At 46.6% G+C, this 54,973-nt stretch carries 73 protein-coding genes and 1 pseudogene (2 of these 74 cut by a window edge); 11 read left to right on the top strand and 63 right to left on the bottom strand.

What is annotated here, in order from left to right:
* The 53 genes and pseudogenes from CS562_RS17625 to CS562_RS17380 all read right to left on the bottom strand — a co-directional run.
* Positions 1-1,219, bottom strand: the 5' portion of a protein-coding gene (locus CS562_RS17625; protein WP_257219527.1) for a phage tail protein. The gene continues 872 nt to the left of window position 1, outside the view; 1,219 of the gene's 2,091 nt are visible here — the first part of the coding sequence; its start codon is at positions 1,217-1,219; its stop codon lies beyond the left edge, outside the window.
* A gap of 10 nt (positions 1,220-1,229) precedes the next feature.
* Positions 1,230-1,751: a phage distal tail protein gene (locus CS562_RS17620; protein ID WP_099857588.1), complete on the bottom strand. Its 522-nt coding sequence runs from the start codon at positions 1,749-1,751 to the stop codon at positions 1,230-1,232.
* 56 nt (positions 1,752-1,807) lie between these two features.
* Positions 1,808-1,939, bottom strand: coding sequence for a hypothetical protein (locus CS562_RS33490; protein ID WP_257219526.1), 132 nt, complete (start codon positions 1,937-1,939; stop codon positions 1,808-1,810).
* A gap of 47 nt (positions 1,940-1,986) precedes the next feature.
* The gene (locus CS562_RS17615; protein ID WP_180287168.1) at positions 1,987-2,415 is read right to left on the bottom strand and encodes a hypothetical protein; all 429 of its coding nucleotides are present in this window, start codon (positions 2,413-2,415) and stop codon (positions 1,987-1,989) included.
* A gap of 18 nt (positions 2,416-2,433) precedes the next feature.
* The gene (locus CS562_RS33200) at positions 2,434-3,912 is read right to left on the bottom strand and encodes a phage tail protein (RefSeq protein WP_218966742.1); all 1,479 of its coding nucleotides are present in this window, start codon (positions 3,910-3,912) and stop codon (positions 2,434-2,436) included.
* A 13-nt stretch (positions 3,913-3,925) separates the two neighbouring features.
* A complete protein-coding gene (locus CS562_RS17605; protein WP_099857586.1) occupies positions 3,926-4,366 on the bottom strand; it encodes a phage tail fiber protein in 441 nt (146 codons plus the stop codon).
* A 4-nt stretch (positions 4,367-4,370) separates the two neighbouring features.
* Positions 4,371-4,931, bottom strand: a complete 561-nt coding sequence (locus tag CS562_RS17600) for a distal tail protein Dit (protein ID WP_099857584.1) — start codon at positions 4,929-4,931, stop codon at positions 4,371-4,373.
* Between the two features lie 4 nt (positions 4,932-4,935).
* Complete coding sequence (locus tag CS562_RS17595; protein ID WP_099857582.1) at positions 4,936-9,279, bottom strand: phage tail tape measure protein; 4,344 nt, start codon at positions 9,277-9,279, stop codon at positions 4,936-4,938.
* The gene (locus tag CS562_RS17590; RefSeq protein ID WP_125477295.1) at positions 9,272-9,544 is read right to left on the bottom strand and encodes a hypothetical protein; all 273 of its coding nucleotides are present in this window, start codon (positions 9,542-9,544) and stop codon (positions 9,272-9,274) included. The genes CS562_RS17595 and CS562_RS17590 overlap by 8 nt, the downstream gene beginning before the upstream one ends.
* A gap of 32 nt (positions 9,545-9,576) precedes the next feature.
* Positions 9,577-9,978: a hypothetical protein gene (locus tag CS562_RS17585; protein ID WP_099857578.1), complete on the bottom strand. Its 402-nt coding sequence runs from the start codon at positions 9,976-9,978 to the stop codon at positions 9,577-9,579.
* Positions 9,979-10,034: 56 nt separating this feature from the next.
* Entirely contained in the window at positions 10,035-10,568 is a 534-nt protein-coding gene (locus CS562_RS17580) for a hypothetical protein (RefSeq protein ID WP_099857576.1), read from the bottom strand.
* A complete protein-coding gene (locus CS562_RS17575) occupies positions 10,568-10,753 on the bottom strand; it encodes a hypothetical protein (RefSeq protein WP_099857575.1) in 186 nt (61 codons plus the stop codon). Before CS562_RS17575 ends, CS562_RS17580 begins: the two co-directional genes overlap by 1 nt.
* A complete protein-coding gene (locus CS562_RS17570) occupies positions 10,750-11,127 on the bottom strand; it encodes a minor capsid protein (protein WP_099857572.1) in 378 nt (125 codons plus the stop codon). The genes CS562_RS17575 and CS562_RS17570 overlap by 4 nt, the downstream gene beginning before the upstream one ends.
* Positions 11,127-11,531: an HK97 gp10 family phage protein gene (locus CS562_RS17565; protein WP_079694728.1), complete on the bottom strand. Its 405-nt coding sequence runs from the start codon at positions 11,529-11,531 to the stop codon at positions 11,127-11,129. The genes CS562_RS17570 and CS562_RS17565 overlap by 1 nt, the downstream gene beginning before the upstream one ends.
* Entirely contained in the window at positions 11,528-11,854 is a 327-nt protein-coding gene (locus tag CS562_RS17560; protein WP_143813565.1) for a hypothetical protein, read from the bottom strand. Before CS562_RS17560 ends, CS562_RS17565 begins: the two co-directional genes overlap by 4 nt.
* The gene (locus CS562_RS17555; RefSeq protein WP_099857566.1) at positions 11,839-12,372 is read right to left on the bottom strand and encodes a hypothetical protein; all 534 of its coding nucleotides are present in this window, start codon (positions 12,370-12,372) and stop codon (positions 11,839-11,841) included. The genes CS562_RS17560 and CS562_RS17555 overlap by 16 nt, the downstream gene beginning before the upstream one ends.
* Before the next feature lie 32 nt (positions 12,373-12,404).
* A complete protein-coding gene (locus tag CS562_RS17550) occupies positions 12,405-12,677 on the bottom strand; it encodes a hypothetical protein (RefSeq protein WP_099857564.1) in 273 nt (90 codons plus the stop codon).
* Between the two features lie 43 nt (positions 12,678-12,720).
* The gene (locus CS562_RS17545) at positions 12,721-13,929 is read right to left on the bottom strand and encodes a phage major capsid protein (protein WP_306554405.1); all 1,209 of its coding nucleotides are present in this window, start codon (positions 13,927-13,929) and stop codon (positions 12,721-12,723) included.
* A 35-nt stretch (positions 13,930-13,964) separates the two neighbouring features.
* Positions 13,965-14,573, bottom strand: coding sequence for an HK97 family phage prohead protease (locus tag CS562_RS17540; protein WP_257219525.1), 609 nt, complete (start codon positions 14,571-14,573; stop codon positions 13,965-13,967).
* Complete coding sequence (locus tag CS562_RS17535; protein WP_099857558.1) at positions 14,527-15,825, bottom strand: phage portal protein; 1,299 nt, start codon at positions 15,823-15,825, stop codon at positions 14,527-14,529. The genes CS562_RS17540 and CS562_RS17535 overlap by 47 nt, the downstream gene beginning before the upstream one ends.
* Before the next feature lie 3 nt (positions 15,826-15,828).
* The gene (locus tag CS562_RS17530; RefSeq protein WP_099857556.1) at positions 15,829-16,026 is read right to left on the bottom strand and encodes a hypothetical protein; all 198 of its coding nucleotides are present in this window, start codon (positions 16,024-16,026) and stop codon (positions 15,829-15,831) included.
* Complete coding sequence (locus CS562_RS17525; RefSeq protein ID WP_099857554.1) at positions 16,023-17,756, bottom strand: terminase large subunit; 1,734 nt, start codon at positions 17,754-17,756, stop codon at positions 16,023-16,025. The genes CS562_RS17530 and CS562_RS17525 overlap by 4 nt, the downstream gene beginning before the upstream one ends.
* A complete protein-coding gene (locus tag CS562_RS17520; RefSeq protein WP_099857552.1) occupies positions 17,756-18,289 on the bottom strand; it encodes a phage terminase small subunit P27 family in 534 nt (177 codons plus the stop codon). The genes CS562_RS17525 and CS562_RS17520 overlap by 1 nt, the downstream gene beginning before the upstream one ends.
* 260 nt (positions 18,290-18,549) lie before the next feature.
* Positions 18,550-18,840 (bottom strand): hypothetical protein, encoded by a 291-nt coding sequence (locus CS562_RS17515; RefSeq protein ID WP_099857550.1) that lies wholly within the window; start codon positions 18,838-18,840, stop codon positions 18,550-18,552.
* On the bottom strand, positions 18,837-19,232 hold the full coding sequence (locus CS562_RS17510) for an HNH endonuclease (protein WP_099857548.1): 396 nt from the start codon (positions 19,230-19,232) through the stop codon (positions 18,837-18,839). Before CS562_RS17510 ends, CS562_RS17515 begins: the two co-directional genes overlap by 4 nt.
* Before the next feature lie 129 nt (positions 19,233-19,361).
* Complete coding sequence (locus tag CS562_RS17505) at positions 19,362-19,757, bottom strand: SprT family zinc-dependent metalloprotease (RefSeq protein ID WP_099857546.1); 396 nt, start codon at positions 19,755-19,757, stop codon at positions 19,362-19,364.
* Between the two features lie 143 nt (positions 19,758-19,900).
* Positions 19,901-20,444 (bottom strand): annotated as a pseudogene (locus CS562_RS17500) (site-specific integrase).
* 526 nt (positions 20,445-20,970) lie between these two features.
* Complete coding sequence (locus CS562_RS17495; protein WP_099857544.1) at positions 20,971-21,372, bottom strand: hypothetical protein; 402 nt, start codon at positions 21,370-21,372, stop codon at positions 20,971-20,973.
* A 14-nt stretch (positions 21,373-21,386) separates the two neighbouring features.
* Positions 21,387-21,596 carry a hypothetical protein gene (locus CS562_RS17490; protein WP_099857542.1) on the bottom strand — a complete coding sequence of 70 codons (210 nt, stop codon included), beginning with the start codon at positions 21,594-21,596 and terminating at the stop codon, positions 21,387-21,389.
* Positions 21,596-21,826 (bottom strand): hypothetical protein, encoded by a 231-nt coding sequence (locus CS562_RS17485; RefSeq protein ID WP_099857540.1) that lies wholly within the window; start codon positions 21,824-21,826, stop codon positions 21,596-21,598. Before CS562_RS17485 ends, CS562_RS17490 begins: the two co-directional genes overlap by 1 nt.
* Positions 21,823-22,062 (bottom strand): hypothetical protein, encoded by a 240-nt coding sequence (locus tag CS562_RS17480; protein ID WP_099857538.1) that lies wholly within the window; start codon positions 22,060-22,062, stop codon positions 21,823-21,825. Before CS562_RS17480 ends, CS562_RS17485 begins: the two co-directional genes overlap by 4 nt.
* Positions 22,059-22,268: a hypothetical protein gene (locus CS562_RS17475; protein WP_099857536.1), complete on the bottom strand. Its 210-nt coding sequence runs from the start codon at positions 22,266-22,268 to the stop codon at positions 22,059-22,061. Before CS562_RS17475 ends, CS562_RS17480 begins: the two co-directional genes overlap by 4 nt.
* Positions 22,265-22,651, bottom strand: coding sequence for a YopX family protein (locus CS562_RS17470; RefSeq protein WP_180287167.1), 387 nt, complete (start codon positions 22,649-22,651; stop codon positions 22,265-22,267). The genes CS562_RS17475 and CS562_RS17470 overlap by 4 nt, the downstream gene beginning before the upstream one ends.
* Positions 22,638-22,883, bottom strand: a complete 246-nt coding sequence (locus CS562_RS17465; RefSeq protein ID WP_099857532.1) for a hypothetical protein — start codon at positions 22,881-22,883, stop codon at positions 22,638-22,640. Before CS562_RS17465 ends, CS562_RS17470 begins: the two co-directional genes overlap by 14 nt.
* Positions 22,880-23,089: a hypothetical protein gene (locus CS562_RS17460; protein WP_099857530.1), complete on the bottom strand. Its 210-nt coding sequence runs from the start codon at positions 23,087-23,089 to the stop codon at positions 22,880-22,882. The genes CS562_RS17465 and CS562_RS17460 overlap by 4 nt, the downstream gene beginning before the upstream one ends.
* Before the next feature lie 106 nt (positions 23,090-23,195).
* A complete protein-coding gene (locus CS562_RS17455) occupies positions 23,196-23,435 on the bottom strand; it encodes a hypothetical protein (RefSeq protein WP_099857528.1) in 240 nt (79 codons plus the stop codon).
* Positions 23,436-23,448: 13 nt separating this feature from the next.
* Positions 23,449-23,874 carry a BC1872 family protein gene (locus CS562_RS17450; protein WP_099857526.1) on the bottom strand — a complete coding sequence of 142 codons (426 nt, stop codon included), beginning with the start codon at positions 23,872-23,874 and terminating at the stop codon, positions 23,449-23,451.
* An 18-nt stretch (positions 23,875-23,892) separates the two neighbouring features.
* Positions 23,893-24,075, bottom strand: a complete 183-nt coding sequence (locus CS562_RS17445; RefSeq protein ID WP_099857524.1) for a hypothetical protein — start codon at positions 24,073-24,075, stop codon at positions 23,893-23,895.
* 37 nt (positions 24,076-24,112) lie between these two features.
* Positions 24,113-24,322 carry a hypothetical protein gene (locus CS562_RS17440; RefSeq protein ID WP_099857522.1) on the bottom strand — a complete coding sequence of 70 codons (210 nt, stop codon included), beginning with the start codon at positions 24,320-24,322 and terminating at the stop codon, positions 24,113-24,115.
* Positions 24,319-24,930, bottom strand: coding sequence for a hypothetical protein (locus tag CS562_RS17435; RefSeq protein ID WP_099857520.1), 612 nt, complete (start codon positions 24,928-24,930; stop codon positions 24,319-24,321). The genes CS562_RS17440 and CS562_RS17435 overlap by 4 nt, the downstream gene beginning before the upstream one ends.
* Before the next feature lie 23 nt (positions 24,931-24,953).
* Complete coding sequence (locus tag CS562_RS33485) at positions 24,954-25,556, bottom strand: hypothetical protein (RefSeq protein ID WP_257219524.1); 603 nt, start codon at positions 25,554-25,556, stop codon at positions 24,954-24,956.
* A 57-nt stretch (positions 25,557-25,613) separates the two neighbouring features.
* A complete protein-coding gene (locus tag CS562_RS17425; protein WP_099857518.1) occupies positions 25,614-26,081 on the bottom strand; it encodes a hypothetical protein in 468 nt (155 codons plus the stop codon).
* The gene (locus CS562_RS17420) at positions 26,078-26,494 is read right to left on the bottom strand and encodes a zinc-finger domain-containing protein (protein WP_099857516.1); all 417 of its coding nucleotides are present in this window, start codon (positions 26,492-26,494) and stop codon (positions 26,078-26,080) included. The genes CS562_RS17425 and CS562_RS17420 overlap by 4 nt, the downstream gene beginning before the upstream one ends.
* Positions 26,491-26,883 carry a hypothetical protein gene (locus CS562_RS17415; RefSeq protein ID WP_099857514.1) on the bottom strand — a complete coding sequence of 131 codons (393 nt, stop codon included), beginning with the start codon at positions 26,881-26,883 and terminating at the stop codon, positions 26,491-26,493. Before CS562_RS17415 ends, CS562_RS17420 begins: the two co-directional genes overlap by 4 nt.
* The gene (locus tag CS562_RS17410) at positions 26,880-27,410 is read right to left on the bottom strand and encodes a Holliday junction resolvase RecU (protein WP_257219523.1); all 531 of its coding nucleotides are present in this window, start codon (positions 27,408-27,410) and stop codon (positions 26,880-26,882) included. The genes CS562_RS17415 and CS562_RS17410 overlap by 4 nt, the downstream gene beginning before the upstream one ends.
* Positions 27,407-28,372 carry a DnaD domain-containing protein gene (locus CS562_RS17405; protein ID WP_099857512.1) on the bottom strand — a complete coding sequence of 322 codons (966 nt, stop codon included), beginning with the start codon at positions 28,370-28,372 and terminating at the stop codon, positions 27,407-27,409. The genes CS562_RS17410 and CS562_RS17405 overlap by 4 nt, the downstream gene beginning before the upstream one ends.
* Positions 28,365-28,739 (bottom strand): hypothetical protein, encoded by a 375-nt coding sequence (locus CS562_RS17400; protein WP_099857510.1) that lies wholly within the window; start codon positions 28,737-28,739, stop codon positions 28,365-28,367. Before CS562_RS17400 ends, CS562_RS17405 begins: the two co-directional genes overlap by 8 nt.
* 14 nt (positions 28,740-28,753) lie before the next feature.
* Positions 28,754-29,176 (bottom strand): hypothetical protein, encoded by a 423-nt coding sequence (locus CS562_RS17395; protein ID WP_099857508.1) that lies wholly within the window; start codon positions 29,174-29,176, stop codon positions 28,754-28,756.
* Entirely contained in the window at positions 29,173-29,331 is a 159-nt protein-coding gene (locus CS562_RS33000) for a hypothetical protein (protein WP_180287166.1), read from the bottom strand. The genes CS562_RS17395 and CS562_RS33000 overlap by 4 nt, the downstream gene beginning before the upstream one ends.
* On the bottom strand, positions 29,328-29,579 hold the full coding sequence (locus CS562_RS17390; RefSeq protein ID WP_099857506.1) for a hypothetical protein: 252 nt from the start codon (positions 29,577-29,579) through the stop codon (positions 29,328-29,330). The genes CS562_RS33000 and CS562_RS17390 overlap by 4 nt, the downstream gene beginning before the upstream one ends.
* Positions 29,580-29,593: 14 nt before the next feature.
* Positions 29,594-30,361 (bottom strand): ORF6C domain-containing protein, encoded by a 768-nt coding sequence (locus tag CS562_RS17385; protein ID WP_099857504.1) that lies wholly within the window; start codon positions 30,359-30,361, stop codon positions 29,594-29,596.
* A gap of 13 nt (positions 30,362-30,374) precedes the next feature.
* Entirely contained in the window at positions 30,375-30,545 is a 171-nt protein-coding gene (locus CS562_RS32995) for a hypothetical protein (RefSeq protein ID WP_180287165.1), read from the bottom strand.
* Between the two features lie 22 nt (positions 30,546-30,567).
* Positions 30,568-30,816 (bottom strand): helix-turn-helix domain-containing protein, encoded by a 249-nt coding sequence (locus tag CS562_RS17380; RefSeq protein WP_099857502.1) that lies wholly within the window; start codon positions 30,814-30,816, stop codon positions 30,568-30,570.
* A gap of 140 nt (positions 30,817-30,956) precedes the next feature.
* On the opposite strand from CS562_RS17380, the gene CS562_RS17375 reads away from it, so the two are divergent.
* Together CS562_RS17375 and CS562_RS17370 are read left to right on the top strand one after the other, a co-directional pair.
* Positions 30,957-31,622, top strand: coding sequence for a LexA family protein (locus CS562_RS17375; protein ID WP_257219522.1), 666 nt, complete (start codon positions 30,957-30,959; stop codon positions 31,620-31,622).
* A gap of 14 nt (positions 31,623-31,636) precedes the next feature.
* Positions 31,637-33,094 carry a recombinase family protein gene (locus CS562_RS17370; RefSeq protein ID WP_099857500.1) on the top strand — a complete coding sequence of 486 codons (1,458 nt, stop codon included), beginning with the start codon at positions 31,637-31,639 and terminating at the stop codon, positions 33,092-33,094.
* Between the two features lie 245 nt (positions 33,095-33,339).
* Here the strand turns inward: CS562_RS17370 and CS562_RS17365 are convergent, their stop codons facing one another.
* The gene (locus CS562_RS17365; protein ID WP_257219521.1) at positions 33,340-33,810 is read right to left on the bottom strand and encodes a GNAT family N-acetyltransferase; all 471 of its coding nucleotides are present in this window, start codon (positions 33,808-33,810) and stop codon (positions 33,340-33,342) included.
* 357 nt (positions 33,811-34,167) lie between these two features.
* Between CS562_RS17365 and CS562_RS17360 the strand changes: the two genes are divergently transcribed.
* A complete protein-coding gene (locus CS562_RS17360; RefSeq protein ID WP_076287577.1) occupies positions 34,168-34,599 on the top strand; it encodes a hypothetical protein in 432 nt (143 codons plus the stop codon).
* A gap of 303 nt (positions 34,600-34,902) precedes the next feature.
* Here the strand turns inward: CS562_RS17360 and fni are convergent, their stop codons facing one another.
* The 9 genes from fni to CS562_RS17315 form a co-directional block, all read right to left on the bottom strand.
* A complete protein-coding gene (fni, locus tag CS562_RS17355) occupies positions 34,903-35,970 on the bottom strand; it encodes a type 2 isopentenyl-diphosphate Delta-isomerase (protein ID WP_099857498.1) in 1,068 nt (355 codons plus the stop codon).
* Positions 35,971-36,303: 333 nt separating this feature from the next.
* Positions 36,304-37,785 (bottom strand): phytoene desaturase family protein, encoded by a 1,482-nt coding sequence (locus CS562_RS17350; protein ID WP_099857496.1) that lies wholly within the window; start codon positions 37,783-37,785, stop codon positions 36,304-36,306.
* Positions 37,782-38,930, bottom strand: a complete 1,149-nt coding sequence (locus CS562_RS17345) for a glycosyltransferase family 2 protein (protein ID WP_099857493.1) — start codon at positions 38,928-38,930, stop codon at positions 37,782-37,784. The genes CS562_RS17350 and CS562_RS17345 overlap by 4 nt, the downstream gene beginning before the upstream one ends.
* Before the next feature lie 2 nt (positions 38,931-38,932).
* The gene (locus CS562_RS17340) at positions 38,933-39,691 is read right to left on the bottom strand and encodes a lysophospholipid acyltransferase family protein (protein ID WP_099857491.1); all 759 of its coding nucleotides are present in this window, start codon (positions 39,689-39,691) and stop codon (positions 38,933-38,935) included.
* Positions 39,660-40,427: a carotenoid biosynthesis protein gene (locus CS562_RS17335; protein ID WP_099857488.1), complete on the bottom strand. Its 768-nt coding sequence runs from the start codon at positions 40,425-40,427 to the stop codon at positions 39,660-39,662. Before CS562_RS17335 ends, CS562_RS17340 begins: the two co-directional genes overlap by 32 nt.
* Entirely contained in the window at positions 40,427-41,299 is an 873-nt protein-coding gene (locus tag CS562_RS17330) for a phytoene/squalene synthase family protein (protein WP_099857486.1), read from the bottom strand. The genes CS562_RS17335 and CS562_RS17330 overlap by 1 nt, the downstream gene beginning before the upstream one ends.
* A complete protein-coding gene (locus CS562_RS17325) occupies positions 41,296-42,759 on the bottom strand; it encodes a phytoene desaturase family protein (protein WP_099857484.1) in 1,464 nt (487 codons plus the stop codon). The genes CS562_RS17330 and CS562_RS17325 overlap by 4 nt, the downstream gene beginning before the upstream one ends.
* Complete coding sequence (locus CS562_RS17320; RefSeq protein ID WP_099857482.1) at positions 42,756-44,306, bottom strand: phytoene desaturase family protein; 1,551 nt, start codon at positions 44,304-44,306, stop codon at positions 42,756-42,758. Before CS562_RS17320 ends, CS562_RS17325 begins: the two co-directional genes overlap by 4 nt.
* A gap of 289 nt (positions 44,307-44,595) precedes the next feature.
* Positions 44,596-45,528 carry a MerR family transcriptional regulator gene (locus tag CS562_RS17315; RefSeq protein WP_099857696.1) on the bottom strand — a complete coding sequence of 311 codons (933 nt, stop codon included), beginning with the start codon at positions 45,526-45,528 and terminating at the stop codon, positions 44,596-44,598.
* Positions 45,529-45,759: 231 nt separating this feature from the next.
* Here CS562_RS17315 and CS562_RS17310 point away from each other — a divergent pair, with 231 nt between their 5' ends.
* From CS562_RS17310 to CS562_RS17275, 8 genes are all read left to right on the top strand, one after another.
* A complete protein-coding gene (locus tag CS562_RS17310) occupies positions 45,760-47,238 on the top strand; it encodes a phospholipase D family protein (protein WP_076287568.1) in 1,479 nt (492 codons plus the stop codon).
* Between the two features lie 125 nt (positions 47,239-47,363).
* Complete coding sequence (locus CS562_RS17305; protein WP_076287567.1) at positions 47,364-47,987, top strand: TetR/AcrR family transcriptional regulator; 624 nt, start codon at positions 47,364-47,366, stop codon at positions 47,985-47,987.
* Positions 47,984-48,325: a DMT family transporter gene (locus tag CS562_RS17300; RefSeq protein WP_024632750.1), complete on the top strand. Its 342-nt coding sequence runs from the start codon at positions 47,984-47,986 to the stop codon at positions 48,323-48,325. The genes CS562_RS17305 and CS562_RS17300 overlap by 4 nt, the downstream gene beginning before the upstream one ends.
* Positions 48,325-48,639: a DMT family transporter gene (locus tag CS562_RS17295; RefSeq protein ID WP_099857480.1), complete on the top strand. Its 315-nt coding sequence runs from the start codon at positions 48,325-48,327 to the stop codon at positions 48,637-48,639. The genes CS562_RS17300 and CS562_RS17295 overlap by 1 nt, the downstream gene beginning before the upstream one ends.
* A gap of 132 nt (positions 48,640-48,771) precedes the next feature.
* Positions 48,772-48,903 carry a hypothetical protein gene (locus tag CS562_RS33480; RefSeq protein WP_256716718.1) on the top strand — a complete coding sequence of 44 codons (132 nt, stop codon included), beginning with the start codon at positions 48,772-48,774 and terminating at the stop codon, positions 48,901-48,903.
* A gap of 281 nt (positions 48,904-49,184) precedes the next feature.
* Positions 49,185-50,132, top strand: a complete 948-nt coding sequence (locus CS562_RS17285) for a TetR/AcrR family transcriptional regulator (RefSeq protein WP_099857478.1) — start codon at positions 49,185-49,187, stop codon at positions 50,130-50,132.
* Positions 50,133-50,172: 40 nt separating this feature from the next.
* On the top strand, positions 50,173-53,391 hold the full coding sequence (locus tag CS562_RS17280; protein ID WP_099857477.1) for an efflux RND transporter permease subunit: 3,219 nt from the start codon (positions 50,173-50,175) through the stop codon (positions 53,389-53,391).
* Between the two features lie 369 nt (positions 53,392-53,760).
* Positions 53,761-54,973, top strand: the 5' portion of a protein-coding gene (locus CS562_RS17275) for a PucR family transcriptional regulator (protein WP_099857475.1). It continues 476 nt past the right edge of the window; 1,213 of the gene's 1,689 nt are visible here — the first part of the coding sequence; the start codon lies at positions 53,761-53,763; the stop codon falls past the right edge of the window.

Raw genomic sequence — 54,973 nt, 5'->3', positions numbered from 1 at the left:
TCTGCGTTTTGGAGTTATTAATATCAATTACAGCCTGCTTGGCGAATGTTTCAAATACATCTGTACGGATCTTACCGCCAGATAGCAAGTCATTCATGATCCGTTTGGATCGTTCCAGGTCTGCAATAACATCAATATCATTCTGCAATTTGAAGTTGGCCAAAACCACCTGAGTATGCTTGTCCATCGAAAATGGATACTCCGTCATTTCCATAACCCGCATTTCAATATTAGGCATTTCCATTTCCGGGTCATAGGCGTATACAATGTCACCCATATCAGGCGGCGACTCAATCCGGTCTATCTTATGGATGTCCGCAGCGTTAATGGATATCTCGATTTCCGGAATCTCTTTCTTGCGTAATTCTTCCCTGGTAGCCTTCAGCAACTTCTCCGGGTCCTCGATGTCCTGATCGATCATTTCACCATCATAGAAAACGTTAGTCGTGTTGGTCCAGTACTGTGCGTAAGGAGATATCAAATAGTTTACGGCGAGTTTCCCGTTTTGGATTGCTCCTGGAACACCTTGCAGCAGGCTTAATTCCTCCGCTGTCAGATACGTTGTGGACATGCCGATAAACGTCCGGCCATCTTTCATCTGGCTGTACATCCGGGTAACCAGGTTACTGCCTTCATCTTTGAATTGGTCCTGAATGATATCTTTGCCTATCCGGTACTGCTTGCCCTCGTCCTTGCCCACTTTCTTGCGTAAATGGATGGTGAAGTTATCCGCCCACACCTCAGCCCCATAGGACTTTACAATGTGGTTGAAAGCTTCCAGCGCCGTAGTACGGCCCCAATCCTTAATATCTTGAAGCTCGAATATGTCATCGACCTTGAATGTATATTTGTTGTTCATGATCGGAGCCAGCCGGGATATCATTTGGCTGATATGGACCCCGTAAGCCTCTTCAAGATACTGGTCGTATGGAACCTTGAATTCATTCATCTTGAACATGACATGCGTTGCCACGATGCGTGCAGTCAGCTTTTTGCCATCTCGGACCCGTTCCCGCGTCTGGATCACATAATACTGGCCGTTCTCATCCATCACATGGCCCTTGATCTTGATTTTCTCCCGGTAGTCATCCGATGTCATGGGAACAAAAAAAGACAGCTCATAATCTGAATTGACCCGTCTGCGCCGTTCTACTTCATATGCATGGGTTAAGTAACCTTCTGGTTTTAAATTCTTGTCCAGTACCTTCAGGTATTTCATGGACATCCTCCTAATACAAGAACCGGTCCCGATGCGTGATTCTTAGCAGCACCTGGCGGTTTGTTTCTGGATCTGTATATGTGATTCGGTTCTCGCCTACATTGAGATTGAAGAAATCACCTTCCATGAGGCCAGCCGCATTAATTCCGTTTTGAGTAATCCGGTATGTCTTGGCGTCAATTTCGATCTTGTCACCTGGTTTGAATGGCCCCGTGAATTCCAAAAACTCCACATGGTACCGACTCCCCTTGGCAACTGCACCAAAACCAACGTTCATGATTGCCCGTTTGGTAATCTCTCGAATGAAATCCGCCTTTGTGCCAGCAGCTACATCCATAACGGCCGCAAACGAGATTTCACGGACAAACTCCGCTCGCGCTCCCGCATTGACATCCATAACCGCCGAACCCGTCATTTCCATCGTTGCAGCAGCTACAGCAGATCCTGATACGTCTGCAACTGCCCGGCCAAAGACGAATACGGATATTTGGCGGTTAAAGGCCATGCGGTTAAAAGCCCCTCTGTTAAACATGGCCTTCACCCCTTTTTGGACAAAATAAAAACACGCCCTATTTCAGAACGTGCTTGTTACTCGGTAATCAAGAATTCCAAACCGCTGTCAATCAGGATTTCTTTTACTCCTTCCTGCAAAGATGCAGGCACCGCCTTGAATTCAGTTTTGTTCAAAATTACACGCTGTGCGAAGAACATAGCCATCATATCTGTGTCACCTCCCTTCAGGAATAGCCAAGTAATGAAACGCCTGATCATTTGTAAACCTGTTCGGCCATTTCTGCAATGACATCCTCTACAAAATCAGCTCTGGTTGATAAAGCATTACTTTGTGCTTTCAGGAGCGTATTTTCCTGAATTAAAGCATCCACCTGTTTACTGAGTGCCGGACGCGGTTCCTGCGGTGCTTCTGGATCGGTTGGATCCGGAAACGTAAACAGTGGTTCCATTGTCTCCAGATCGATGCGAGTAATGACCCCGCCAACCTCATAATCCAACTTGAATTGATCATATTCAAACTGCATCATACCAACAGTGTCTGGCACACGTTCAGCAAGAGAAGTGTATGAGGCAAAGTCTTGATCTGGAGTTGTCTCGCTGACACCACCAGACCTTTGTCCAATTTCTTGAATCACATTTCCCGTCGCTTTATCGTAATAAATACGAGATCCAATTTTGGTCATTATCATCCCTCTTTATTATTAAAATTTGAACGCTTCCCAGGTATACTGCGTACTCGTAAACGCTACTGGCAGGATAAAGCTGGTGTTGCCCACATAAGCACTGTTTGGCACACTTGTAGTAGTTTCAGTTACTTTAGCGTTAAATGCTGAAGTTCCAGACGCACCAGTCGGCAATGTGACCAACCGGAATGTTGGATCTGTGCCTAAGCTGTTGTCGTACGTTACTACCATATATACATTATTAGCTGCGGTTGGCTTCAAAATAATTCGATCTGGACGAAAGGATAGACCCGTCACCTGTACATAAGCTGCTGCGAATTGTGCATTACCGGGAGTAAAAAACCAATTCGCAGTAGTACTACTAGAATTCACCGTTCCTGTTGCATACTTCGGACCGGTACTGATCTGCCCAATCTTCGTAGCCAGTTGCGGAAAGGTATCGCTGCCTGATGCTGCTACTCCCTTGCCAGTGATAGCGGCTGCGATGGCTGTTTTCCCATCACTGACAGATTGAAAAAGCAATCGATCATTAGAATCTTGATTCCATAGGTCTCCATCCGTACCAGTTGAGAACATAATTCTCCGAACCCTACGATTAACTCCGCTCAGGCCCAACGGAATAGAAAGCTCAACATAGTACGTGCCTATACCTAATGCAAAGGTAATTGCCTTACGGTGCCAGGATGTTCCAGCATCGCAACTAATGGATTCCACTAAAGACCCACCGGAAGCATTTCTAAGACTAACAATTATTTGTCCAGCAATCCCCCCTGGGTTTATAAAATCAGCGCTCAGCGTGTAAGTTACGCCAGATCGAATCGAAATATTGTCAGATTTTAAGACACTACTGGTACTTGTTGTTGCTCCGTTACTTACAAATGCTGTAGAAACTTCATCATTTACATCATTAGAAGATACGAAAGGGACTGAGGATACATTAGTCCACCCCTGTATCTGCATTTCTGCGGAACTGTTTGGCAAAAGATTAGATGGACGGTTCTTCCGAATGTACGTCTTATCAACTTCTAAACCTGCATCTCTTATCGCAGCCTTTCGCGCATCGTTAACCGCTTTTTCTGTAGCAGCTACGTCCTCTGCATCACCATCCGTTTTGTTGGACAATTGGACGATACCCTTATCTGTTAAAGATGCATCCTGTGGTGCAGGGATGTTTTCTAATTGCTCGTTTATGTCCTCAATGTTGCCCCTGAATGTGTTGTGATCGTACGCCGTGAAGTATCTAGCAAGTTTTGTTCCGGCCATCCACGATCTAGCCACACCCTCAAACCCACGAGTTACGCCTGTAATCTCGTTTCCGGTCTTTCCTGTATATTTTATGGTCTCTGCCGATTCATCCGTACCTAGCGTAAGCAGATTAGGCGCAGGAGGTAATGCCGAACCATCCAGCACCGTGAAACTGGTCTGATTATCGTCAATGTCTGTCGCCAGCTCCGTCTGCCTACTGTTGACGGCTGCCGGATACATTGTTTCAATCATCGTTTATGCCTCCTTAGTTCAACCGGATCTCTACTTGGTTCGTCAAAAATTTGAAAATGTCATTATTCAAAATGCTCCGTGGTGTTTCGAGCGTCCCGAAATAATAAAGGTTCCCGCCTGTGACAGCATCCCGCAGTCCAAAGTGTGTAACCGGGCCCCAGTTTGCTGTCGCTACCGCAAAAGCTACATCGGCCGCAGATTTGATGGACATCTTCTGTATGTTATTCATCAATACACCTGTGATCGGGTTAAACTCTTGAACTGTAATTTGAGCCGGTTCGGCAAAGGTTATCACTTGCCTGCCGTAACCTCCACCGGATACCTCTTGCCCCGTATCATTCCAAGTTGGATCGGATGTATAAAGAGCAACATAGAGCTTGTCCGGGAATGTGAATTTCTCGCCTCTTGCTGATACATTGAGTTGTTTGGTCGCTAGAAATTTACTGATATTCATTGGTTCACCCCTCTAATAAATATTCATTCTGAAGCCTGAAACTTTGAATCGTAGTAGATCCTACATTGGTCAGTACCATCTTTGGAGGCGTTGGAATATCACCGGAGGATAGTATGTTAATTGCCTCAGCCCGCTGAGTAACGGTCGTTTCAAAAACAAATTCCGTGCTTGACTCAGGGAATGGATCGTACATTTTAAATGGGAAATTAACCTGATGATTAACCGATGACTGATCGTAATCAACAAAACCCCGGTATTGGGCCATGTATCTCTTTTTGGGAATGTCTGAAAAGATTAACTCCAGATCACCGCGTTTTGCGTGAAAGATGTTCGCCAACCGATTCACAATGTTGTGATACTCCGATCGATCCCCCATAACATAAAAACTCAGTTCAAGCGGCCGCGTGGCATACGTTGTTCCGAAGTCTAATTCTCCGTCCCGACCAGCAAGCTTAACTGTATTTTCCTCGGCTTCAGGTAAGGCGGGCAGTGTTCGCCCCACCAGTACCGCGCCTAATTCTGATATCCATTGCCCATTCACTTTTACATCAATGTCATAACTCACCTCTTCACCCCTTCATTCCAAGGCGCTGCAAACTACGTGCCAATCGTTCTTTACCGTTGTTGTACATATCCATATCCGCCTTGTCTTCCAGCACGACTGTATCCGTAGACAAGTCAATATGATTTGTTACCTGAGTAGCAGGAACCTGAGCCTGTTCGGGTTTGAGAGCGAGTTTTGGAACCTCCAGCAATCGGAACAGGTTATTCAGTTGATGACGGTTGAAAATAGCTTCCTCACCGTGAACCACCGCTTCCATCGGCGCGCCAGGAGGACCCGGAACCACACCGCCAACATCGAAGCTGCTTATCTTGCCTGTATCCTTATCAATCCCGTACTGATCCCGGATGGCTTGATTTCGCTGTGACAAGCGTTGCATCTCATCTTTGTTCCCTGCTGCCTTGGCTGCATTGTAGGCATCCTTGTTAGCGTTGTACTCTTGCAAATCAAGCGCCTGCTGGGATGTTCCGCTGAGACTGGAGGCCGTTTTCATCTTGGATTGGTATTGACTCAAGAACGTGTCCAGATCGCTAAGAATTTGTTTATTAGCTTCCTGATTAGCTCCGACTCGGAAATCCTGTACTGCACTCTCAATAAGTTTGACGTTATCCCCGTAATCCTCGAAAGCTTGAGCAAGCGCATCGTAACGGGCCTCGGTCGCTGTTTTCTCGTCCTCGAATGCCTGTTCCTGTTCTGATTTCTCATCCTGAAGCTTGTCCTTCTGATCTTCCAAATCCCGCTTGCGTAGTTCACGCGAATGTTCAAGCTGCATCCGTTCAATCTCAGCAATCAGGTCGTTGCGTTCTTTGATTCCTTCCGGACTGACCGCTGTACTAAGCAGATCCACCCGTGCCCGTTTTTTCGCAAGCTCTGTTTCGTAATCAACGTCCTCGTTCGCCTCTTGTTCCTTCTTGATCAGATCGTCAATGGCCTTAATCTTTTCATTCTGAGCATCCACAAACGCCTTTTTGCGCGCGTCAATAGCCGCTAGTTCGGCCTTTTTGGCATCGTTAACAGCGGTCTTTTGCTTTTTAAGCAGCGTTTCTGTATCTTTTTGGGTTTGTTGGAGTAATGATTTTTTCGCTTGATATACCTGTTCATCCGCTTGCTTGTACAAATCCGAATCTTTTTTGTATCGATCCCGGAGTTCCGTCCACATCTTCAACTTCATCTGCCCGATTTCAAGCTCTGATTTACCCAATTCCTCCATACGGCGTTCTTCTTTGGTGATGTTCTCGCTGTATGTCTGATATTGCTTCTTCTGCTCAGTTTCAAGCTGTCGAGTCAATTCCTTTTTGGATTGGTATACCTGTTCGTCAGCCTTCTTATATTCCTCTGAATCTTTCTTGTACCGATCCCGGACCCGCGTCCACGCATTCAGTTTGGCCGTAGCCATCTGGACTTCTGATTTCCCGGACTCTTCCATTCGGCGTTGATCCTTATCGATCCATTCCGATGAAAAGTCATACCGGGCTTTGACACTATCTTCTTGAAGCCGTTTAATTTGGAGATTCATGGTCCGCTGATCCTCGACCGTTTCTTTCAAATGCTGCTTATGCTTGGCAGCTACCTTGTTGTACGCCTTGATTTGTTCCTCAGCAGACCAGTCATACATGTCAGCCTGGTACCGGACTGTGGCAATGTCAGCATCATAGGCTTTCTTTCGAGCTTCTGCAGCAAGTTCCGCAGCAGATTTGCCCGACTTTTCCTTTTTGTCTTTAGCCGCTTTGGTCTTCTTCTCTTTTTCCGGTTTGGACAAATCAATCCCGCCGCCTGAAACGGGCTTAAACGCCTCACCTGAAGTCAATGAATCTTTCGCCCGTTGAACCTCCAGTAGATTCTGAGTGGCAATATTCTGCTTGTCGTATAGGGCAGTAAGTTGCTTATCCACTCCGCCATTTGCGAAATTCTCAAACGTCTTATTTACACTGACTCCGCCGACCGCTGTAACGTTCTTCGCCATCATTGGATTAGCAGATCCGCTTACTGCACTCATCGCTTTAGCCAAAGCTTCAAAGTTTTTTATCTGAGCTTCAACGGATGCTTTATTGGCTTTCGCCATCGCTTCCAGGTGAGTCAGATAGGCATTGGCTGCTTTCGCAGACATATCAATAAAATTTCGTTCAGCGCTGATATGGTCATCAATGATTCCGATATTCTTGATCGTGATCCGGCCGGATTCATCCTGGAGTGCGTTGAGGTCTGGATACTGTTTCCTCAGCTGATCGGTGACATTAATCAGTTCCTGCTTTTGGGATGCATCCAGATTTTGAGCCGAGGCCAGTTCTTTATATCGCGCAGATAGCTTTGCCATCGCTTCGACCTTTTGGTTTTTTGCCGCCAAGTCGGTTATTTCAGCCTCTCTCATCTTTAACAGCGCCGGAACAGACTCTTCAATTGCATCGTTCATTTGTTCCAGTTTGATTTGTGCCTGCTCTACACCGTCATAGCCCATGCCTCGAAGCTTTTCGTCCATCTCAACCAATTCGTCATTGATGTCCATCATTTCGCTGAGCAATTGAGGTGTACCCATGTGATCCGCCTGCAAAGCCTCGATTTCATTCAAACGATCTTGAAGCGCCGCCCGTTCCTCCAAAACTGAATTAAGCTGTTCAGTTCGTTCCTGTAAATCCTGGACATCCTGAACCGTTCGATTCAGCGGAGACTTGCCAAGCGCTTGGTTCACTTCTTCCTGAGCCTGAGCAAATTTTTCCGCCGATGCTGTCGCATCATCCGATTGACCTTTAAAATAGGCAAACGCAGCAGCCGCACCGCCGATGATGGCTGATATAGCCAGCAATGGAGGAAACGATGCCTGCAATGCAATTAACGCCGTACGCAACGCATACACGGCCAGGGTGATACCAGTCACCGCAGCCGTAACTGCAACAAAGGTGATGATTGCGTTTTGCGTACCTGCATCCAGATCGTTAAATGACAGGATCAATGTGGCAATCGTATCCGTGATGCTACGTACTGTAGGCGCGAATTTGTCGCCAATAGTAATGGCCGCAGCTTCCATAGCCGATTTAAATTCTTCGATAGACCCTTTGAGCGTATCCATCTGCGTTTCAGCCAGTTTATCGGCCGCGCCTGCTGAGTTTTCCAGCTCAGAGGTGAAGCTTTCCAACTGAGATTGCCCTGTACTAATCAACGTCAAAAAGCCCGAGGCGGCTTCGGTTCCAGCAATGGACGCAGCTACTTGGGCTTGTTGAGATTGATTTAGTTTTTTAAACGCCTGTTCGAACTGGCCGATAATATTGGCAAATGGCAGGATGTTCCCCGCCGCATCCTTGGTCGTCACTTTGAGCTTGTCCATATAGAACTGAGCTTCCTTGGTCGGTGAAGCTAACCGCAGGAGCATTGCCCTGAGCTGTGTACCCGCCATCTCGCCCTGAATACCCGCATTGGATAGTTCGCCAACCGATGCCGCAGCCTCTTCAATCGACATACCGAGTGAGGCAGCAATAGGAGCGACGTATTTCATGGCGTATCCTAATTGCTCAATGTTTGTATTACTGGATGTCATAGCCTTAGCCAGCACGTCCACAACGCCCGTAGTTTGATCAGCCGATAGCCTGAACCCAGTTAGGATGTTGGAAGCAATGTCGGCCGTGCGGGCAATCTCCATCTGTCCCGCAGCCGCAAGCGACAGCACGCCCGGCATGGCTTCCATGATTTCCTTGGTTTTGAAACCCGCCATAGCCAGAAAGGATTGTGCTTCAGCTGCTTGCGTGGAACTAAATACAGTGGTTGCGCCCAAATCAATAGCCTGTTGCCGCAGCTTATCAAACTCTTGTCCGGTTGCTCCGCTAATCGCCTTGACCTTAGCCATGGCCTGCTCAAATTGAGCTGATATGTCTACCGCTTTGGCTAGTGCCGCCGCAACCGCAGCAGCATATGCCGCATAGGCTACCCCCGCCGTGCCGATCTCTTTACTTAAATTGCTTGCGGATTTGGCGTTCTCATCGAATTCCACTTTCATCTTGGACAGTTTACCGCTGGTGGATTCCAACGCTGTACCCTGTTCCTGAATCTGCACTTTCACTTTACTAATCTGGGAGCTGCTTGCCCCGATCGCACGAAGCTGAGATTCCACGTTCTTCAGCTGCTTTTCAAACAACTCCGGCTTAGATGCCAGCATTTCGGTTTTGATCTTTCGGATTTCTTTGGAATCGACGCCTACGTCACGCAAAGACTTTGATACGGTTTTGAAATCCTGGTTGAATTTCTTGGATTCATCCGTCATTTTCTTCATGTCTTGCTTGGCTTCTTCAATACCCTTTTTAAATCCGTCAGCATCTAGCCCTAGTTTTGCCTCTATGCCACCAATGTTTTCATTCTCAGCCATCCTTCCTCCCTTCTAGCCTAGCGCGTAAGGACCGGAGTCCAGTGGCGTCAAACTCTTCTTTTTTCTCCTGTTTCTCGTCCTGTAACGGCCAGCCCAACATATCCACTAAACCTTTAAAACTTTCCTCCGTCATGTTTGGTCCCATCACAATATGGAGTTGTGCCAATCGTTCCTCCGCAATCTTTTGTGTTTGCCGGAACAGCAACATAGGCAAATCCGTAATGTAGTAATCATTACGCAGCACCTGTGGCGTAACCCCGAGCAATAGCGAAGCTTCAAGAACCCAATTGTGTACCGTTAATTCGGATTCTTCGCGGCTTGCAGCCTTCCCAGCACGGACTGGATTGCGGCGCGGTACTTTTTTGCAGCTTCGTCCAGGTTGTTTCGTTCAATGGTTGATTTCAGAAAGTCGTGCAGTTGGATCAAATCCGCTTCTTTTACTTCATCTTCCGTCACATCTGCCAAAACAGAAACGAGTGTGACCACCTCTTCAGATGCCATTAACACGCCCACCACGGCACTAGGCCAAAACATTTCCGTATCTCTTGCAGCAATAATATTTGCCACGGTCTGTGGTAGGATCTCAATTTTCTCCATCAAAGACATCCATTTGCCTACACTCAGGCGCGGTATATCAACTCGCTTTTCGCCAAAACACACATGATCAACAGACTGGCTTGATTTTTTAAATGGGAACATGGGTCCTCCTTAATGACAAAAGCGGAGCCAATGGCCCCGCCTCGTCTTATGTGGTATTAGGCTACGTCTGGATCGCCAAACTCGATTAGGTCGCCATCTGCATTTGGAAATCCTTTGAATGTTACATTGGTAATCAACTCGTTGTCATAATCGAATGTGTAGTTCAGATTTGCGCGTGGCGCTGCCATAGGCAAAGTAATGTAATCATCTGGCGTTGTTCCTTCCGCTAAAGGAATCAGGGTCACTGGCTTCGCATATTTCAGCAAGTCAATGACCTTAGTTGCATTGACTACAACCTTTCTCTTTGTTGGGTCTGTTCCATCTACAATCAATCGGGAACCCGGGAGAATTGCCTGTAATTTCTCCAAGTCATATTCACCAAAAGGGACTGCAATACTTACATTGCTTCCTGTTCTGATTTCTTTCTGCGGTGTCGTTCCCGTCTGATCCATCGTCACTTCTCGGGATGTTTCCTCAAGAGTTAGGACAACTCCACCTTTTGTTGTTCCGAATTCGATTGCATCTACCCCGGTTCCGAATACAACCTTGCATGGTCCTAATTTGATTTTCTCCGCATTTACTTGTGCCATTAGGATTGACCCTCTTTCGCGTTAGATTTCGTTTCTTTGAATTCCTTGCCATACCCTGCATCAATCATCTTTGCAGCCGACTCGTTTGTCAGTTCGACAATATCGCCAGCACCTTTATAATCCGGGCTTTCCTTCGTGCCCATATTGACCTGAATGTCTCGTTTCGTCAGTTCAACCTTCTTCATTCCATCACCACCAATGTAAAATTTAGAGAATATAAAAGCCGACCATTTTCGTCCCTGCCCACATAGAGCGGATTCGATTGATCGGCTGTGCATTCTCGTATTAAGCTATCGCCTGCGTAAAACTCTCGGCGTTGATGCATGTGGTCGTACAGTTCATAGGCGTGTTGTTCAATTCGAACCGCCTCTTTTTCCGGGCCGCGCACAAGTATTTGCATAGAAGGCTGTTTTCGTGGCGACCAATCGGATGGAGCATAGCCACCAGTCAGCCGCACCCACGCCGCAGCATCCGGCGCGCCAGTTGGAAATTCATTGGCGTAATACCTGAAAGGCTTCTCCGCTTGCAGCATGTCCGCGAGTTGCTTAGGCTTGAGCATTACAAATGCAACTCCTTTTTCACTTCATCAGCAATGGTCTTTATGAAACGCCTGGATTTTGCCTTTAACGGACGTTCCAAGAATTTCGGGCCGGTTCCTGGTGTAGTCGGATCAAAATCAGCGACTTCATGAAGAAACAGGGCATAGTTGAACGGATAACCGGATTTCATAGGCCGTACGGCCGAGTAGGACACAGTAGCCGTAATCCTTAATCCGGTTTTGGTTTCTACCTCAACCCTCCGCGATTGCCGCAGCTTCCCCTTTTTCTTTGGCGCCAGTTTGTCCGCTTCTTCTCCCAATTCCTCAGCCGCCTTGTTCACGCCACGTTCAGCAGCCGCAACAGCACGTTCACTTAATAAATCCAGCTGCTTCAGGAAAGCCCCTGCGCTAATTTCCATACTCATAGATGCACCACCGTCATCATGAATTGTCCTTCCAGGTTACGCGGCACCTTGTAGGAGATGATTTTCTTGGTCTTTTCCGTGCCACTCGGCTCCGTGAAGGTCACTTCATCACCGTACCCCACCGGGACTATTCCGGGCATACGAATATGGACAGAACTGGTTATCTCCTGCCCGTTCTGGCCTATTACACGTTGCGTGGCGAATGTAACCCGCGCCCGGAACACTTCCGGTTGATCTCCTGAAGATCCTCCTGCCCACGGATCACTGTCGTCCGCCTGCCGCGTGATTTTGACAACATCCCGGTACATCATCCCAACCTCCAAACGTGACGGTCGCACAGTGCCTGGATGGCTGGAGGTAAGTCCGTTTCTCGCTCCGCTGTATCGAACGTAGCAGTGTATTCACCGTCAATCCGTTCCGATAATTTGCCCCATTGCCCTGTATGCATCATCTTGGCGAGCATCAGACAGGCCATTTCCAGCGTGTTTGGAAGTGTGGGAGTGTTAGCGGTAGGGTTGTCACTTGGAAGGTCATAGCCGCCAATATAGGAGGTCAAAAGGTTATATTCTCCTTTCGGCCATCCTTCTTGCCGGAACAGTATGCCATCCTCCAATTCTGTGAACCCCACAACCGGACCATGTGGACCCGTGATTTCTGTAATTTCATGAATCGGAAAATTCCGCAGGGCCAAATGCTTGGAATTCGTTCCGCTGCGGCGCTCCGTGTATGAGCTTTTTCCGAACTTGCGATTACAGTGACCCTCAATGGCGTCAGACGCAGCAGCCAGGGCAAACATTAACTCATCGTCCTGGCTGGTATCTGTGTCTGGAATGTAAAGCATCTTTTTTAGCCTGCTGACGGTCGCCAGCATGACTATTCCTTATCTGCCTTGCTATTGGTTTTGGAGTCCGGCTTTGTTTGATCAGGGGTTGTATCACCCGGTTTAACCGTCACCTCATCACCTGATGGCGTGCCTGAGTCATCCGTAACTGTAGGTTCACCAAGATATCCGAATTCCCTGAGAAAGTCAGCCCGGTCCTGATTATCTGTTTCATAAACTGAATCAACCGGATATTTTTTCTTTGTATCTTTATCCCGGAAAACCTCTAAAACGGGATATTTTAAAGTTTTAGCTGCTTTAGTCATTGTTTTTCCCTCCCCGAAAAGATTAAAAGGCGGTTATCCCGCCTTAAACGATTGCTGAAACGTCAAGCTGGCCAAAGACTGCCGCCCCCGAATCCCATGTCTTGATGTCTTGACGCATGATTGCTCTCAAGTCAGTTGTGTCACGGGTAAAGGCGCTGCCGCCCTCTTTTGTACTTGCGAGTTCGTAAAACTTGCGAGAGTACAAGACAAGGAGTTGTTTCAGGTCACCGACAATAAACGGAGCCGTCCCACCCGCTGTATCTCCTGGAAGCATTCTGTTCGAAGCCACAACCACTTGTCGGCCTTTGAATAACTTTTTACCTGGCTGTGTAATGTCATCAACCAACAGATATCGGCCATTAGCATCCTTCTGCTCGTCCAACCAAGCAAAGCCATGTTGGTTCGTCAGGATGATGCTGCGTTCACTGATCGCCGGATCAAGTCCGAGATTTATCACGCGTTTTACAGCGTCCAAATCTGCAAGAGGTTTTTTAGCCAGCTTGTTCAGTTCCGCCATGATCAATGAATTCCGAGTTGCCACGGCCTTTTTACCAATCCACGTAGAAATGTAACTGATAATGTTTTGGTCAGAGTCAGAAAGCAGCTCGTTCGTCAAAGGGAGAATGCCGCCGCGCTTTGTGACCGCATACTTCAATGGGATGAACTGAGGAACATCTGACTCTGGAATCACTCCATACTCCTCAATCAGAGGGAATGGTACAAATTCGGCGTCCTTCTCGATTACCCGAGAGCCAGAAAGCGTAGCGACATCTTCCACCGTAATGAACTGGCTTAAATCAATAAATTGCCGCGAAATCGTGTTAATTCGGGTCTGGATGTCCTGCGGAATGATCAAAGAAGCATCACCGCTCGTCTGGCCGGACGCGCCACCCTCATGCATAACCGCTCTGCGCTCATATTCAGCAATAATGCTGCGCTCTTCTGAACTGACATCACGGCGCCTTACACCCTTCATAAAAACATCGCGATATTCTTTTTCGAGCTCAGCATCTTCACGTTTGCTCAAATTGCTGGGTTCGCTCAAAGGCTGGCCGCCGTTATTTCCATAATCGCGCGTTTCATCTTCTTCCAACTCTCGTAATACATTGGCCTTTTCTTGCATTTTTCGCACTTCAGCCATTTCGTTATTCGCTTCCGTTGTCTTATCTTGTGAAACCATGGTACGGATTTCTTGTTTCTTTTGTTCAATCGCATCTAAAAGAGCACGTAGTTCTTTTCTCAAATGGATCACCTCATGATTTATTTGGTCAAACAAAAAACTGGCCTTTAAATCAGGTCCAGTTCCATCAAAATATTTTCTTTTTCAGCATCCAGACCTGCACGAGCTTCTTCAGCCTTGAAGTCTTCCAAGGATCTCGCCGTTACTTCATTGGTTGGATACGCCGGGAAAGCAACCGGGCTAATTTCAAATAAATCCGCATTCAGGATACTGCGCTTATAAACTTTCGATCCGTCATCCCGCTTTTCACTGGACCATTTATCCTTGGTCACCTTCATCCCAAATGACATCCCATCCACGTCACCACGTTGGATTAAAGCCCAAGCGTCATTGCCCACAGTTGTATCCGGGATATCCAACTCAAAACGTAGTTCGGTTGATCCATCGTTCAGACGTAATGTGCCTGACTTGGTATTTCCAAGCACTTGGGAAGTATCGTGACTCCACAAACCTACAACTCCGCGATTTTTAATGCTGTCCGCGAACGCCCCGGACGCAATCTGCTCAACGAATGTATCTCCGTACCAATCTCGCATTTCATTGGAATCAGTATCGTATTTGATTGAACCAGTTATGGTCCGCTTACCACTTTCCTCATCAGCGCGAATTTCAAGAGCTACCGGAAGTGCCCTTGTCTCCTTTGTTGTCTTTGGCATTGTCTTTTCCAGTTCCTTCACCCCCTTTCTTGGCATATTGAACACCAGCATTTTCAAGCGGAATAACATTACCGTTTGCATACAGCCTGTTTCCGCCCGGCATCGGAGGTAAATTCTCTTTTGCTCTTGCCTCATCAGGAGACATGATGCTGCCCTTAACGGCTTTATCCAAAGCATCCATCCGTGTTTTGAAGTCGGCTCGCAGCACAGCATCTACATTGAACCGTACAAAATACCCGTCATCGATTTCCCGATCCAAAAACAATTTTCGGGTGATCTCCTGTTCATACGTGGTCAAGATCGGTAACATGGTATCCGTGTAGAATTGTTGTTGTTGTTGTTCGTTATTGTTGTGCGTTGACCGATCCAAATCATTCAGTTGATGCATCTTAATTCCAAATGCCGCAGCCAACTGCCGAATGGTCAGTTCCGTATTCTCAAGAAACTGCGCATCTGTCATGCTCATGCTGATCGGCGTAAATTGATAGCCGAACGGTAATAGCGACACCCGGTGACTGTTTTTCAAACCTGAAGACATGGATTCGAACTGTTCTCGGAAAACTTTTTTAGCTGGTTCGTCTAAACTACCCGTGTATTGAATTAAACCTTTGGTCTGGAGGCCATTTTTGTAGAAATTGTTAATGAATTTCCCGGCTGAGGCCGCGTTTTCCACTGTTCCTTTCAAGTACTCCATTGTTGGCACCCCAACAAACCCATCCAAAGTGACGTTTCCTAAGAAGTGGAGCATCTCATGGGCTGGGATCTTCCTCAATTCTCCACCCGCATTAACCTGGTACCATAACTTGGTCTGAGTGTTTAGCAAACCAATATCGTCAACAATCACTGTCACCTTTTCACGATCCAAGGGCCATAAGGCAATAACCTTTCCTGTTCGTTGATCGAACTCAATATTTGCATAGGCATTTCCGAATGCTCGGGAAGCTTCCAGAGCCTTGAAAAAGTTAATGGACGACATTAACGGGTTAGGTTGCAACTTAAGGAGCGGATACAGGTAATGCTTCGTACCTTTTGTAATGTCATTTTCATCCGATTGGTATATCTTTAGTGGCAGTTTTGCCACGGTTTCGGATAAGATTTTGATGCATGTGTAGACTGTTTCAATCTTCATAGCACCTTTTCCGCGCACGTTCACCCCGGCTGGATCAATGCCAAGCATGTCCAGAAATTTCCGGTCATTCAATCCGACTTCTGTTGGCGCGCTACGTTGTTCAAGCACTTTCCTAAAGAACATTTATCAATCACCCCCTGTCCGGCGTGGTGGTAATCTCGCCATAAAGGCCACCAGGACACCAGCCACTAGACAAAAACCGCCCGTGCAGTAGAGCCCTGCCGTAACGCTAATTCGATAGGTTGCCAGATTGATAAGCAGCACACCCAGCAACACCAAATAATCCTCCGCGAAGTCGCGCAGGAACGTCACGATCCTATTCAATTTCCATCACCCCAAAGTTGTTTCAATATATCTTCATTTGCGAACTCAGAGACATCCATTTTAGGTTCGGCAAAGATCGCCCTGACATGCGCATCGATCGTAGCCGCAACCGGGTCAATCCGATTTGTAGATTTGGCTTTATCCAGCAGCACGTTTTCCTTTTGATCCACCTTTAAAACTGCATTACTCATTGCCCAGGTCAACAACTGATCCTTCTCGTGAACAATTTTCTTCTGAAGGACTAATTCTCTGAATCCTTTGATTGGTTCAGACAATGTTTGAATCCCTTGCCGGATCTCCACAATCTCATAACCACGCTCAGACATCTGAATAGCAAACTGCGTGGCTTGGTATGGGTCATAACACACTTCCTTAATCGCGCAGGCCCATTCCTCAGACGCTTTAACGATCCAATTTTCAATATATGTCTGATCTACAACGGGTCCGGGGATAACTTCTAGCCATCCCTTTTCGATCCAAAGATCATAAGGGACTTTATCGGTTTTTTTCTTACGTTCCAGCGTGTCGCCAGGAATGAAAGAACGTTGCCTAACAAGAAATCGTCCATCTGGAAGCTGGAATTCAAAGACTGCGGATGAAAGGTCTGTTTTCATTGACATATCCACACCAACATATGCTTCTAAACCTTTAGCATCAACAATTTCATTTGTTCCGCAGGCAGCCCATGCATCCATTCGCATGTATTTTTTCTCGCCGCCATTGACCCAAATATTCATGTTTTTGGTCAAGAAGTCGTTCATTTTCTCTGGAGCATTCAAGGCATTTTTCAACCTTTTCCGAATGCTCGCCCTGCCCACTTCATGAGATGCAGCTATTGGGTTGGCTTTTTCCCAAACCTTTTCATCTGCAATGTCATCAACCAAATTTCCGTCTTCGTCTTTGTCCAACTCGTTGACCATCGCAAAATAGTCATCGTTTTCCGTGCCCTCATCATTCGGGTCCAACAGACGAGAAACCATTTCGTATTCGATCCGGTAACAGGGACTGTTTAAGTTTTCTCCGGCCGTTGTGATGATCATCATCAATGGCTGAGTGCGTGAGATCATCCCTGAGTCAATAACATCATACATTTCGGTTGTTTCATGAGCGTGATATTCATCAACGATACCGCATTGTGGGTTGTAACCATCACCCTTTTTGCCGTCCTCTTTACTGAGTGGCTTCATGATAGATTCACTCTTAGGATGACGAATGACCCCATAAGTGGTTTTGAACTTGGTTCGCAGCTCTGGACACCGCTCAATCATGACCTTGGTTTCGTTCCAAACAATCTTGGCCTGATCTTTCTTTGTAGCAGCGCAGTAAACCTCAGCCATTCCTTCGCCCATAGCCGCTGTTTCGTAGGAAGCCACAACGCCCAGGGATTGGGATTTGGCATTTTTACGCCCTACCTGCCAATATGCATATCTGAAACGGCGATACCCTGTGTCTACATGAACCCATCCGTAAATGTTTCCGAATATAAAATACTGGATATCGTGTGGAACAATCCTTTGCCCTTGAAGCGGCCCTTTTGTATGCCGGAAGAGGTTCATCCACTCGAAGAATCGCATGGCCCTGTCTTCATCGAAAACGTAAGGAAACTCAGGTGTGTTCTCCCGACCAATGTCCTTAATGAATCGCATACACGCCCATATGTGCTTCTGACACGCTACGACATGCCCGTCAATTACATCTCGGGAATAGTCGATCAAATATTGCTTGATCACTACACATCCCCGAACCTTTCATCAAACTCCGTTGGCCCCTTTTCCTCTTTCTTCGGAACAACCAGTTTGCATCTCGAAGAAATCGTGAGACCCAAGTCACTCGCAGCTTGACGGCACTGCTTGAAAAATTTGTCCTGATTAAGCGTAAGGTCTGCGTACACGCTGCTGAATATCTCCACCGTTTTTGTACCTGGAATCAACTCACCGTCCACGCTGTCATCCTCTGATTGTTCATACTGCACAATTGGGCTTCGATTCAACAATTCGTTTGTTACCTGAAGATAGAGCTTACGGGAAATCAGATAACGGCATAATGCGTCCACGTCCAAGTTGGACATAATCCCGATGGCAATTAACTCATCTGAAATCTTCTTGAAATCGCGGCGCAAATCTTTTGGCAAATACGATGGTGCTCGTATCTTATCGGATGGTGCTTTTATCTCGGCGGCCTTCCGTTCCTCAATTTCTTGCTTGGTCAGATTTTTCTGTCCCTTGTATAGCAATAGGTCAATCGGTTGACGCGGCCTCGCCATGACACCCCCTCCCTTCTCGTTTTCTGGAAGCTAAATCCAGCAACAACCCTAATTCCGAAATTTCATTTAGGGAATTTTTTTTACGCGAGACGCCCCAGCCGGTTTTTCACCCCGCTGTACGAAATTTTCACAGGGCCCCTGCCCTCTTTAGGCTTCGTCCAGTCATTCACCTTCATTTTTGTTGAAGGGCTTAAATGGGCATTTACGTCCGTCTGATGACGTGTGCCTGTACAACAAAAAAAGCCATTCTATGAATGACTTTAGGACACCATCTTTTTGATTTGGAATCGCAGCTCGGCAACGCGTGTCACAAAACGGTCTGTCAAAGGGTCGCCCCGCAGTTTCGTTGTGAATTCATTCCACAGCTGAAACGCATATGTAGCTGCCTCATATTCTTTCTTCTTGGTCTTGTCACTCTTGATCTCGTCCATGTATTCTCTCAGCGGTCGATTGATCTTTACAGAGAACAATACCCATTCATCATAGTTTGGTGTCTTCAGCTGCTTGGCGTACTCCTGTTCCAACTCGTCAACATAATCCCTCAGCTTCATGGGTTCTCACTCCTCGGCTTTGATTGTCTCACATCATTACCAAACCCTCCATCTTGGGTAACTGTCTTGATGTCATGGCACCTCTTGCATAACGCTTGCCAGTTGCTTGAATCCCAGAACAATGTGTCATCACCTTTGTGTGGTGTAATGTGATCAACCACGGTAGCAGGCGTGCCTTGTCCTTGTGACTCGCATTCAACACAGATAGGATGCTTGCGCAGATATCCTTCCCTTGCCTTACGCCACTGCCCGTTGTATCCACGTTGTGTGGATGTGCCGCGCCTTTGGTCTATCTCTCTTGCTCTTTGTTTCTTATGGGCAGGACAGTAAGCTTCACTTGAAAGCTCAGGGCAACCAGGATGGTTACATGGCCGCTTTAGTTTGATCGGCATGGAACACTCACCCCTTCTTGCATGCGGGCATCATGCATACCTGTTTACTGCCTGCCCACGACCCCCACACGCAACCTCTGCATTGCTCAGGTTGTAGCTTGGAGACGATAGGAACGGCTGGTATCTTCCTTATTCCTTTGTTGACCATGATTGATCCCTTGTTTCATTTGACCCAATCATATGCATCAGCCCTGTGATGAAGTCGCGCACGGTGGCTGCCAAGTCAGGCACGCCCTCAACGAGAATAATTTCATCTGCTTGGAACTCAAACTTAGTGGTCATTCTCCCGGTTCCGAATCCAATTTCGGCAGTCACCCTACAACTGCTAATCTCTTGACGGATAAAGCCTTGATCAGCTCTAATCTCTCGATGGGTGAATTCTGCTGCCAGGATCGCAATGGAACAGCTAGACTTTAGTGGGAAGTATTTACCGCCACATCTTCTGCATTTTTCATTCATCGCTTGTTGCCTGTCCCAAATCCTGCACCCACATCTATCACATTTGTAGCTGTAGCTTATGCTCACTGTTTATTCCTCCTAATCTTCCTCAACGAGTTATTCATATCTATATATTTTGCATAACTGGCATGGCCTGAAATTTCTTAGTTATATCAAGGGTTTATCCTGTTTTCTGAAAATGAGTTATACACTCGTTATTTATGTATAACTCAGAGTCCAAAGCGGTTCATGGCCGCGTCCATTCGATCCTGATCCATGCCGATGTAGCCCATGGTAATTGAATCTGATGAGTGGTTGAACATCTTCCGTAACAGGGTGACATCCTTGGTTCGTTGGTACATGTGGTAACCGAATGTCTTCCTCATGGTGTGGCAACCGATATCCTTTAAGCCGAAATGAGCCGCAGCCTTGCGCATGATCTTGTAAGCCATGTCCCGCTTGATCGGTCTGTTCTTTCCTTCCCGAGACGGGAATAGGTAATCATCATCGTTCATGTTGGCTGTATACAACTTCAATTCACGTTTAAGCGTCGGATTGAAGTTGCAACCACTTCTTCTTACCTGTCTTCATTTCGGTCATGATTATGTGGTCTCCCATGACATCACGCTTCCGAAGCTTCAACATATCCTGTATCCGGTACCCGGTATTGATTCCGAAAACGAACATCATTCGATTACGTTCACAATCAGCCTGGAAGAATTCTTTTATTTCTTCGATCATGGCCGGGTCACGGATCGGTTGAACAATGTTCACCAGCCATCACCTCCTTGTTGAAAAAGAAAAGAGCCATCCGGTAACCCTCCGAATGACTCCAAAGACTATCAAGAAAATTTTATCCGGCCTTGCTGGGACTCGAACCCATCGTTTCCTGAAAGGCCATATTAATGTGGGCAAGGATTCGCACCTTGCATAGTGATTTTCACGGCATCTCGTTTATGCCCGATATTGCTGGAGCTTCAACACTCTATCACCGAGAGTCATTAGCTACACCGTTACGCTGCGTCTACCTATTCCGCCACCACATTAAATCCGTATTTGTATAACCGCCCGGATGGAGCGGGGTTAGGGAGTCTAACCCCATCCCCACACTGCACCCTTGACGATCCACGTCTAAGGACATTAAGTCCCACAGCACAGTCGAGTCCGGGTGGAATAACGGTACACCAGGCACACCGGAAGGAAGCAATTCCCTTCTTATGTGCCTAGTGTATAACTGATCAACCGTCACTTTGCCGTCATATCACCGTCATTCTAGCGTCACTTTACCGTCAGTTTACCGTCACTTTTTCCCAATGATTCCGCAGAGTTTAAGGTGTTCAGCGATGGTATCAACACCCACTCCTATGCGTCGGTCTATGGTCTTCTCGCTTCGGCCTCTCTGTTCCCAGAAAGCATCGATTGTTCCAGTGTATTTCACGCCTTTAATATATCTATGTTCAAATATTCTTTTAACGTCTTCATCTATAATCATACCGACAGCAACATTAATTTCATCTACTTTCGGTCCGTCTTCGCTCAGTTTTTTCAATTGGTTAGGAGTGAGTGTTGCCGGATCTCTCCGCCGTAAGTCTTTGACTTGCAAGGCCATTTTTGGATAGCCCATCAAAAGCTTTTTGACCTGGACACGTTCAACCTTCGTCACTCGTTCGAAAATCTCCATTTGTACCACCGCAAGCCCCATAGTCGGCCCCTTTCCTATGAATCAAAATCAAATGCAGCTTGTCCTACTGGCACCACTGGTTTCTGAGCTTGGCGAATCAAACCTTCTTTCACCCAGCGTTCCGGTGCCTTCTTCTTATAATTATCCCAAACTGGTGTTCCCGCCACAATCCTTTGGAACTTATTTTCTTCAACTGCTTTTTCCGTCCATTCCCAATGGTACTTCGCTTCAAGTTGATCGGTCATTAGATTTCGCCACCTGCCTGCTGACGCCGTTTTTCAGCCATCTGGTATTCAATACATCTCGCTTTATAATAAGCAGCTTCACGCTGCATTTGATCCCGCTCAAACGTAAGCTGCCAGTTAACTTCAGTAATGGCCTGTAATGCTTGGTCTTTCTCCCCAATCAAATCAATCAGGTCTGAAGGAGCTGCGCCTTCCAATTCGTTCATGTGATGTGCTACACGGTTGTTCATTCCACCACCAACTTCCCTAATTTCCGAATCTCCGCTTTACTCTTGGACTTCGTGAATCCATTGAGGTATGCGATTTTCTTCATGGCACGTTTGGATTCTACTTTTGCAATATTCTTTTCCACAGAGGACATGTCGTGACTAACAAAATCATACCATTGCCGCTGTACTATTAACCCTGCGACCAAACTTGATTGAATTGCAATAGCATCGTCATAGGTTAACCCGAATTTTCTCATGCTTCTTCCTCCCCAGGTAGGTTGATAGGGCTCCAATGTGTTACATCCATTACTGCGTATCCGCCCAAAGCGATAAATTGATTTCTTTGTTCACCTTCATTTTGATAAAAAGTCACTACTGGGAATGCACTTGATCTCCGCATGACTAGACAAAGCTTGTTTATTTCTAGCTCATCGTCTTTGCTCCATTTACGCCACTCTATCATTCTGTATCCGCTCCTTCCCCACCCAATAATTTAGGGTTTTCATAGATGTTGCCTATGACAACCGATTTTTCATTCGCAAAGCATAATGACGTTGATCCGTATGGATGATGACCGATTAAATCTGCATGGAATGAACCTTTTCTGAACACGACTCTATAATGACGTTTGATAAGTTGTCCGGACATTGGATTGTTGTAGCTGCCGTCCAAAATATCTCCATCGTAAATATCTTTGTCATTACGATCCTGCAATCCGGTATAAAGCATCAACTCTACATGTGGAGACAAAACAGCTACCTTCAACCAGTTACGCTCTAGGCAGTCATATGACATCTCTTTGGTTTCAGCGTCCCATGCTCTCGCGCCAAACTCATACAGGCTCATGCTTATCCGCTCCTTCCTCAACCAATTCAAAACAATCATCCAGAATCAATTTCCCACCCATATCCAAGCACCCTACATACGCTTCTTCGCCGTTGCTGTCAATTGCAAAGTATTCTTCCGATTCATCGTGCAAATGCGCTGTCAGTTCTTCGCCCTCTTTCACCTCGTACAACAAGTTTGTTCCGCTGAACGCTTGGAAGGGATCTGTGCATCTCACCTTAATCTGTTTCATTGTTCCGCTCCTTCCTTGGGAGCCAACCCCGCCATGTATTCTTGGACTTTCTCCTGTGCACTCTTTGCATCTTCCAACCAGTTTTGAATTGTAAGAAGTTCCTTTCTCTCCGGGATATGGCCGTGCTGCACAAGTGATCTGAGTTTGTTTATACGAGATTGCAAAGCTTCGTCTATCTGCGTCAATTCCTTAATGGTGAGTTCCATGTATATCCTCCTATTTGGGGAGACCAGAAACCCTTATCCGGCCTCGCTTCGCTTAGTATTTCGGTCGATTTCGATGGCCTTCGGCCTTATGCATCCGTACTGCGTATCAACCGTAACCTACCTGTTCGCCATCAATAAAACGCTGCAAATCACTGAAAAATTCTTCCGATGAATGAAACTCGTTATTCCCGATCCTTACGGCAATAGCGTCTGCAAACTCATTATCTGTAGTGTTGATTCCTTGGGCATTCATCCAATCATATAGCGCTGCTAAAAGCTGATGCTCTCTATCCTTCACCTTCATGTATTTCTCAAAGGTGTTGATAATTCCCTTAGTAACTTTCATCCGTCTATCCCTCCTATATGTCCAGTACAGCCAATAGAGCTGCCTTACATATTGCTTCAGATACGTTCTCGCTGGAATAATCTTTACGTCCGATCCGTACATCTACTTCACCAGCTCCGTTGTACATCTTCATTTCCCATGCCCATTCCTTTTCAACCTGTTTGATAACCATCCACGCTCTGTATATGTCCTCAGACCAATTCCGATTTATGAAATAAGATATTGGGATGCTACCTCTTGGCGGCATCATGGCGTAAGCGTGGGCGTCACTCATACCGAGAGGAACCAACACCTCTCCTTGCTCAACCGTGCCGTCATAGTCATGCGTAGGGCCTGATATACGCCGCCAACCGAAGATATGTTCAGCGACCATTACGTTCAGATCCGTTCCAGGCTCGACGCTCAACACTTGCTCCCGGGTCAACGCTGTTTGTGTCATCTATATATCACCCCTAACCTATTTTCGTTTGAACTCGCTTCTCAACTTGTCTGCAATCCGAATTGGCAATCCAATCACTAGGAAAGGCAAAACGAAGAAGATGAATAGGAATATGCATGCCAGCGGCATTGCCCAGAAATAGTGATACCATTTCGTATAACCGCTAAATTTGAACATGTTGGAGAATGGATTGATGCCCATCGTGTTATATCCTCCTTAGTAGGGAGAGGCCCTAGCCTCAACCCCTGATATTTCGTTTGATATCCGTCAGTGCACGCGTTGCTGTTAGCTTGACATCCACACGGTCGTAACAATCACCTGTCTCGCTTACACATGCCGGGATAGTGATTACCATGTCGGACTGTTCATACGTTTTGTAGTGCGCCGTCTTTTTCCCGCAAACTGCACAGCGCTTGCTTTCGCTTGATGAAGCGTGTCCTACCTTCATTGGTTCCCCTCTCCTTCCTGACCCACTGCCAATGCCTCTTCAATAGAATCCTCTGCTGACATGTAGTATTCTTTCTTTAGATGGAACAAAGTTGTCTCTAGGGCGCTCCGTAGGCGTTCAAGCTCCTTGTACTGCTTTTTTTCTGACTGTAGCAAACGGTAAATTTGTTCCCCTTGCCGAATACCCATTGTTGCTATTTCTTCGTTTTGTTCTTTTAATCGATTTATGGTGTACTGCCTACCTGTGAGAATTATTTCTTTCTCTTCAAGCTCCTTGCGGAGCCGGTCTGACTTTTCTTCTGCGGCGTCATAGCATTTTTCCCATTGTTTACGGTTCTGCTTCGCGATATCTCGATCCAACAAGACTTCTTCCAACGTTTCCAGCAGATAAGCGATATATTCAGGAGCCTTGGCGATCAGGTTAGCGTCATTTTTATGATTCGGATTGTTGAATACTTCTGGCGTAGGAGCTTGAGTGATTGCAATTTTTCGATAAGTCCCGTTCAACGGACACCCATCTCTCCACTCGATGAACGTTCCGTCTGTATCCCATTCGCGTTCTGTGCTCGCTGCCGCCAACGCTTGTTTTATTTCTTCCTGCTTACTCATGTGTTATCTCTCCTTTGGTGGGCCTAAACCCGTGGTTTTAAATATCCAATCGATTTCGCATACTCACGAATGAATTCCATATCCTCTTCTGGATAACCCCAATGAGGACAATATAAGCCGCCGTAGCCGTTGTTATGGTTCGCGTCATCATCACCCAAGATATAATCCCTAAAGTCGCACACAAGGCCCCACAGCGTTCCTCCGTGCGAGAAATGCCGATGTTGTCCCCGAACATCCTCGTCCATAAGTAGCGGTCTATCTGTGTAATCGTCCACGAGCCACAGTTTTCCATCTGCCCAGTGAAATGCGGCGAACCTGTTGTGATCCTTGCTGTACAAGAATTTCCGTCCCGACCTCCCAATCACACGAATCAGATCATTAATCAGATCAATTCTGTTCTGCCCCGGATAAGGCGCTTCGTTTTTCCTTGGCGTAGACTGCCCGATCTTCCGTACCTTCACCACTTTGAGAAAATCCATATATTTAACGTCTGGATCATAGTCGCTGAAGGATCTGAACTCCGCGCTCTTGGCCTTTCCTGCTGTTGGTGCTATCTGCAGATTTTTGAATGCTTCGTCAAACTGGTCTGCCGAGTATGAAAATTCATATACGTTCATTGCTTCCATGTCTATCCGCTCCTTTGTGTGGTGGGAAGGGAGGGTATTCCCTTCCTCTGTTATCCCTTAAATTCCGTATTTGATTTGCCCTGTTTCCAACTGACGTTTCATGTTTTCCCGACGACTCAGCGGTGGACGAGAGACGGCTTGCTTCGGACTCTCTCCTTCTGACAATCTACGCATAAATGTGGCGTATGACACGTTGTTAGCCGCAGCAGTTTCTTTCAAATCCACCCATTTCAGTTCTGCTCGCATAAGATTTGCCTTGTTCCGCATCGGCTCAGTGGCTGCTTTCTCCATATCCCAACCTAATGTCGCTACCCTGCGGTAGTAATCCGCCTTACTGATCCCGTTGGATTCTGCTATTTCCGGCCATTCGCCGTGCTTTTGACGTTCCTTGATTGGCTTACTGACCGCATCTTTCATGGACCATCCAAGTTTTCTGACTCTATCCTCTAAAACTCGGTTTCGGATTCCATTCGCTGCCGCAATTTCATATTGCCTCGGAGTAATCACACGGTGTTCGTAATTCATGCCCATCCCTCCTTGACCGATTTTCTAGGAGCCACTTGAAGATATTTACTCAGCTCCTGAATCTGATTACCTACCGGACATTGAACGTTACAAACCTTCTCCAGCCGTGATGAGTTTTGACCGTTACGAAGATTCATTGCAATTCTGATTTCACACGGATCACATTCGGATCGGATGATATTGTCTATTTGCTTTAATGCTTCTTTCCTAGTTTTAGGAACCGGGACATTATATTCGTATTCCTCCCGTACCGGGGGTATCGTTATTGGCTTCTTCGTTGGTAATTTGGGCTGGATTGAAGCGGCTTCTTCAGGTGTTTGGCCACTATAGATGCGATATACATAAGTGCTGTAAGATATCCCGTTGATTTTCGCCGTTTCCTTTACTCTCAACCATCCCGATTCTTTTCTCATGTCGTAACACCTCTCTTGCTATATGGCGTTTTCTTTTTATCGACTTTCTCGGTTGCTGCTCTTTCATGATCCCAGCCGTTCTTATATCTGGCGTAGTAGGTTGCCTTTGGTATGCCATTCGCCTTGGCTATCTCCGGCCATTTCCCATGCTTTTCATGTTTCCGTACCGGATCCGTTACCGCCTCTTCTATCGCCCAGTTATACCGTTTCACCCGTTCAATCAATTGCCATTTGCCAATGTCGTTCGCAGCAGCTGCTTCAATGTCAGCCTGGGTGATTTCCCGAGACAAGGACATTTGCCTTGCCTCGAATCCACAGAACGGGCAGCGGAACAAATCTGTCCGTATCTCCTTCATGTCTGCTGTGCATTGATAACATGAGATAATCATGACCCTGACGCCTTCCAGTGACGTTCTACCGCCCATAGGTAATCTACGGGTACCCTCTTGCTTGGAACCTCGTAGGCGTGAACGTCGAAGTCGGAGATGTGGATACTGGACCCTAGCTTGCGCTTATATGCGTCCCAGAAGAACCGCAGCACCGTATAAGGGAGTAAATATGTCTTATGCTGCTTCCGAAACTCTACTAGCAGGAATGATATGCCGTTCATCTTGTGGGCTTTCAGCAAGTACTCCACTTGATGGTCTTTCAGGTTTTTAAGCTGGAACCGATCCAAGCTCGCAATCGACTTGGCCTCGAACACAATTCCTCGACCAGATTTCACGATTCCGTCATAGTCAACCGTCGAGGGCTCTTCGTAAAATCCCTCAAGCACCTTCGCCCCAGCTGCCTTTGTTACCTTGACCGGAGTAGGCCGCTTGTTTACCACGGCCAGCCCTAGTTTGTCATATCGTTCATTACTAAAAGTTATGATTGCTTCAAATCCCATTCCTCGATTGCCTCGAATTGTTGTCAATGTGGCACCCCCTGTTCTTTCAGAGCTTGTTGTTCCGCAGCAAAACGCATCATTTCCTCATACTGTTCATCCGTCAATTCGGATTGTTCAGGATTGGTAACCGCTTTAACCACAGGGATGACAGGTTTCCCAGAACGTTTGTTGTATTTATTGCCGCCATTTCCGCTCCCATTGCTCGGCTGAGCTTCTTTGGTCCAAGGCTCGTCTATTCCATTGGCTTTCCATCTGACTAAGATGCCATCAACGTAAGAAAGCTTTCGTATTCCGTTCAAAACAGCTACTTTCATAGCTTCTTGCACCCAACGTGCCCCATAGTCCTTTTCTAATGTCTGAATCTCGTCAGAAGTAAATGGGCTTATTGTTCCGAATCCTTCTCTTTGAAAAATATCAAAAAGATTAATCTCAGGTTTATTACAACTACTACTATCAATTTCTGTTCCAAGAGGTTGAAAGAGAGGATCGTCATCAGGAAGGATTTCCTCTTTCTTTTCTTGTTGTTTTCGTTTCTCTTCACTTCTGTTCTCTTCAGTTCCCTTCCCTTCAGTTCTATTCAGTTCAGAGGGAATCTTTGGGGCATTTTCAGAACTTCCGGGAACTTCCGGGAATGCTTCGGAATCATCACTGGGTGGATCAGGGAATTTCGATTTGGTTCTCTTGTGTAAACCTTGCTGATGTTCCTCGAAATTCACTATCTGAACCACTCTGTCTTCACCGACTTTATACCAGTGAATTAAGCCTGCTGCCTGCAAATGTTCAAGCGCCACCTCGATCTCAGGCTCATCTATTCTCTTAATGCTTGGCACAACCAAATTCTTCACTTTAAAAGGTGACCCAGGGAGACGACCGAAGTCGTCTGTGTGTGGAATCATCCAAGTAAAAAGCAACATATCGAAAATGTCCGGTAGCTTATTTACTTTTTCACTAACCGATATAATTTTTGAAATCATTCTTCTGTCAGCCATCGAAAACACTTCCGTTCGTTTCCTTGGAGTTCCGGGAATTTCCCGGAAGTTCCAAAGCATGATTGATTATCGCAGCAAGTAAACGCCGCATCCGTAATCCAGCTACCGTGCCGTCAAATATCTGGTGACACTCTTTACAGAGGTGTGCCAAATCATGAACCTGTGTCCGATGATCAATATGTGGACGCCCAGTAAGGTGGGCGCGATCAATCGCCCGAGCCTTACCACACGCTTCACACACTCCCTGGGAACGTTCTTTGAGCAAAACATCCACCGGATGGCTTATATCTCCCTTTTGCCGCTGTGTCGGCTTTACCCGCTTACTCTTTACCTGTTGTGATTTAGGGTATGGCCTGAAATCTGTCATGTACTGCGCCTCCCTTAACCCAACTTGATTTGTCGCTGAGTATTTGGTAAAATTACATTAATTGAATTGAAGAAATGGTTTGATAGGCGGTTGCGTTCCCGAGACGCAGCCGCTTTTTTATGCCCACAAAGCTCGTCATAATGTACACGGCATCCATCGCTACAAAACATCGAACCGTTATCCTCTACTTTCAAAATGCTATACCGTGATATTGACACCTCACAGTTCATGCAATGACCCACAGTCATGCCTTGAGTCGTATACTCCCGATCGTCTACCGGATTATCCACTCTTTTCAGCAACTTCTGAATACGAAAGGTTTTTAAACGGTAGTCTGCTTGTTTTTCAACGTCATCTGTATCAAGCATTTTGTTATATGTTTGAAGCAGTTGCGCACGTAACGCCCGGCGCATACTTTCTTTTTTAGCTTTTGTCATGCTTGTCCCTCCCGGAGCCATAATGTGAAATTCAAGTATTCAATGTCTTCATCGAACCAATCACCCGTACCAGGCTGTGCTTTCGCCTTCATCCGTTCCAACTCAATAATCCGTTGACGAATCTCAATACGCTCCTGCAATCGTTGATCTGTCATAAGCGTCCCGCCTTGTCCATAAATTCTGTATACACATCATCCAAGACCTGAATGAATTGAAATTTGTTTTCGTTCGGCCAATCCATCTTCATAATGGTGTTCGCTTGCATGCCATAAATTTCAGGATAATCATACTCGGCATTGGAGAAATCTTTTTCCAACGTCTTGCGATAGTGTTGTAACGACTGGAGCGATACCGCTCCAGGGAAAATCCACGAAACGGCGTTTTCTGTTATCACTTCATTCATCCTGTTCACTCTCCTTAAAATGTCATTTGACAATTGGCTTCTTCAATTTCGCGTTGCAGCTGTCCTGGAAGCTTCCAAGATTCAATATGTTCCAGCGCTCTGTCAAAACTCTTTATTAGAGTGTTGTGATAAGAGTTGATGTTGAAGTATCCTTTGTAATCTCTCCAGAGTGCCTTGTACACTCTGCTCCTCAAGCCATTGTTTTGATAAGCTCCCGTATCTCTTCCGCCAAGCAAGTCAGTAACAACTTTGTTGGCAGCTGTTTGAAGCGTTAACAGTTGTCCGTGATCAATTGTTGTGTTGTTCTCCAAATGTTCTATTCTGGTATCCAACTTCTGAACCTTTACATCGATAAGAAATGCGGCTTTCATTTCTGGACTCAACAAATCTAAATTAAAGGTTGGAGGTAGAAAGGCCGCTGCAAGTACATCCTTTGCTTTTAATTGATAGTTAATTAGATTCCCTTGAACTTCACCCTCTACAGTGTTTGGGCTTATTTTGGCTATCCATAAAGGGAGGAAATCAATTTCTACAACAGTGACCTCCTGATCTCCACTATTAGTTGGGAGTATGAATTTTCGTACCCCTTGTTTTAATACAAGGTCAGATTGTATCTTGCTTAACTGATTGTTTCTTTGTCCTTCCCTCAAGCCAATCCCGTCACAAACCCAGCGAGCTCCCACGTATACTTTCCCATCGGACGCTTTTACTCCCAAAATCTCAGATCCGTTAAACTCAACCATTTTTTGTTCCATAGGAACGATGACGTTTGATAATTGCATGGCGATTCCTCCTCTATGCAGTGCCTTGGATTAATTTGAATTCTTGCCCTGTTGTCAAAGATGTGATTGCAAGTTTGCAGTTGTTAGTTAACGAAGGCAGTACTTCAGGAGATACAGTCAACTTCTCGCCGTTTTCTCCCAAAACTGACTCGGAAACAATCCTTAACTTCGGAACTTTCTTCACGGTTACACCTCCTTTCGGATTTTCAAGAGACGAATTCATCATTCTTACGTCTACGTCGGCCGAGAAACTCGGATTCTTTGCCGAAAAAAATATGCATAAACGGCACATTATACAATTCCAGCAACGCAACCATAAGATCATGAGGTATATTTGATGAATCCAACTCATATTTGCTTATTGTATCAACGTTTTTGTTGATGGCATTGGCTACGGCCTGCATTGTCATTCCACTGTTGACACGTGCTGCACGTAACGTGATCTTGAATGGCATCGGGTGTCTTCACCTCCTGTGTTTACAGTTTAATCCGAGATTCTCGGACTGTCAACCGGAAAAACCGGATTCTTTTGTTTACAACATATAATAAAATCCGTATAATACGGATATAAATCCGTTCACAAAGGAGAATGAATGTGTCTAGAAAGCGAATAACTGAAGTGGAACGTGAGATAATGCGCGAGATTGCAACGAATTTAAAATCAATACTTATAAAAAAGAAAAAGAATCAAAAACAACTAAGTGACCTTACGGGACTCTCAACCAGTGCAATATCAGACTACATAAACGCCAAAACATTGATGACGCCTAGCATTATCCAAGCTGTAGCAGAGGCACTTGGTGTTCAAGCAAAAGATATTTCAGGTTCACTTACTACTGTGGATAACGGTGGTTACATCCCTGATGGTGTGCCGCTTATCGGGACAATATGTGCAGGTGAAGGGCTTTTAGCTCAACAGAACATTGAAGATTACGTTCAATATCCATTTATAAATAAATCTCAACCAGATTTTGCACTTCGCGTAATAGGGGATAGTATGAGTGAGGTTGGGATAGAAGATGGTGACATTGTGTACATGCGTTCTGCGTCATGGGCTGACTATAACGGCCAAATTGTTGCAGCTATAATAAATGACCAAGAGGACGGTACTCTGAAAAGATTGAAATGGACAGAAGGTTCACCATTAATGCAATTACAGCCAGAAAATAAGAACTATTCTACAATGGAATTAAACCCAGGTGAATTTAAAGTATGTGGTGTTTACATGGGTCATTTCAAACCAGTTAAAGACTTAATGTAAAGGAGTTTTTAATTTTGAAAGTATTTGCATATCCAAGAGTAAGTACTGATGAACAGGCCGATAAAGGTAATTCACTGATTGAGCAAAAAGAACGGATAGCTGCATATTGCAGGGCTATGGGCTGGGATGATCCGATATTTTTCATCGAAGATGGATACAGCGCTAAGAACCTTAATCGTCCGCACTTAACCGAAATGCTTCAAAGAATAAAAAATGAGCCTGGTCCCGGTATAGTCATCACAACAAAATTAGACCGTTTATCTCGTAAATTAGTTGATATTTTGAATTTAAATGAGTACTTCAATAAATACGGATACAATTATGTTTCTGCTACAGAGGGTTTTGACACTTCCACCCCTGCTGGTAGATTGGTTTTACAAATGCTTGGCATGGTAGCTGAGTTTGAAAGAGAGCGTATATCAGAGCGTGTTCGTGACAACATGACATCAATAGTCACCAACTCAAAACGGGTAGTATCCAGACCATGTTTTGGGTATAACGTCATAGACAAAAAGATGTTAGTTAACTTAGAAGAATCGTTGATTGTTAAGGAAATGGCTGAATGGGCAATTGAGGGTAAAGGACCACGTGAAATAGCAAAAAGACTAAATGCAAGGGGCATCAAAACTAAAGAGGGTAATGCGTGGCATGATAAAATTGTGAGAGAACTTCTCCAGAGAGAAACGCTAATTGGCGAGTTCGTTTATAACAAAACCTACCGAAAAGATTCAAAAACTATCACACGTGATCCATCAGAATGGATAACAGTTAAGGACCATCATGATCCTATTATTGATAAAAAAGACTTTGAGAAAATCCAAAGAATTTTCATAGGACGTAAAACGGTTGGAAGACATATCAGCAATGAAACTTATTTGTTATCTGGTTTGTTAATATGCAGCCACTGCGGTTCAAAAATGAACGGTAAAATGAATCGAAGCTTTTCAAAAAAACTAAACCGTGAGAATTTGCATTATCAATATCTCTGTGATGGATATCTAAAAAAGGCAACATGCTTTCATCATTTTGTGAGACGTGACGAAATAGAAGAATTGATAATGATGAGAATTGAAGAGTTGGCCAGCAAAGGTACGGGGAAATTAAAGTTGGTGGTTTCAAAGCCTACAAATCCTAAAGATGACATAGCTCAACTAAAAGCCAAGCTTGAGAAAATTGATAAAAAGATGCAAAAACAGTTGGATGCATATAATGAGGACTTGATCTCTGCCCATGATTTGAAATTAGCTTCGGAAAAAGCTAAGTCTGAGAGAGCAGTTTTAACGCAGCTGCTTAACGAATCATCTGATGATAAACAGAAAAAAGATGAAGCGCAGCTACAAGTTAGGGCAAAGAAATCGTTAAAGGATATTATTTCGGGTGACCGGCTGAAAGCGAAGCAGGAGATTAGAAAATTGATTGAATCTATAACAATAACTGATGGTGAGAAGTTGAACATAATCTGGCGCGGTTAATGAATCTCTACTGAAACGTTAGGCAAGCCCACGATTCCAGCTTTCAAAGCCATGTATATGACAACTCCTCATTGATTACTTGTTCGGTATGGATAATCCTATACATTATATATGACAAACCCCAAGGCATCAAGGAACTTCGCCAATTCGACCAGAGTACTATCCACTTCCCGAAATCCCCGGTTACTGCGGACGATTCGTTTTGCGTAGATCATACGTTTGACTTCGATTATCCGTGTTCAGGTTTACCCTTTGATTTCCTTGTACATCGTTAGATCGGTTACCTCGTACCCCATCTTGCGATACAGGCTGCTTGCCCGCACATTATGTCCAAACACATGCAGACCAATGCGATCTACGCCAAGACTCAAGGCTTCCCTTTCAAGTGCCTCCATCGTCTCTGTACCATAACCCTTGCCCCGATAGGCTTCTTCGACCACAATATCTAGCAAAAAAGCGTCTTTGCCACGGCGGTTATCCGTAACGTTAAACCAGATATAACCCACATTCCCGTCCACGGCATGTACCAGATTATAGAGGTAAGCACCCGGTGTATTCAGCCCTTCAGGCAAATACTTATCGTAGGCTGCCTCCGCAAGTCCCTGCGCCTCTTCCGCAGCCCAAGTACCCACCTCCACTTTCTCTTCTGCAAAATCTTTAATCGAGCGAACACGGAAACTTGCATATTCTTCTTGATTCATTGCGGTTAGCTTCACAGAGTATCCCTCCACATTCATAAATATGTATACAGTTCTGGTGATGTATTCACTACATTAGAGCCTTATCTAAATATGTTATCCTATTCAACAAAATGACGCTAATGATTTCATTTGCGACTCTAATTGTCTTGATACTTACAAACAAACGGAAATAGACCGCCCTCGGCAAAAGGAAGCGGTCTATTTTTAGGCTTTCATTCTAAATCCGGAGCCGAACGGCCCTATTATAACATCCATTTTAATGCGCAATCCACAATTCAAGCCCCTGTTCCCACGTTCATCTGTAAATTCCTATACAACTTTTAGTTACCTCCCTCTGTCTATATCTATATAAGAGAAAGGAGCAGAATACTTATGAATACGCGTCGTCCCTTTTCAAAAAGGAAAATAATCATCCTATCTACAGTGATTCTCTTCATTGGGTTGGTTGTTTCTATGGGTTACCAGGCGATGGACCCCTTTAGACATTTAAGGATCACAATTTATAATCAGTCCGATTATGATCTTTCAAATATCACAGCTCGCGTGAGCAGCGGCATTGACTCGTCCAATACAAACAAAGAGGGTAAGATATACACCTTAAAGAAAGGTGTACCCAGCAGTGAACAAGTGAAGTTCGCTCCACAGCTGCGACTCTCCGGTGAAGGATCCATCTATCTGGAATTTACGGATAGCCGTGGTGAAACCTATAACAAGACGGTTTGCGGTTATACCGAATACTTGTCTGGCAACTCCTATGTAACTGTAACCAACGAAACGATAACTGTGAAAGAAGAATGTATGTAGCCTTTTTTCCCTGGTTTAACAACAAAAAGAGGCTCCCCAATACGCCATGACCTGACGGGGTGCCACTTTTAACACGTTAAAGTTATCAACTTGTAACGAATCACACACGTTCTATTAGATCTTAATTGCACAGAATTGGCGGGGTAACGAACCACATACGCTTTATACCCTCATTTTGCATGTCACATCATACGGTTTGCAGGAATAGCGTGTCTAAGGTTCGTTAGTCTATTCATCCCAAGCAAATGCACATAATAAAATGCATCCAATTCGTTAGCTCAGCTCACATATAACCAAATCGAGTCAACGCCGTTCCACCAGACGTGACGTCTGCTTCAAATCCTCGATCTGTCCTGCACCAATACCAAACATCACGGTACGCAGCTCGAATTCAACCTGTTCCAGCCGCTCATTCAGCGCATCATCGGAAGCAACCGCGGATTCGAGCAGAGATCGTCCAAATCCAGCGAGATCGGCTCCGAGCGCGAGGGCTTTGGCCGCATCAACGCCTGAGTACAGTCCACCGCTGCCAATCAGAACACCTTCCGGGTTTACCGCTCTCACTTCCTGAATACACTCAGCTGTCGGAATACCCCAATCTGCAAAGGCTTCTGCAGCCGCACGACGAACCGGATTAGAATTCCGGAACTTCTCGACCTGCACCCAGCTTGTACCACCTGCTCCAGCCACATCGATAAAGGCCACACCTGCTTCGTACAATCGCTGTGCCGTTACTCCATCGATGCCAAAACCCACTTCTTTCACGCCAACAGGCACGTCCAATTGCTGACACAAATCCTCAATTCGATGAAGTAATCCGCTAAAATCCGTATTGCCTTCAGGCTGGAAGATTTCCTGCAAACTGTTCAAATGCAGCACCAGCATATCTGCTCCAGCAATCTCAACGGCCCGCTGGAAATCAGCAGTGTTGAAGCCGTAATTTAGCTGCACCGCGCCAAGGTTCGCGATGACCGGAATATCCGGTGCCCAGCGCCGCACATCAAAGGTCGTTGCCAGCTCGGGCTGTTCCACGGCAGCCCGAATCGAGCCTACGCCGAGTGCCCAGCCTCGGGCGTTTGCCACACGGGCAAGCCGCTCATTGATGGCGCCCGTTGTTTTGCTTCCACCCGTCATCGAACTGATGAGCAGGGGTGTGCGCACCCTTTTACCAATAAACGCAGTCTCCAGACTTACCTCTTCAAAATTCAATTCAGGTAATGGGTTATGACGAAAAGCATACCGCTCCATTCCGCTGGTTACCCCTTCTCCTGCAACATTCTCTTCAAGACAGAGGCGCACATGCTCCAGCTTCCGTTCCCCCGTAGCCACCTCGGGAAGCAGCCGTTCGCCGGCTCGCTCTTGTTCATTCATGATGAGACCTCCTTATGTGAGAATAGTGCTGATGGACAGGATAATTGCCAGTTCCGGCTAGGTTCCGTTCAGGATTTTGCCCGATACAGCAGAGAGATTCTCAAAATATTAATTCTTATTATGTAACGTACAAACGGTATGATTTGGATCTATATTATAAATAATAATCACACTCAACGCGTCAACTCTACCAGTATAACGTTTCCGGCCCGGCAATGGAAAGGGTGCCCCGAAACCCAACAATAACTTGAATTTCGAGGTCCAATTCATATTTGCTACTCAGATATTTGGAGGTTGGGTAAGTCATTCTGTTAAATGAATCTCTTCTATAACTTACGTTACGATTTCCGATGCAAGCTGCACTCCAACAAGTTGCCCGGACAATGTCACAATCGGTGTTCCGCCGCCCGGATGCGTCGTGCCACCCACGTACCACAATCCTTGTACATCCTTGCTTTTGTTGCCGGGGCGCATGAAGGTCTGCTTCACGGAGTTGGACGAGATGCCGTAAATCGACCCTTGATGGGCGAGGGTATCCCGTTCTATATGCTGTGGCGTGTACCGGATCAGGACATCCGACTGCTTCAATCCCGTAATCCCCCGCTCGGCCAGCTTCTCCAACACCAATTCTCCATAACGATCCATCTGCTCATCCCAATGCCAGGAGTCCGACAAATACGGAGCGTTCACCAGAATGAACAGATTGCTGGCTCCCGCTGGAGCCATACCCGCTTCCGAATAACCGGAATAACAGATGTAGATCGTGGGATCGGCAGGCATTTTTCGGTCACGGAAAATATGATCAAACTCCGGTTCATACCGTTCCGGGAAAAAGACGGTATGGTGCAACAGGGATTCATACTGTCTCCGCACACCAGCCAGTGTCACGAACCCCGAAATCGACGGCTCATACTTGCGAATTCGCTCATCGCTCATCTGTTTGCGATATTCTGGCGCAAGCAGCAGCCGATTGACGCTGAGCACATCTCCATTGGCAACAACCTGATCAGCTTCCCGGAAGCCCTGATCCGTATCCACACCTGCCACTTTGCCATTCCTGACAACAATTTGCCGGACTTCGATGCCAGTAACGATCTGCACCCCTTTTTCCTGTGCAAGCCGTGTCATTGCTTCTATTAGTTGATAGGTTCCACCCTTGACCCCATAGATGCCCTCTTCTGCTTCCACATGACCCATCATGGCAAAGATTGAAGGCGCCTGATATGGTGATGACCCAACATAGGTAGCATACCGACCGAACATCGCAAGGGTATGAGGGTGTTGGAAATAAGAACGCAGCAGCTTATCCAGCTTCACTGTAGGTCGTACGCGCAGCAGACTGCGCAGCATTCGAAGATTATATTTATCCTTTGGCGACAACAGTAGCTTTCCAAGAAAATGACGATTAGCTTCCGCATACAGCGCAGCAGACTCATCCATAAATGCATCATAACGAGCCGCATCTTCCGGGCTGTAGGCAGCAATCTGCTCCTTCATCCACCCTCGATTGCCCGACAAATCGACCACGGTCCCATCTGCAAAACTATTACGTGTACGTGGTTCCAGCTCGTATAACTGCACGTAATCCTCCATCACTACACCTGCGTGATCGAAGACGGAACGGAAGCTTGCGGGCATCGTGATCGTACTTGGCCCTCGGTCAAAATGATATCCATCCTGCTCAATCTGCTGCAGCTTTCCTCCGACCCGCTCCTGCCTTTCCAGAATGGTGACCCGTACGCCCTGTGAAGCTAGCCGAATGGCACACGATAGACCTCCAAATCCTGCTCCGATAATAATGACGTTACCCTTCAACTGTACCGCCTACCTTTCCATACATACCCCTTGCCGGAACGACCTGCCTGCCAGGAAGCGATGCCGATCGCAATGACACAGGCCATGCTAATCGGTTGCAGGATAGCAAGCCACCAGGGTTGTCCTCCAGCGTGATCCGATACCCTTTTAACTGCCATCCCGAGTACGGTCCCCACAAGACCATAGATGATGGAAGTAGAATTCCCGGTCAACAAACCGATCATCAGACCGAGCGGAGGCACAATATACATCAGTGTATACATCAGCATCGTGCCTAACAGCAGCACATCTTTGCGCCCCATGCCTTCGTACATGTTTTTCTTATAGCCGTTCCACACTTCTGCACCATTCTGGTACATTCGTGTATTTGTCACATCATGAACATCGGCCAGCATAACGGGATGTCCCGCACGCTTAACCGCCTTCGCCAGACTCATGTCATCGACCAGATCAGCCTGGATTGCAGCATGTCCACCCGAGGCCTTATAACTGGAACGGTGAATGAGCAAAAACGCCCCTGTAGCGGCTACAAACATCGGATTAGATGATCTGCGTATCATGAAAATGGGGAGATGACTGATGATGGTGAACACCATCATGGGTACAACGAGCTTTTCCATCCAGGTCTTCGTGACCTGATAGGGGAATCCCGTTACGAGGCCGCCGCCCTGCTCACACCCCGCAGCAATAGTCTGCCGGATGGCCTCAGGTTCCAAGCGAACATCAGCATCCACGAACATAAACCATTCACCCTTGGCCTCCTGCACCAGTCGGTGACAGGCATGAGATTTCCCCATCCAGCCTGCGGGAAGCTCCACACCATGCAGCAGGCGTACACGTGGATCATGATCGGCAATCGACTGAACTATGGCTGCGGTCTCATCTTCGGAGCGATCATCCAGCACCAGTACTTCCATCTGGAATCCGGATGTATCACTGGCAAGCACACTTTCCACACATCCTTGAATGTGCAGTTTCTCGTTGCGGGCAGGAATTAGCACAGATACCAGGATATCCTTGTCTTTCAATTCATCTGCGTTGAATGAACGTACTTTGGGCAGACAGGATACGTTCCATATTGCAAACATCAACTGAACGCCCAATACACAAGTCAGTATGATCCAACCTATTTCAGATGCACTCATCGCTAACGGTTCACCCGCTTTCGTGCCGCATCGTATTTTTCACTTGTTGAACGCACATGCCGAATCAGTGGAAAAGCACCCGGCAAACTCCCCTGCCCGATGCGTACCAGCTCTGATTTATGATCATTCAACTGCTTCTCCAGCACCCTGCTCAATCTGGTCGCAATCTCTTCACTCTTCCATGCCTTCCATTCTTCTATCACAGGCGTACCCACCTGCATCGATACCTCCGGCAAATCATGCTGAACCATGCCATGACACAAAGTCACAGGTACAGCTACGGCGCGTGGGGAGCGGCGTAGCAACAAACCAATGCCTGGGCGAAACTCAATTGGCCTGGCATCCTGATGCAGAATTTCCCCTTGGGGAAAGATCCAGACCCTTTTGCCGGAGTGAAGCAGCTCGGTCGTATATTGCAAGGAGGTTCGAATACCGGACGCATCCTCCTTGTTGATTGAATACGCGCCCAGTTTACGGAAAAAGGCATATTGTCGCAGCTGCTCTTCTTCCATCATGACATAATGATCGCCTCGGGAAGTCTGCTGCGATGCATGATAGAGCAGTAGACCATCCCACCAGGAGCTGTGGTTCATGAAATAGATGACCGGTTGATCCGGTTCCATTGGTGAACCCGTATTCGGTAACAGCGGGTCCAATGAACCTGATAGTGTAAATGAGCGAAAACGTCTCCGCAGCAAATAATAATGATTGTATAAGGAAAAAATCCGGTTAAACGGTTTTGATTTTACGGCGCGAATCATATAGCCAGCTCCCCTCAGCAAGAAGCACACCTACAATAGCAATGATGAAGCTGCCCGTAATTCCTTCTTTGAGAGCTAACAACCCAAACAAAAGAATAAACAGCTGATACAACCACTTCGCACGCAGCAATGAGCTTCGATCTGAAGGCATTGCGGGAAGAAACAAAGAGAGAAACGCTCCCATTACAAACCAGCTTATGTAATTGGTCCAGGGCACACCGTAGAATCCACCTGGAGCTTGCCATTGCCAGAATCCTCTGGCATGCGCAACCGGGTCCAGCACCAGGTCGAGCACGATAGCCCAAAATCCGGTCTTAACCGCCCGAATCAGCTTGCCAGTCCAGGTCGATCCACCGCCACTGAGCAGAGCCGAGTTACCTACCACGGCAATCCAGGCGAAGCCTAATGTAACGGGTACACTGAACAGGTGGATTCCGAAGAAGTCCGAATACGAATATTCGCCAAAGGGCCAGTGTGTATGCACGCCGACCCATTCTACCCCCATGCCACCCAGCCATATAATAAAGGAAACCACCCAGAGTTCAGGTTTCATCCAAATGACTGACTGGTCGGACAACCCTGACCGTTTCCGTCCTTGATATATCAGATCCAGCACATACAGTGCATAGAAGATTAGAAACAATCCGTTGGAGAAGGACAGTACATCCGGAACACCGATCGTCAGCATCAGTACCGCTCCGATGATATACCACGCCCAGTACAGGCCCTGAAGCATCAGGATACCGCCGTGCGGGAGGCATGGTAAGCCAGCATTGGATAACGTTTCACAATGGCACCCAGCATCTCCAGTTTCAGTTCATCACTGACAAATGCACGCTTCGTATACACGTCATAGTCGTTGCGCTCAACCGCATGCAGAATAGTCGAATAAAAGGCTGCTGCCAGCTCAATCGCAAATGCACTTTCGGTTGGATACGTATCCAGACGGTCCATACCGATACGGAACCAGCCCAGGGCAGCTGCTTTTAATTCATGAATAATGGCTTTAAACCTTTCATCAACAACACCGTTAGCCCAATCCTGTTCGGAATATCCATGCTTCTCCATCAACTCCAGCGGAACATAGCGGCGGAGCCTTGCCCGGTCTTCACCCACATCACGGATAATGTTGACGATCTGCATACCTTTGCCCAGCGCAATCCCGTTCATCGCAACGTCTGCACCGTTATCATCCCGCAATACAGGTAGCAACATCTCGCCCACGGTTCCGGCAACCAGATAACAATACTGCTCCAGTTCCTCCATTGATGTATAATGCGTTAATTTAAGATCGGTTAATTGACCGTCCATTTGACGAAAAAAAGGTCCCTTGTCTAGATGAGGGAAACTTGTAAACAGCCATCGTAATGCCGGCCAAATAAAGTGTCCTTCCGCTTCTTCCAACAGATTGAACAGATGGCGAATTTCATGAATCGTATAGGGCGACTGCTCCGGCTCATCCACACTGTCATCGATCATACGGCAAAAAGCATAGATCACGTACACGGCCTCGCGGCGTGGGCTGGTCAGACCTCTGAAGGCTTGATAAAAAGATGACGAGCCCTTTTGCATTAATTCCTCACACTTGTTCAAAATCGCTTCATTCATGTTTCCATCTCCTTCATGAGTAGATTCACTGCCATCCGTGCACTTTGCATCACAATAGGAACCCCGCCTCCCGGATGTACAGAAGCTCCAGCTGCATATAGTCCCCGGATTGCCGGGAACGGCTTCGGTTGCGGACGATATACACCGGATTGAAACAATACGGGTGCAATGCCAAAGCTGCCGCCGCCATACAGCCCGTCACGCTCAGCGTCAGCGGGTGTACGTATTTTTTGCCACTTAATCGCTTCACGAAGTCCCGGAAATCCGCGTTGCTCCGCTTCTTCCAGTACACGCTCTGCCAGCGCCTCGCTCTCCCGAGACCAGTCGACACCATTGGCATCCGGCACCGGAATAAGGAAGTACAACACACTCTGACCTGGCGGAGCTGCCGTCTCGTCCAATGCAGCCGGATTAAATACATAAAAAGAGGACTTCGCCGGAATGCGGCGCTGGTCGAACACTTCCCGTAAACTGCCGTCCAGACTTGGAGGCAGGAAAAACTGATGCGTCGTTGCATCATCCCACGTTTTGTCTACACCCGCGTAGATCAACACACATCCCGATGAGGGACGATATGGCTTTCGTTTGCGTGAACCATCAGGCGTCTGACCAAGCAGACCCGACAGATGGGGGAAATCGCCATTGTAGATAACTGCATCCACATTTTCTGCGCCTGCGGCGGTTTCTATACCTTCGCATACACCATTTTTAATATTCAGTCCCGTCACTTCGGTGTTTAATACGATGCGACCACCACGTGATATCAGTTCCTGTTCCAGTATGGTAGGTAATGCAGCATAGCCGCCTTTCACCATCCAGATGCCATATTCGTGCTCTGCATAAGGAAGCAGAGAGTAAATCCCCGGCGTACCGAAGGGAGATCCACCAATATAAAGACTTTGCAGCGAATATGCATCCAATAGTTCCTCATGCTGAAAATAATCACCTACAGCCTTCCGTACACTCTTGTGTGCGCGTAATCGGCCCATCAAGGACATCAGAGACGGAGTGAAGAAATCCCTTTTTCGCGGAAAAGCCCGTTCCAGAAACGCAGCCCGTCCCGCAGGAAACAGCGTGTCCATATCTTTCATAAATTTTGAGAATCCCTGACTTTCTCCAGGGAAGAGACGTTCAATCTCTTCGGCCTGCTGTTCACGTGCCGTCATTTTGGTCATCACACGACCGCTGCTATAATGCACCCTGTACAATGGATCACAACGCAGCAGCTCAATCTTCGAACGATCCACCCCTGCTTCCTCCAAAATGCCAAGCAGCATCTCAGGCAGAAGTACGATGGTCGGGCCTTGATCGATCCGATAGTCCCCTTCCTGCTCATAGCCGATACGACCACCAACTCTGGAACCCCGTTCATATACGGTTACGTCCCAACCCTGTCGATTCAGAAGCAACGCTGAAGTCAGTCCGCCAATACCCGCACCTACAATGGCTGCCCGTTTCATGAATGGCCTCCTGCTTCCGCCGTTTTCACATACGAGGATGGTTTTGAGCGCTTGCGAGCGTCCTCTTCCTGGATCAGCTTCACGCTGATTCGAGCTGATTCAAAGATGGTCGGCAATCCACTGCCCGGATGTGTTCCACCACCCACCAGCCACAACCTTTTCAACTCTTCAAACTGGTTATGCGGTCGCAGGTACATCATCTGCCCAAGATTATGAGCCATATTAAATGTTGCTCCACGGTACACGTCGAGTTCATTTTGCCAATCCAGCGGTGTAAACATCATGGATTCTTCAATACGACTGCGGATGTCTGACAACTCAGGAATCGATTCCATCCGCTTCATCATCGCCTCCCGCACATTCTCCCGTTCGATCTCCCAATCGATGTCTCCGGTAAGGTTCGGCGTAGGCATGAGAACATATAATGCAGATTTTCCTTCCGGTGCGAGCGTCGGATCGAGTCTGGAAGGGTTATGAATATAGAGGGATGGATCCGCAGACAGCACTTTATGCTTCGTAATCTCGTCGACGTTAAGTCGATAGTCCTCGGGAAAATAGATGGAATGATGCGGTAAATCCACTTCACCGTCCACACCCAGATACAGCATGGCTGTGGAGCATGAGAATTTTTTACGCTTCATTTTCTCTGGTGTATATTTCTTAAGTACGCCAGGTTCAAACAGATGGTTCACGGCATGCGCAAAGTCCGCATTAACGACGACATGATCTGCTTCAATGCGTTCGCCATTTTCAAGCAATACGCCTTCTGCACGACCATTGCGAACAATGACCTGTTTGACCGGACAGGATGTATGTATTCGTCCTCCATATTCTTCAACGACATCAGCCATAGCTTGAAATACGCGATTGACGCCGCCAATAGGGTGAAACAAACCATAGTTGTGCTCAATAAACGACAGAATCGTAAACGTACCCGGGCAATCCCATGCAGACATGCCAAGGTATTTGGATTGGAACGTGAATGCCCAGCGCAAGCGCTCATCCGTGAAATAGCGGGACAGAATGCCATAGACCGTATTGTTAATATCGAGTTTTGGCAGAGCTGTCATGGCATCTCTTCGCAAATAATCCGCCAGCTTGCCGAAAGGTCTGCGCAGCAAAGGCATAACTTTGCCAAATTTCACTTCCTCTTCCTGCATGAATCGAAGGTAATTGTCCTCGTTGCCGGGGAAAAGCTCCTTAATCTGTGCGGCTGTATCTTCACGGTTACGTGAAGGCTTAAACACCTTATCGCCAAAGTTCAATGCATATAGCGGAGTCAGCTCTTTCATCTCCACATAGTCGGATAATTGGCGTCCCACAACATCGAACATCTCTTCAATCAGCTGAGGCATCATCAAAAACGTCGCACCCCGGTCGAACCGATATTCGCCCAGCTCCAGTCTGGAAGAACGTCCCCCGATGACTGGCTGTTTCTCATATACATCTACTTCGTACCCCTGGCCGGACAATAACATCGCTGCTGCAAGTCCACCCGGACCTGCACCAATGACTGCTGCACGTTTACGTTGCTGATTCGGTATCATGCCACTCACCTTTCCTATGTTAAGAACTATCTCTAGTACTATAGTCTCTAACCTATTATTAAACCGCCCTTGAACTGTTCAAGCGGGTAAACGCAAAAACATTATACAAATGTAGTACAAATATTATACAACCTATTAAATCAAAAAATGACCCGCTGGTCAAATTCTCTATTAAGATATTTTAGAAAGCAAAAAAAACACCCTCCGCGCTCTTGCGTCAAAGGATGTCCTGTATATCTAAACCTATACATTTTATTTTAAAATACATTTTCAAAAAGATACGAATCCGTTATCTTCGCCCAGGCGAATGTTCAACAAAATACTCACGTTCCATCCATGATTGCCAATCCGCTGAATCTCCGGGCATAATCCACTGCGGATAACGTGCGTTCTCTGCACGCTCATAGCCCTTCCCTCCAAGTACAAAGCGCATATCAGGGAACTCGTCCAAAATTCGTCCTATGAGTTGATCACACCGTTCAAGCAGTTCTGAACTGGTAATCGAAAGACAAATCAACCGAATTTTCTGCTCCCGGATAATTGGGTATATTCCTTCTTCAGGTGTGTTAGCTCCGAGATAGAGCACTTCTGCACCATTTTTACGCATAAACAGGGAGAACAACAATAAGCCAACCTGATGATGCTCCCCTTCCGGGCACAAGGCTAGAACTTTGGGCAGATGCGGATAGATCGGGAACAGATGGAAAAACTGATAAAAGCGCTGTGAAATCAATTGAGTCATAAAATGTTCTTGAGCGACCGAAGCCCTGCCCTGCTCCCACGCATCCCCAACACGAACGAGAATTGGCACCAGCACATGATAAAACATTGAATCATATCCGTACATGGTGAAGCCAAAATCAATCAAACCATTGGCCCGTTCGCCCTGAAAGTTGTATAACGAGTCGTAGATCTGATCGGCTATACGTACATATGCCTCTTCCATCGTGGGTACTGGTGGCGTAAATGACGTAGGCACTGCAGCAGCTTCCTGTGAACTGGTTTTGTTCACCTTCAGCATGCGTACCGCTTCCGAAATATTGGTCTGGTGCCGCTCCACTTGCTCTTTCAACCAGCGCAGATCTGCAACGTTCTCTTCCGTGTACAAGCGATAACCCGATTCCGTCCGCTCAGGGGTGACCGCACTGTACCGATTCTCCCAAGCCCGGAGCGTTACCGTCGGAATACCCAGCATGGCAGCGACTTGTTTGATGGAATACACCTTATTACCTACTTTCTTTCCTGAAATAGCCGGACTTTCATAGGTTAAACGAATCCTTATCCCGTCCTTGTCAGGTATATGCAAATCCGAACATTCCACAAAAATAATACACTCATTATACACAACGCTCATATGCATGTCGATTGAATCGATCGAATTGGTTTTGCACTGCTTCAATGTTGTCATCCGGGTGGTAATAGAAGTCAGCAAGTTCAGAAAGGGGAGTTATTGTTGTTTTCTTATTATCGCCGCCAGACATCAGGCCGCAAGTCTTCACGCGGCAAATTTCCATACATACGAACAGGTCTCGTACTACTGGTCCTATGGCTCATCGCCGTCATGCTATACCAGACCTATAAACCTTTACCAGCCGGCGTTTCCTATGAAAGTCGTGAATACCGTGTGGATCAGGTGCAATTTCTGCATGATCTGACTTACCCCTCTGCTGACGGACAGATGGAGCACGAACAGCAGATCTTCCAGCGCATGCAACAGATCGTTGAAGACGCGGAACAGTTCGTCGTCGTTGATATGTTTTTATTCAATAACTACCAGCACAAAGGTCAGAGTTTTCCACCCGTCAGCACTGAGTTCACGGAAACACTCGTCGCCAAAAAAAATCAGAACCCGGACATGGATATCTGGTTCATTACGGATGAAGTGAACACCAACTATAACTCTGCACCCAATCCACTGCTAGAGCAGATGAAACAGGCTGGAATTCATGTAGTGATCACAGATGTAGACCCTTTACGCGATTCCACTCCCGTGTACTCCGCGGTCTGGCGAACCTTCTTCCAATGGTTTGGCCAATCTGGGAAGGGATGGATTCCGAACCTGATGGCAACCGACGGACCGGATGTCACCGTGCGTTCCTACCTTAAGTTGCTCAATGTGAAAGCCAATCACCGTAAAGTGGTGGTCAGTGAAAAAACGGCCATCGTCTCTTCGGGTAATATTCATGATGCCAGTGCCTACCATTCAAACATCGCTTTTGAAATAACTGGACCGATCATCGGCGATATCCTTGAGTCGGAACAGGCTGTGCTGAATTTCTCAGGCGGGGGAAAACTTCCTTCCTATACAGCTCCTTCTACAGATCCGAATAAGGGAGATTTGCGAATTCGTTATCTAACGGAGGGCAAAGTGAATGACGCGGTGCTCCATGAGATCAATCAATCGGCAAAAGGGGACACCTTGTGGATGGGCATGTTCTACATTGCTTCCCCCAAAGTATTGGACGCCCTGCTCGAAGCCTCGAAACGGGGAACCGAGATACGGCTTGTACTCGACCCGAACGAAAATGCCTTTGGTCAGGAGAAGACTGGTATTCCCAATCGCCCTGTAGCTGCTGAGTTACATGATAAATCAGATGGCAAAATCCAAATTCGCTGGTATAACACAACAAAGGAACAATATCATACCAAGATGATGTATATTGCCAAAGCTACCGGGGATCATATCGTCCTTGGAGGATCGACCAACTTCACCCCCAGAAACATGAATGATTATAATCTGGAAAATGACCTCTGGGTTGCTGCCCCACCAGACAACTCATTCACTCATGATGTCGCGAATTATTTTGACCGGATATGGAATAATGAAGATGCCGAGTTCACCCTGGACTTGGATGAATTTCAGGAGAAGACTACATTTTTGAAAGAAATCGTATATAAGCTGCAGCTGATTTTGGGTTTAACGACCTTCTAATTGAAAATGAAATCTCTAGCATAAACCCGCCTGTACACTATCGTGCAGGCGTTTTTTGTGGCTTGACAGGGAATATAAAGTGTGAAAATATAGGTTACCTAACGACCGTTAGGAAGGTGAGAATAATGACTGCACATTTGATTCGGGATGCAGCCCTGTTCCATTTTGCAAGAGATGGATATGAAGGAGCCTCCTTAAGAGCAATTGCTGACGAAGTCGGGATTAAAAAACCGTCCATATATGCACATTTTAGCGGCAAGGATGACCTGTTTTTGCAAACCCTTGCGCATGCGTTTAAGGATGTTCAGCGTCGAACGTTGGAATATTTTCGTGATCACGCCGATCTGCCACTGGAACAAAGGTTGAAGGGTTTACTGATATGGTTTGAGCAGGAGTATAACTGTAATGCCTCTGCTCGTTTTATGCTGCGTATGTGTTACTTCCCGCCGCTTTCGCTATATAGCGAAGTGATGGATCTCGTTTATCCGTTTCTGGACGGTATGGAACGGTCACTGACACGAATGCTGCAAGGAGCGACGCGCAGGGGAGAACTACAGGCTGTTCCAGCAGAACAAGCTGCGATTACTTATATGACTTTTCTCGATGGCATCACAGTTGAGATTATTTATGGAAGTTCACGTCGATACCGAAGACGGATTGAAGCATCCTGGCCAGTCTACTGGCATGGCATTCATCATCTGAAACAAGAGGCACAGCCCGTTGTGCCGAAAGGAGATTCATCATCATGAACCGCAACTGGTTATATGTATTTATCGGAGGACTCATTGAAATTGTATGGGTAAGTGGGCTGAAACACGCCTCCAATGTTTGGGAGTGGGCTTTGACGGCCCTAGCCATCATCCTCAGTTTTGGATTAATCATCGCTGCTTCCAAAAGATTGCCTGTGGGAACGGTATATGCCGTATTTACGGGGATTGGTACTGCAGGTACGGTACTGACTGAAATGCTGCTATTTGGTGAAGCATTCTCACTCGCCAAAGTTTTGCTAATCGGTCTTTTGCTATGTGGTGTGGTCGGACTGAAATTGGTCACGGATCAACAATCAGCAAAAGGAGGTGAAGCATAATGGCTTGGATGGCAATTGTGGGTGCAGGCATATGTGAAATTTTTGGCGTCATCGGCATTAATGGTGCTTCTTCCCGGAAGGGCTGGCCTTATATCGTGCTCATGCTTGTATCGTTCGTATTCAGCTTCTCCCTACTATCCTATGCGATGATGTCTATTCCCATGGGTACCGCGTATGCGGTTTGGACTGGAATTGGTACGGTAGGCAGTACGTTAACAGGGATGTTCCTGTTCGGTGAGCGGAAGGAAGCCAAGCGGCTGCTGTTTATTGCCATGATTTTGGTGGCGGCAATCGGATTGAAACTGATTACGTAAATACCTTCATTATATTTTTTATAATATTTAATTATTAATAAAGACGACTTCGTTCAGGAAGTCGTCTTTTTGGGATATGATATAAAAGGAAACCTCCTCACACTCTGTTACGTAAGAAAGGATGTCGTGATGATGAAGAAATTGTTCGCGCGCATGGGTTCTTTTACCGGTTACTTCTTTCTGATCGCTGTCGGAGCCTTTTATTTGTTTGCTCTTGTAGCCATCATCCTTCTAGCCATTTACGTCTTTAAGGGCGGAGCCTGATATAGACTATTTTGAACTCATCCTATTCAGCTTGCTCGCCCTAACTAACCTGAGTACTCATACTTATCATACATATTGCAATGAACATTCGTCGCTCATTATATAGCCTTTATGGCGTCTACATGTTATAGGAAAAATGCTCCAATCCCCTCATATTACGCCTCTTCTTTTTCCATTTTTCTCCCATTTGAATTCCGTTGTCTTTATCGTTTATACTTGGTTTGACCCTAAAGTCAATTCAAGAACTCGTAAGTTCCGTAGGTGAGGTGGATGTATCGTTAATGAACCCTATCCATGAAATGAATGAGAAGAAAAAGCTCATTATTACCACAGCACTCAAGCTGTTCTCAGCCAAAGGTAGTGCTGCAACCTCCATGCAGGAGATTGCAGAGATATGTGGGATGTCAAAAGGAAGCCTCTACCTCATGTTCAAATCCAAAGAGGAATTAGAGGCCAGCACGATGGAATACTGCATATTCACGCTCATGGACGAAATGTCCCAGATTGAACATGAAGCTGGGCTCACTTCGAGAGAACGTCTGCACAAACAGATTGAAACACTGCTTGTCCATGTATCCGAGCTGAAGGAATTTTTACGCGTGCAAATGCGCAGCATGATGATGGATGAAGAGCAGCATCGCAAGGAAAAGTGCAAACCGAAAAACAAGGATCTGGAGATCCGTACCCTGCACTGGTTTAAGGACAAACTGGAGGATCTGTACGGACCGGAGATTGAACCCTATACCATAGACCTTATCATGCTCACGCATGGTCTGTTCCTCTCCTACGTCAAAATCTGGTTTACGGAAATGCCTTCCCTTACCGTATCCAAGATGGCAAGCAACATGCTGCAAACGATTGATTATGCAGCTCGCGGATTGCTCGATCAACGCCCCGCCCCTCTGGTTCCTTTGGAACATTGGCCAGCATGGAGCAGCGATTCAGATACAGATTCGACAATGATGCGTCACCCCATTCATATCATCAAACAAATGAAGGATATCATCACTTCTGATATGCCTCCAGGGCAATTACGCAATGACGCGCTGGAGACCATCGCCATCCTGAGACAGGAAATGATGGAATTCACACCGCGACGTGCCATTATTCTGGGCATGATGCGCAACCTGGATCAGATTCTTGTCATCCAGCCATTGCACTCCGAGCTTCAGCATATTATGGATGCCATGTATAGCCGGTTTATCCAAGCTGACTCGTCACAACAATAAAGAAATATAGGGAGAAACAGAGAGGAGAAGAAACCATCGTATGAAAGGAATTATTAATTTTTCACTGAACAACAAGTTTGCGATCTGGATTCTGACCATCATCGTTTCCTTCGCCGGTTTGTACAGCGGACTGACGATGAAACAGGAGACCATTCCAAACATCAATGTGCCATTCTTGAGTGTTACGGCCATTGATCCAGGGGCAGCTCCTGAAGGTATTATCGAGGATGTCACCAAACCACTCGAACAGACCTTAAGAAATGTAGAGGGAATTAAGACACTCACCTCCACTTCCATGGAGAATGCCTCTTCCATCACCCTCGAATTTGATTATGGTACCGATCTGGATAATGCTACCGCAGCGGTTCGCGAGGCACTGAATGAGGTGCAGTTGCCGGATGGTGTACAGAAACCAACCATTTCCAAGTTCAGCATCAACTCCTTCCCGGTTGTCTCGCTCAGCTTGTCTGACAAGGACGGCGGCGATCTGGAGCAATTGACTCGACTGGTTGAAACGGATATCCAGCCTGCACTTGAAGATATTGACGGTGTAGCTCAAGTCCAAGTTTCCGGCCAATATGTTAAGGAAGTTCAACTGAAGTTTGACCAGAAAAAAATGAATGAACTCGGTTTGACTGAAGATACAGTCAACGGCATCGTTCAAGGCTCTTCTGTCCGTGTACCACTCGGACTGTTCGAACTGGACAAAGCGCAGAAAGCTGTTGTTGTTGATGGCAATATCATCGATCTGGATGATTTGAAAAATCTCGCCATTCCAGTTGTACCAAGCAGTGCAGGAGCAGGCAGTGGTTCGGCCACAGCACCACAAGGCGCCGGCGCACAAGCTGGCGGGGCAGCTCAAGGCTCTGCACAAGGGTCTGACCAGGCTGCAGGACAAGCTGCTGGCGGAAATGCCAGTGTGGGCAGCACTTCAGGTGCCGCTAATGCACCTGGAATTCCAACGGTTAAATTAAGCGAGATCGCCAAAATTGAAGTCATTGGTCAGGCGGAATCCATTTCCCGCACAGACGGTAAGGAATCCATCGGGATCTCCATCGTTAAGTCCAATGATGCCAATACCGTTGATGTCGTGAAGGCGGTTAAAGACAAAGCGGAAGAGTTGCAGACGCAATTCAAAAACGCAGAGTTGACTGTTTTGCTCGACCAAGGTAAACCTATCCAGGACTCCGTAAACACGATGTTGTTCAAAGCGATGTTTGGTGCTTTGTTCGCCATTTTGATTATTCTGTTGTTCCTGCGTGATATTCGTTCCACCATTATTTCCATCATCTCCATCCCGCTCTCCTTGCTCATTGCATTGACAGCACTGAATATGATGGACATTACGCTGAACATGATGACCCTGGGTGCCATGACGGTTGCGATTGGACGGGTTGTCGATGACTCCATCGTTGTTATCGAGAATATCTATCGTCGATTGACACTCAAGGGAGAGAAACTTAAAGGCCGTGATTTGATCCGGGAAGCTACTCGTGAAATGTTCATTCCGATCCTTTCTTCCACGATCGTAACCATTGCGGTATTCCTGCCGCTGGCACTGGTAAGTGGTATGGTCGGTGAGCTGTTCATGCCATTTGCCTTGACGATGGTCTTTGCTTTGCTGGCATCCCTGATTGTAGCTGTTACGATTGTACCTATGCTTGCACACACGCTGTTCCGCAAAGGTCTGAAGAACAAGCAGAATCATGAGGAAAAACCAGGCAAGATGGCGGAAGCTTACAAACGACTCTTGAACTGGACATTGTCACACAAACTTATCACCGTCGGCGTTGCTGTATTGCTGCTTGTCGGCAGTTTGTTCCTGTATCCGTTCATCGGTGCAAGTTTCTTGCCGGAACAACAAGACAAATATGTGACCATTACGTACAGCCCGGAAACTGGAGCTTTGCGTGAAGATGTAGAAAAAGAAGCACTCGTAGCCGAGAAATGGTTGCTGACGCAGCCAGGTCTGGAGAAAATGCAGTATTCCATCGGCGGCAGTAATCCACTGAGCAGCATGGGTGGAGGTAGCTCCAACTCTGCTCTCTTCTATATCGAATATAACGAAGATACGAAAGACTTTACAAAAGTGAAAGAACAGCTTGTGGAAGGTCTGAAGAAAGAAGTGACTGTAGGAACCTGGAATGAGCTTGATATGTCCGGGGGTCTGGGAGGCAGCAGCTTAAGCCTTTCCATCTATGGTGACAATGTAGATCAGATCAAACCTGTCTCGGATGAAATTCTGAAACTGGTTGAAGCAGATACCGAATCTTTTGAAAAAGCCGACACTACGCTCTCCGATACCTACGGGCAATACACGCTCGTCGCGGATCAGGAGAAACTGAGCTCGCTGGGTCTGACAGCTGGCCAACTGGCTATGACGCTCAGTCCTGCACGTGAACGCCCTGTGCTCACAGAAGTGGATATCGAGAACAAAACGTATAAAGTCTATGTAGAGACTGACAAAAAGACATTTACCAGCATTGCTGATATTGAAAACGAAAAAGTCACTTCACCACTCGGCATTGAAGTACCTATCAAAGATGTCGCGAAAGTGGAAGAAGGTACTTCACCGAACTCCATCATGCGTATTGATGGCAAAGTCGTTGTGCAGGTATCAGCCAACATTCTGGCTTCCGATGTGCAAAAAGCATCATCAAACTTGCAGGCGAACATCGACAAACTGGACCTGCCAGATGGTGTTGAAGTGAAATTTGGTGGTACAACCGAACAGATTAATGACACGTTTACCCAACTTGGTCTGGCCATGCTGGCAGCCATTGCGATTGTGTACTTTGTGCTTGTCGTTACGTTCGGTGGTGGACTGGCGCCATTTGCCATCCTGTTCTCCCTGCCATTTACCGTCATTGGTATTATGGTCGGCCTGTTCGTAGCTGGTGGTACGCTTGACGTATCTGCCATGATGGGTGGACTGATGCTTATCGGGATCGTGGTCACCAACGCCATCGTCCTGATCGACCGTGTTATTCACAAGGAAAAAGAGGGAATGCCTACTCGTGAAGCCTTGCTGGAAGCCGGAGCAACGCGTCTGCGTCCAATTCTGATGACAGCTCTGGCTACCATTGGTGCCTTGCTGCCACTGGTGACAGGACTTGAAGAAAGCGCAGGGATCATCTCGAAAGGTCTCGGTATTACCGTAATCGGCGGTCTGATCAGCTCCACGCTGCTGACTCTGGTTATCGTGCCAATCGTGTATGAGTTCCTGATGAAGTTCAAAAAGAAAAGAATTGAAGATTAATCGACACCTTCTGTTGATCAATAAATCATCATTCAGAATTAAGATGAACTTCTAACATAGAACACCCCTTAGTCCGCATTAGAATGGTTTGTACATTCTGATCTCCGGCTAAGGGGTGTTTTACATTTAGATACGATCTCTTGAATAGTCACAGCAACATTTACATGTTAGATAGATCTACATAGGAATAATCCCATTTGTTTTATTTCATAAAAGGAAGAGATCATTTTGTGAAATAAAACAAATGAACGTGAGATTTCAGCTCATCTGTTGTTAACAGACTTATAATCAAGACAAACGCTCTTCAGAAGCTCGACTTACAAAGCGGGTATGTAAACTGCATGTATTTGAGGGAAGGACGGTGGTTGTGTGGGGGAAACGACGCTGCATATTCAGATGAGAGACATGCTGAAACGTCCAGTGTTCCGCAAGGCTGAGGTACTCGCCAGTGAACGGGCATTGGAGCGATATGTGCGTTGGGTGCACATTATGGAGGTTACCGAAGTAGGTAACTTGCTGAATGGCGGGGAACTGGTGCTAACGACTGGCATTGGCTGGCAGGATGATGAAAAGCAGGGACTGTCTTTCATGCGCCAGTTAATTGCTCGTGGAGCTGCGGGACTCTGTATCGAACTGGGGGCTCACACCAAGTCCCAGCTCGGACCTATGAAGGAACTTGCAGCAGAAGAGGATTTTCCACTGATCTGGTTCCACGAACAAGTACGTTATATCGATATTACACAGGACCTGCATTTCGCCCTGATTCGCAGCCACCAGCGTATGCTCGCTGATCTCGACAGCCTCACTACCTCGTTCAACCAACTTCTTTTGAATGGAGACGGTGTACAACCACTGCTCCGACTGTTGTCTCGAACAACGGGTTACCCTGTAGCGCTATATCCACTGGATGGGGAAGCAAGTGCCGTTCCCTACTGCCCTCCAGCCCAATTGGAGATTCGTCGGCAGGAGTGGTTGTCACGTCGTGGTCATTCGGACGAGGGAGAGCATTTGGGAGATCATTCCGTGCAGAGGAATCATTCGGTGCATTCACCGGGTGCACTCACTCTGCCTGTACAGGCGCTTGATTATGCATTTGCCGATCTGGTGCTGATGCTCGACAAGCTGTCGGATCACGATCAGGATCTGCATAACAGACCCTCTGAAGAGTTCATCATCCAGGCACTGGAACGTTGTACAGCAGCCATTGCTCAGGACTGGATGCGCACCAAATACATGGAGGAAAAACGACGCTACAAGGAAGATATGTGGGTCATTGACTGGCTTAACGGACATCATTCAGCGAAAGAAATTCATGAATATGTATCTACCGCCAACGTCCAGCTTGCTACCGGAAAAGGTACCGTCATTTTGTTCGATAGCAATCCCAGCTACACAGACAGTCTCAAGCTGCAGAAACTGCTGATTCAACGTAACATCGTTGCCCGTTCCGTGTTCTCGCGGGAAGGATTTGCACTGTACAGCACGGTTTTAAACCACCAGATCATTCTGATTATTGTTGACCCTCTGCCTGGATCTCAGCGAAAAAGCAGTCTATGGCGCTGCATTGAACAGTTGCAGCAGC

The organism is Paenibacillus sp. LK1 (assembly GCF_002750415.1).
Lineage (GTDB): Bacteria > Bacillota > Bacilli > Paenibacillales > Paenibacillaceae > Paenibacillus > Paenibacillus taichungensis.
This window is presented reverse-complemented; position numbering and strand designations above follow the sequence as displayed.

What these genes read in the sequence shown, in the direction of transcription:
- CS562_RS17620 (WP_099857588.1), bottom strand. Translation starts at nt 1,751, where the DNA reads ATGTTTAACAGAGGGGCTTTTAACCGCATGGCCTTTAACCGCCAAATA.
- CS562_RS33490 (WP_257219526.1), bottom strand. Translation starts at nt 1,939, where the DNA reads ATGATGGCTATGTTCTTCGCACAGCGTGTAATTTTGAACAAAACTGAA.
- CS562_RS17615 (WP_180287168.1), bottom strand. Translation starts at nt 2,415, where the DNA reads ATGACCAAAATTGGATCTCGTATTTATTACGATAAAGCGACGGGAAAT.
- CS562_RS33200 (WP_218966742.1), bottom strand. Translation starts at nt 3,912, where the DNA reads ATGATTGAAACAATGTATCCGGCAGCCGTCAACAGTAGGCAGACGGAG.
- CS562_RS17605 (WP_099857586.1), bottom strand. Translation starts at nt 4,366, where the DNA reads ATGAATATCAGTAAATTTCTAGCGACCAAACAACTCAATGTATCAGCA.
- CS562_RS17595 (WP_099857582.1), bottom strand. Translation starts at nt 9,279, where the DNA reads ATGGCTGAGAATGAAAACATTGGTGGCATAGAGGCAAAACTAGGGCTA.
- CS562_RS17585 (WP_099857578.1), bottom strand. Translation starts at nt 9,978, where the DNA reads ATGTTCCCATTTAAAAAATCAAGCCAGTCTGTTGATCATGTGTGTTTT.
- CS562_RS17580 (WP_099857576.1), bottom strand. Translation starts at nt 10,568, where the DNA reads ATGGCACAAGTAAATGCGGAGAAAATCAAATTAGGACCATGCAAGGTT.
- CS562_RS17575 (WP_099857575.1), bottom strand. Translation starts at nt 10,753, where the DNA reads ATGAAGAAGGTTGAACTGACGAAACGAGACATTCAGGTCAATATGGGC.
- CS562_RS17570 (WP_099857572.1), bottom strand. Translation starts at nt 11,127, where the DNA reads ATGCTCAAGCCTAAGCAACTCGCGGACATGCTGCAAGCGGAGAAGCCT.
- CS562_RS17565 (WP_079694728.1), bottom strand. Translation starts at nt 11,531, where the DNA reads ATGAGTATGGAAATTAGCGCAGGGGCTTTCCTGAAGCAGCTGGATTTA.
- CS562_RS17555 (WP_099857566.1), bottom strand. Translation starts at nt 12,372, where the DNA reads ATGCTTTACATTCCAGACACAGATACCAGCCAGGACGATGAGTTAATG.
- CS562_RS17550 (WP_099857564.1), bottom strand. Translation starts at nt 12,677, where the DNA reads ATGACTAAAGCAGCTAAAACTTTAAAATATCCCGTTTTAGAGGTTTTC.
- CS562_RS17540 (WP_257219525.1), bottom strand. Translation starts at nt 14,573, where the DNA reads ATGCCAAAGACAACAAAGGAGACAAGGGCACTTCCGGTAGCTCTTGAA.
- CS562_RS17535 (WP_099857558.1), bottom strand. Translation starts at nt 15,825, where the DNA reads ATGTTCTTTAGGAAAGTGCTTGAACAACGTAGCGCGCCAACAGAAGTC.
- CS562_RS17520 (WP_099857552.1), bottom strand. Translation starts at nt 18,289, where the DNA reads ATGGCGAGGCCGCGTCAACCGATTGACCTATTGCTATACAAGGGACAG.
- CS562_RS17515 (WP_099857550.1), bottom strand. Translation starts at nt 18,840, where the DNA reads ATGAAGCTGAGGGATTATGTTGACGAGTTGGAACAGGAGTACGCCAAG.
- CS562_RS17510 (WP_099857548.1), bottom strand. Translation starts at nt 19,232, where the DNA reads ATGCCGATCAAACTAAAGCGGCCATGTAACCATCCTGGTTGCCCTGAG.
- CS562_RS17495 (WP_099857544.1), bottom strand. Translation starts at nt 21,372, where the DNA reads ATGGGGCTTGCGGTGGTACAAATGGAGATTTTCGAACGAGTGACGAAG.
- CS562_RS17490 (WP_099857542.1), bottom strand. Translation starts at nt 21,596, where the DNA reads ATGACCGATCAACTTGAAGCGAAGTACCATTGGGAATGGACGGAAAAA.
- CS562_RS17485 (WP_099857540.1), bottom strand. Translation starts at nt 21,826, where the DNA reads ATGAACAACCGTGTAGCACATCACATGAACGAATTGGAAGGCGCAGCT.
- CS562_RS17480 (WP_099857538.1), bottom strand. Translation starts at nt 22,062, where the DNA reads ATGAGAAAATTCGGGTTAACCTATGACGATGCTATTGCAATTCAATCA.
- CS562_RS17475 (WP_099857536.1), bottom strand. Translation starts at nt 22,268, where the DNA reads ATGATAGAGTGGCGTAAATGGAGCAAAGACGATGAGCTAGAAATAAAC.
- CS562_RS17470 (WP_180287167.1), bottom strand. Translation starts at nt 22,651, where the DNA reads ATGAGCCTGTATGAGTTTGGCGCGAGAGCATGGGACGCTGAAACCAAA.
- CS562_RS17465 (WP_099857532.1), bottom strand. Translation starts at nt 22,883, where the DNA reads ATGAAACAGATTAAGGTGAGATGCACAGATCCCTTCCAAGCGTTCAGC.
- CS562_RS17460 (WP_099857530.1), bottom strand. Translation starts at nt 23,089, where the DNA reads ATGGAACTCACCATTAAGGAATTGACGCAGATAGACGAAGCTTTGCAA.
- CS562_RS17455 (WP_099857528.1), bottom strand. Translation starts at nt 23,435, where the DNA reads ATGAAAGTTACTAAGGGAATTATCAACACCTTTGAGAAATACATGAAG.
- CS562_RS17450 (WP_099857526.1), bottom strand. Translation starts at nt 23,874, where the DNA reads ATGACACAAACAGCGTTGACCCGGGAGCAAGTGTTGAGCGTCGAGCCT.
- CS562_RS17445 (WP_099857524.1), bottom strand. Translation starts at nt 24,075, where the DNA reads ATGGGCATCAATCCATTCTCCAACATGTTCAAATTTAGCGGTTATACG.
- CS562_RS17440 (WP_099857522.1), bottom strand. Translation starts at nt 24,322, where the DNA reads ATGAAGGTAGGACACGCTTCATCAAGCGAAAGCAAGCGCTGTGCAGTT.
- CS562_RS17435 (WP_099857520.1), bottom strand. Translation starts at nt 24,930, where the DNA reads ATGAGTAAGCAGGAAGAAATAAAACAAGCGTTGGCGGCAGCGAGCACA.
- CS562_RS33485 (WP_257219524.1), bottom strand. Translation starts at nt 25,556, where the DNA reads ATGGAAGCAATGAACGTATATGAATTTTCATACTCGGCAGACCAGTTT.
- CS562_RS17425 (WP_099857518.1), bottom strand. Translation starts at nt 26,081, where the DNA reads ATGAATTACGAACACCGTGTGATTACTCCGAGGCAATATGAAATTGCG.
- CS562_RS17420 (WP_099857516.1), bottom strand. Translation starts at nt 26,494, where the DNA reads ATGAGAAAAGAATCGGGATGGTTGAGAGTAAAGGAAACGGCGAAAATC.
- CS562_RS17415 (WP_099857514.1), bottom strand. Translation starts at nt 26,883, where the DNA reads ATGATTATCTCATGTTATCAATGCACAGCAGACATGAAGGAGATACGG.
- CS562_RS17405 (WP_099857512.1), bottom strand. Translation starts at nt 28,372, where the DNA reads ATGGCTGACAGAAGAATGATTTCAAAAATTATATCGGTTAGTGAAAAA.
- CS562_RS17400 (WP_099857510.1), bottom strand. Translation starts at nt 28,739, where the DNA reads ATGACAGATTTCAGGCCATACCCTAAATCACAACAGGTAAAGAGTAAG.
- CS562_RS17395 (WP_099857508.1), bottom strand. Translation starts at nt 29,176, where the DNA reads ATGACAAAAGCTAAAAAAGAAAGTATGCGCCGGGCGTTACGTGCGCAA.
- CS562_RS33000 (WP_180287166.1), bottom strand. Translation starts at nt 29,331, where the DNA reads ATGACAGATCAACGATTGCAGGAGCGTATTGAGATTCGTCAACGGATT.
- CS562_RS17390 (WP_099857506.1), bottom strand. Translation starts at nt 29,579, where the DNA reads ATGAATGAAGTGATAACAGAAAACGCCGTTTCGTGGATTTTCCCTGGA.
- CS562_RS17385 (WP_099857504.1), bottom strand. Translation starts at nt 30,361, where the DNA reads ATGCAATTATCAAACGTCATCGTTCCTATGGAACAAAAAATGGTTGAG.
- CS562_RS17380 (WP_099857502.1), bottom strand. Translation starts at nt 30,816, where the DNA reads ATGCCATTCAAGATCACGTTACGTGCAGCACGTGTCAACAGTGGAATG.
- CS562_RS17360 (WP_076287577.1), top strand. Translation starts at nt 34,168, where the DNA reads ATGAATACGCGTCGTCCCTTTTCAAAAAGGAAAATAATCATCCTATCT.
- fni (WP_099857498.1), bottom strand. Translation starts at nt 35,970, where the DNA reads ATGAATGAACAAGAGCGAGCCGGCGAACGGCTGCTTCCCGAGGTGGCT.
- CS562_RS17345 (WP_099857493.1), bottom strand. Translation starts at nt 38,930, where the DNA reads ATGAGTGCATCTGAAATAGGTTGGATCATACTGACTTGTGTATTGGGC.
- CS562_RS17340 (WP_099857491.1), bottom strand. Translation starts at nt 39,691, where the DNA reads ATGATTCGCGCCGTAAAATCAAAACCGTTTAACCGGATTTTTTCCTTA.
- CS562_RS17335 (WP_099857488.1), bottom strand. Translation starts at nt 40,427, where the DNA reads ATGCTTCAGGGCCTGTACTGGGCGTGGTATATCATCGGAGCGGTACTG.
- CS562_RS17330 (WP_099857486.1), bottom strand. Translation starts at nt 41,299, where the DNA reads ATGAATGAAGCGATTTTGAACAAGTGTGAGGAATTAATGCAAAAGGGC.
- CS562_RS17325 (WP_099857484.1), bottom strand. Translation starts at nt 42,759, where the DNA reads ATGAAACGGGCAGCCATTGTAGGTGCGGGTATTGGCGGACTGACTTCA.
- CS562_RS17320 (WP_099857482.1), bottom strand. Translation starts at nt 44,306, where the DNA reads ATGATACCGAATCAGCAACGTAAACGTGCAGCAGTCATTGGTGCAGGT.
- CS562_RS17305 (WP_076287567.1), top strand. Translation starts at nt 47,364, where the DNA reads ATGACTGCACATTTGATTCGGGATGCAGCCCTGTTCCATTTTGCAAGA.
- CS562_RS17300 (WP_024632750.1), top strand. Translation starts at nt 47,984, where the DNA reads ATGAACCGCAACTGGTTATATGTATTTATCGGAGGACTCATTGAAATT.
- CS562_RS17295 (WP_099857480.1), top strand. Translation starts at nt 48,325, where the DNA reads ATGGCTTGGATGGCAATTGTGGGTGCAGGCATATGTGAAATTTTTGGC.
- CS562_RS33480 (WP_256716718.1), top strand. Translation starts at nt 48,772, where the DNA reads ATGAAGAAATTGTTCGCGCGCATGGGTTCTTTTACCGGTTACTTCTTT.
- CS562_RS17285 (WP_099857478.1), top strand. Translation starts at nt 49,185, where the DNA reads ATGAACCCTATCCATGAAATGAATGAGAAGAAAAAGCTCATTATTACC.
- CS562_RS17280 (WP_099857477.1), top strand. Translation starts at nt 50,173, where the DNA reads ATGAAAGGAATTATTAATTTTTCACTGAACAACAAGTTTGCGATCTGG.